General features: G+C 56.7%; 52 protein-coding genes (2 of these 52 only partly in view). 24 read left to right on the top strand and 28 right to left on the bottom strand.

What is annotated here, in order from left to right:
- The 3 genes from ACO6TI_RS14720 to ACO6TI_RS14710 form a co-directional block, all read right to left on the bottom strand.
- A protein-coding gene (locus ACO6TI_RS14720; RefSeq protein WP_055111873.1) for a peptide ABC transporter substrate-binding protein crosses the window boundary here: on the bottom strand, positions 1–733 show its 5' end (the start). The gene continues 854 nt to the left of window position 1, outside the view; 733 of the gene's 1,587 nt are visible here — the first part of the coding sequence; it begins with the start codon at positions 731–733; the stop codon falls past the left edge of the window.
- 598 nt (positions 734–1,331) lie between these two features.
- On the bottom strand, positions 1,332–2,060 hold the full coding sequence (locus tag ACO6TI_RS14715) for a LuxR C-terminal-related transcriptional regulator (RefSeq protein WP_422385178.1): 729 nt from the start codon (positions 2,058–2,060) through the stop codon (positions 1,332–1,334).
- A 256-nt stretch (positions 2,061–2,316) separates the two neighbouring features.
- Positions 2,317–2,844, bottom strand: a complete 528-nt coding sequence (locus tag ACO6TI_RS14710) for a BA14K family protein (protein WP_209018542.1) — start codon at positions 2,842–2,844, stop codon at positions 2,317–2,319.
- Between the two features lie 213 nt (positions 2,845–3,057).
- Between ACO6TI_RS14710 and ACO6TI_RS14705 the strand changes: the two genes are divergently transcribed.
- Positions 3,058–4,869, top strand: a complete 1,812-nt coding sequence (locus tag ACO6TI_RS14705) for an ABC-F family ATP-binding cassette domain-containing protein (RefSeq protein ID WP_348316893.1) — start codon at positions 3,058–3,060, stop codon at positions 4,867–4,869.
- Positions 4,870–5,404: 535 nt separating this feature from the next.
- Here ACO6TI_RS14705 and ACO6TI_RS14700 read toward each other — a convergent pair.
- From ACO6TI_RS14700 to ACO6TI_RS14685, 4 genes are all read right to left on the bottom strand, one after another.
- Positions 5,405–5,941 carry a GNAT family N-acetyltransferase gene (locus ACO6TI_RS14700; protein WP_196900737.1) on the bottom strand — a complete coding sequence of 179 codons (537 nt, stop codon included), beginning with the start codon at positions 5,939–5,941 and terminating at the stop codon, positions 5,405–5,407.
- Positions 5,938–6,495, bottom strand: a complete 558-nt coding sequence (locus ACO6TI_RS14695) for a helix-turn-helix domain-containing protein (RefSeq protein ID WP_055111863.1) — start codon at positions 6,493–6,495, stop codon at positions 5,938–5,940. Before ACO6TI_RS14695 ends, ACO6TI_RS14700 begins: the two co-directional genes overlap by 4 nt.
- Before the next feature lie 238 nt (positions 6,496–6,733).
- The gene (gene fabF, locus ACO6TI_RS14690) at positions 6,734–7,996 is read right to left on the bottom strand and encodes a beta-ketoacyl-ACP synthase II (protein ID WP_055111860.1); all 1,263 of its coding nucleotides are present in this window, start codon (positions 7,994–7,996) and stop codon (positions 6,734–6,736) included.
- Positions 7,997–8,094: 98 nt separating this feature from the next.
- Entirely contained in the window at positions 8,095–8,514 is a 420-nt protein-coding gene (locus ACO6TI_RS14685) for a MarR family transcriptional regulator (protein ID WP_196998288.1), read from the bottom strand.
- A gap of 138 nt (positions 8,515–8,652) precedes the next feature.
- On the opposite strand from ACO6TI_RS14685, the gene ACO6TI_RS14680 reads away from it, so the two are divergent.
- Positions 8,653–9,216, top strand: coding sequence for an HdeD family acid-resistance protein (locus ACO6TI_RS14680; RefSeq protein ID WP_055112724.1), 564 nt, complete (start codon positions 8,653–8,655; stop codon positions 9,214–9,216).
- Between the two features lie 274 nt (positions 9,217–9,490).
- Entirely contained in the window at positions 9,491–10,609 is a 1,119-nt protein-coding gene (locus ACO6TI_RS14675) for a TauD/TfdA family dioxygenase (RefSeq protein ID WP_422385177.1), read from the top strand.
- Positions 10,610–10,669: 60 nt separating this feature from the next.
- Here the strand turns inward: ACO6TI_RS14675 and ACO6TI_RS14670 are convergent, their stop codons facing one another.
- From ACO6TI_RS14670 to fabI, 6 genes are all read right to left on the bottom strand, one after another.
- Positions 10,670–11,368, bottom strand: coding sequence for a pseudouridine synthase (locus ACO6TI_RS14670; RefSeq protein ID WP_422385176.1), 699 nt, complete (start codon positions 11,366–11,368; stop codon positions 10,670–10,672).
- A 1-nt stretch (position 11,369) separates the two neighbouring features.
- On the bottom strand, positions 11,370–12,413 hold the full coding sequence (locus tag ACO6TI_RS14665) for a class I SAM-dependent methyltransferase (RefSeq protein WP_196915394.1): 1,044 nt from the start codon (positions 12,411–12,413) through the stop codon (positions 11,370–11,372).
- 60 nt (positions 12,414–12,473) lie between these two features.
- Complete coding sequence (locus ACO6TI_RS14660) at positions 12,474–13,052, bottom strand: GDYXXLXY domain-containing protein (RefSeq protein ID WP_422385175.1); 579 nt, start codon at positions 13,050–13,052, stop codon at positions 12,474–12,476.
- On the bottom strand, positions 13,049–14,512 hold the full coding sequence (locus ACO6TI_RS14655; RefSeq protein WP_422385174.1) for a DUF2157 domain-containing protein: 1,464 nt from the start codon (positions 14,510–14,512) through the stop codon (positions 13,049–13,051). Before ACO6TI_RS14655 ends, ACO6TI_RS14660 begins: the two co-directional genes overlap by 4 nt.
- Positions 14,513–14,951: 439 nt before the next feature.
- Positions 14,952–17,567 (bottom strand): DUF3141 domain-containing protein, encoded by a 2,616-nt coding sequence (locus ACO6TI_RS14650; protein WP_422385173.1) that lies wholly within the window; start codon positions 17,565–17,567, stop codon positions 14,952–14,954.
- Between the two features lie 9 nt (positions 17,568–17,576).
- Positions 17,577–18,341: an enoyl-ACP reductase FabI gene (fabI, locus tag ACO6TI_RS14645; RefSeq protein WP_422385172.1), complete on the bottom strand. Its 765-nt coding sequence runs from the start codon at positions 18,339–18,341 to the stop codon at positions 17,577–17,579.
- Between the two features lie 474 nt (positions 18,342–18,815).
- Here fabI and ACO6TI_RS14640 point away from each other — a divergent pair, with 474 nt between their 5' ends.
- Both ACO6TI_RS14640 and ACO6TI_RS14635 read left to right on the top strand, forming a co-directional pair.
- The gene (locus ACO6TI_RS14640) at positions 18,816–20,855 is read left to right on the top strand and encodes a hypothetical protein (RefSeq protein WP_422385171.1); all 2,040 of its coding nucleotides are present in this window, start codon (positions 18,816–18,818) and stop codon (positions 20,853–20,855) included.
- Complete coding sequence (locus ACO6TI_RS14635; RefSeq protein WP_108873085.1) at positions 20,852–22,168, top strand: transporter substrate-binding domain-containing protein; 1,317 nt, start codon at positions 20,852–20,854, stop codon at positions 22,166–22,168. Before ACO6TI_RS14640 ends, ACO6TI_RS14635 begins: the two co-directional genes overlap by 4 nt.
- 58 nt (positions 22,169–22,226) lie before the next feature.
- Here the strand turns inward: ACO6TI_RS14635 and katG are convergent, their stop codons facing one another.
- On the bottom strand, positions 22,227–24,398 hold the full coding sequence (gene katG / locus ACO6TI_RS14630) for a catalase/peroxidase HPI (protein WP_108873086.1): 2,172 nt from the start codon (positions 24,396–24,398) through the stop codon (positions 22,227–22,229).
- Between the two features lie 273 nt (positions 24,399–24,671).
- Between katG and ACO6TI_RS14625 the strand changes: the two genes are divergently transcribed.
- A complete protein-coding gene (locus tag ACO6TI_RS14625; protein ID WP_104702803.1) occupies positions 24,672–25,568 on the top strand; it encodes a LysR substrate-binding domain-containing protein in 897 nt (298 codons plus the stop codon).
- Positions 25,569–25,614: 46 nt separating this feature from the next.
- Here ACO6TI_RS14625 and ACO6TI_RS14620 read toward each other — a convergent pair whose 3' ends face one another.
- Positions 25,615–26,775, bottom strand: a complete 1,161-nt coding sequence (locus ACO6TI_RS14620; protein ID WP_422385170.1) for an MFS transporter — start codon at positions 26,773–26,775, stop codon at positions 25,615–25,617.
- Between the two features lie 277 nt (positions 26,776–27,052).
- Here ACO6TI_RS14620 and ACO6TI_RS14615 point away from each other — a divergent pair, with 277 nt between their 5' ends.
- Complete coding sequence (locus tag ACO6TI_RS14615; RefSeq protein ID WP_159100652.1) at positions 27,053–27,361, top strand: EthD family reductase; 309 nt, start codon at positions 27,053–27,055, stop codon at positions 27,359–27,361.
- A 257-nt stretch (positions 27,362–27,618) separates the two neighbouring features.
- On the opposite strand, the gene ACO6TI_RS14610 is transcribed toward ACO6TI_RS14615, so the two are convergent.
- A complete protein-coding gene (locus tag ACO6TI_RS14610) occupies positions 27,619–28,281 on the bottom strand; it encodes a class I SAM-dependent methyltransferase (RefSeq protein WP_055111833.1) in 663 nt (220 codons plus the stop codon).
- Between the two features lie 46 nt (positions 28,282–28,327).
- Positions 28,328–28,474, bottom strand: coding sequence for a hypothetical protein (locus tag ACO6TI_RS14605; protein WP_422385169.1), 147 nt, complete (start codon positions 28,472–28,474; stop codon positions 28,328–28,330).
- An 84-nt stretch (positions 28,475–28,558) separates the two neighbouring features.
- Between ACO6TI_RS14605 and ACO6TI_RS14600 the strand changes: the two genes are divergently transcribed.
- Positions 28,559–29,467, top strand: coding sequence for a LysR family transcriptional regulator (locus ACO6TI_RS14600; protein WP_422385168.1), 909 nt, complete (start codon positions 28,559–28,561; stop codon positions 29,465–29,467).
- Positions 29,468–29,531: 64 nt separating this feature from the next.
- On the opposite strand, the gene ACO6TI_RS14595 is transcribed toward ACO6TI_RS14600, so the two are convergent.
- Positions 29,532–30,431, bottom strand: a complete 900-nt coding sequence (locus ACO6TI_RS14595) for an alpha/beta hydrolase (RefSeq protein ID WP_422385167.1) — start codon at positions 30,429–30,431, stop codon at positions 29,532–29,534.
- Between the two features lie 395 nt (positions 30,432–30,826).
- Here ACO6TI_RS14595 and ACO6TI_RS14590 point away from each other — a divergent pair, with 395 nt between their 5' ends.
- The 4 genes from ACO6TI_RS14590 to ACO6TI_RS14575 all read left to right on the top strand — a co-directional run bounded on the left by ACO6TI_RS14590 (position 30,827) and on the right by ACO6TI_RS14575 (position 34,706).
- Positions 30,827–31,531, top strand: a complete 705-nt coding sequence (locus tag ACO6TI_RS14590) for a ParA family protein (RefSeq protein WP_055112720.1) — start codon at positions 30,827–30,829, stop codon at positions 31,529–31,531.
- Between the two features lie 141 nt (positions 31,532–31,672).
- Positions 31,673–32,629, top strand: a complete 957-nt coding sequence (locus tag ACO6TI_RS14585) for an HlyD family secretion protein (RefSeq protein WP_055112718.1) — start codon at positions 31,673–31,675, stop codon at positions 32,627–32,629.
- A complete protein-coding gene (locus ACO6TI_RS14580) occupies positions 32,626–33,564 on the top strand; it encodes an ABC transporter ATP-binding protein (protein ID WP_209013450.1) in 939 nt (312 codons plus the stop codon). The genes ACO6TI_RS14585 and ACO6TI_RS14580 overlap by 4 nt, the downstream gene beginning before the upstream one ends.
- Positions 33,561–34,706: an ABC transporter permease gene (locus tag ACO6TI_RS14575; RefSeq protein WP_055111827.1), complete on the top strand. Its 1,146-nt coding sequence runs from the start codon at positions 33,561–33,563 to the stop codon at positions 34,704–34,706. The genes ACO6TI_RS14580 and ACO6TI_RS14575 overlap by 4 nt, the downstream gene beginning before the upstream one ends.
- 12 nt (positions 34,707–34,718) lie before the next feature.
- Here ACO6TI_RS14575 and ACO6TI_RS14570 read toward each other — a convergent pair whose 3' ends face one another.
- Together ACO6TI_RS14570 and ACO6TI_RS14565 are read right to left on the bottom strand one after the other, a co-directional pair.
- Positions 34,719–35,639 (bottom strand): DMT family transporter, encoded by a 921-nt coding sequence (locus ACO6TI_RS14570; protein WP_055111825.1) that lies wholly within the window; start codon positions 35,637–35,639, stop codon positions 34,719–34,721.
- A gap of 229 nt (positions 35,640–35,868) precedes the next feature.
- Entirely contained in the window at positions 35,869–36,201 is a 333-nt protein-coding gene (locus ACO6TI_RS14565) for a hypothetical protein (RefSeq protein WP_144436087.1), read from the bottom strand.
- A gap of 342 nt (positions 36,202–36,543) precedes the next feature.
- Here ACO6TI_RS14565 and minC point away from each other — a divergent pair, with 342 nt between their 5' ends.
- The 3 genes from minC to minE are packed head-to-tail and all read left to right on the top strand — an operon-like array spanning position 36,544 to position 38,491.
- Entirely contained in the window at positions 36,544–37,359 is an 816-nt protein-coding gene (minC, locus tag ACO6TI_RS14560) for a septum site-determining protein MinC (protein ID WP_055111820.1), read from the top strand.
- Between the two features lie 53 nt (positions 37,360–37,412).
- Positions 37,413–38,234 (top strand): septum site-determining protein MinD, encoded by an 822-nt coding sequence (gene minD / locus ACO6TI_RS14555; protein WP_055112714.1) that lies wholly within the window; start codon positions 37,413–37,415, stop codon positions 38,232–38,234.
- Entirely contained in the window at positions 38,231–38,491 is a 261-nt protein-coding gene (gene minE, locus ACO6TI_RS14550) for a cell division topological specificity factor MinE (protein WP_029063613.1), read from the top strand. The genes minD and minE overlap by 4 nt, the downstream gene beginning before the upstream one ends.
- 160 nt (positions 38,492–38,651) lie before the next feature.
- On the opposite strand, the gene ACO6TI_RS14545 is transcribed toward minE, so the two are convergent.
- The gene (locus tag ACO6TI_RS14545) at positions 38,652–39,947 is read right to left on the bottom strand and encodes an MFS transporter (protein ID WP_422385166.1); all 1,296 of its coding nucleotides are present in this window, start codon (positions 39,945–39,947) and stop codon (positions 38,652–38,654) included.
- A 753-nt stretch (positions 39,948–40,700) separates the two neighbouring features.
- Here ACO6TI_RS14545 and ACO6TI_RS14540 point away from each other — a divergent pair.
- Positions 40,701–41,315 carry a VPLPA-CTERM sorting domain-containing protein gene (locus ACO6TI_RS14540; RefSeq protein WP_158510324.1) on the top strand — a complete coding sequence of 205 codons (615 nt, stop codon included), beginning with the start codon at positions 40,701–40,703 and terminating at the stop codon, positions 41,313–41,315.
- Between the two features lie 520 nt (positions 41,316–41,835).
- On the opposite strand, the gene ACO6TI_RS14535 is transcribed toward ACO6TI_RS14540, so the two are convergent.
- The 4 genes from ACO6TI_RS14535 to ACO6TI_RS14520 all read right to left on the bottom strand — a co-directional run bounded on the left by ACO6TI_RS14535 (position 41,836) and on the right by ACO6TI_RS14520 (position 46,378).
- A complete protein-coding gene (locus tag ACO6TI_RS14535) occupies positions 41,836–42,681 on the bottom strand; it encodes a hypothetical protein (RefSeq protein WP_055111812.1) in 846 nt (281 codons plus the stop codon).
- A 160-nt stretch (positions 42,682–42,841) separates the two neighbouring features.
- The gene (locus tag ACO6TI_RS14530) at positions 42,842–43,582 is read right to left on the bottom strand and encodes a class I SAM-dependent methyltransferase (RefSeq protein WP_055111810.1); all 741 of its coding nucleotides are present in this window, start codon (positions 43,580–43,582) and stop codon (positions 42,842–42,844) included.
- Positions 43,583–43,712: 130 nt separating this feature from the next.
- Entirely contained in the window at positions 43,713–45,314 is a 1,602-nt protein-coding gene (locus ACO6TI_RS14525; RefSeq protein ID WP_422385165.1) for a peptide chain release factor 3, read from the bottom strand.
- 155 nt (positions 45,315–45,469) lie between these two features.
- Entirely contained in the window at positions 45,470–46,378 is a 909-nt protein-coding gene (locus ACO6TI_RS14520) for a LysR substrate-binding domain-containing protein (RefSeq protein WP_104702788.1), read from the bottom strand.
- A gap of 124 nt (positions 46,379–46,502) precedes the next feature.
- Here ACO6TI_RS14520 and ACO6TI_RS14515 point away from each other — a divergent pair, with 124 nt between their 5' ends.
- Both ACO6TI_RS14515 and ACO6TI_RS14510 read left to right on the top strand, forming a co-directional pair.
- Entirely contained in the window at positions 46,503–47,450 is a 948-nt protein-coding gene (locus ACO6TI_RS14515) for an acetamidase/formamidase family protein (protein WP_158705433.1), read from the top strand.
- A gap of 148 nt (positions 47,451–47,598) precedes the next feature.
- On the top strand, positions 47,599–48,153 hold the full coding sequence (locus ACO6TI_RS14510; RefSeq protein ID WP_286132976.1) for a DUF2585 domain-containing protein: 555 nt from the start codon (positions 47,599–47,601) through the stop codon (positions 48,151–48,153).
- 177 nt (positions 48,154–48,330) lie between these two features.
- Here ACO6TI_RS14510 and ACO6TI_RS14505 read toward each other — a convergent pair whose 3' ends face one another.
- The 3 genes from ACO6TI_RS14505 to ACO6TI_RS14495 all read right to left on the bottom strand — a co-directional run bounded on the left by ACO6TI_RS14505 (position 48,331) and on the right by ACO6TI_RS14495 (position 51,962).
- Complete coding sequence (locus ACO6TI_RS14505) at positions 48,331–49,962, bottom strand: di-heme oxidoredictase family protein (RefSeq protein ID WP_196880280.1); 1,632 nt, start codon at positions 49,960–49,962, stop codon at positions 48,331–48,333.
- Between the two features lie 295 nt (positions 49,963–50,257).
- Entirely contained in the window at positions 50,258–50,932 is a 675-nt protein-coding gene (locus tag ACO6TI_RS14500; protein WP_029063618.1) for a GntR family transcriptional regulator, read from the bottom strand.
- A complete protein-coding gene (locus ACO6TI_RS14495; protein ID WP_196998276.1) occupies positions 50,925–51,962 on the bottom strand; it encodes a Gfo/Idh/MocA family protein in 1,038 nt (345 codons plus the stop codon). The genes ACO6TI_RS14500 and ACO6TI_RS14495 overlap by 8 nt, the downstream gene beginning before the upstream one ends.
- 189 nt (positions 51,963–52,151) lie before the next feature.
- On the opposite strand from ACO6TI_RS14495, the gene ACO6TI_RS14490 reads away from it, so the two are divergent.
- The 6 genes in view from ACO6TI_RS14490 to otnK are tightly spaced (at most 53 nt apart) and all read left to right on the top strand, a layout consistent with a single transcriptional unit that may run on beyond the window.
- The gene (locus ACO6TI_RS14490) at positions 52,152–53,165 is read left to right on the top strand and encodes a TRAP transporter substrate-binding protein (RefSeq protein WP_055111797.1); all 1,014 of its coding nucleotides are present in this window, start codon (positions 52,152–52,154) and stop codon (positions 53,163–53,165) included.
- 53 nt (positions 53,166–53,218) lie between these two features.
- Positions 53,219–53,755 carry a TRAP transporter small permease gene (locus ACO6TI_RS14485; protein WP_104702781.1) on the top strand — a complete coding sequence of 179 codons (537 nt, stop codon included), beginning with the start codon at positions 53,219–53,221 and terminating at the stop codon, positions 53,753–53,755.
- Positions 53,752–55,035 (top strand): TRAP transporter large permease, encoded by a 1,284-nt coding sequence (locus tag ACO6TI_RS14480; RefSeq protein WP_055111795.1) that lies wholly within the window; start codon positions 53,752–53,754, stop codon positions 55,033–55,035. Before ACO6TI_RS14485 ends, ACO6TI_RS14480 begins: the two co-directional genes overlap by 4 nt.
- 13 nt (positions 55,036–55,048) lie before the next feature.
- The gene (locus ACO6TI_RS14475) at positions 55,049–55,339 is read left to right on the top strand and encodes a putative quinol monooxygenase (protein WP_055111793.1); all 291 of its coding nucleotides are present in this window, start codon (positions 55,049–55,051) and stop codon (positions 55,337–55,339) included.
- The gene (locus ACO6TI_RS14470) at positions 55,336–56,133 is read left to right on the top strand and encodes an N-acyl homoserine lactonase family protein (RefSeq protein WP_055111790.1); all 798 of its coding nucleotides are present in this window, start codon (positions 55,336–55,338) and stop codon (positions 56,131–56,133) included. Before ACO6TI_RS14475 ends, ACO6TI_RS14470 begins: the two co-directional genes overlap by 4 nt.
- Positions 56,130–57,133, top strand: the 5' portion of a protein-coding gene (otnK, locus tag ACO6TI_RS14465) for a 3-oxo-tetronate kinase (RefSeq protein WP_055111788.1). It continues 229 nt past the right edge of the window; only the first 1,004 of its 1,233 coding nucleotides appear in the window; it begins with the start codon at positions 56,130–56,132; its stop codon lies beyond the right edge, outside the window. Before ACO6TI_RS14470 ends, otnK begins: the two co-directional genes overlap by 4 nt.

Here is a 57,133-nt window from a genome sequence, read left to right as displayed (position 1 = left end):
ATGCAGCGCCCCGGTCTTCTGTCGGGTAGTAGAAGACGGTGTCGATCTTTACGTTGTCCGCATCGTGAAAATTCGGATTCTTGACGGCCTTGACGTGCGCGTTCGGAATGAATTCGGCGAGCGTAAACGCACCGTTGGTGACGATGTTTTCCGGTTTCACGAAGTCGGTGTCGTGTGCATCAACCGTCGCAGGATGAACCGGCAGACCAGTCTGGTGCGTCAGCTGCTCGATGAAATACGGGGTCGGCGATTCAAGAGTGATTTCCAGCGTGTGATCGTCCAGTGCCTTCACACCGATTTCTTCCGGCGCCAGTTCGCCCTTGTTCACCTTCTCCGCATTCTTGATCGGGTACAGGATGTTTGCGTATTTCGCGCCGGTTTCCGGCTTCATGATACGGCGGAGGGAGTAGACGAAGTCGCCTGCGACAACCGGATCACCGTTGGACCACTTGGCGTCATCACGCAGGTTGAAAGTATAGACCATGCCGTCTTCAGCGACATTCCAGTCCTTGGCAACGCCGGGAATGACCTTGCCGGCCGCACTGTAGGCAACAAGACCTTCGTACAGGTCACGAAGAATATGAGCTTCGTAGGTCGTGGACGTCTTGTGCTGGTCCAGAGTTTCCGGATCGGCCGTGTTACCACGATGATAGACCACCTCGGCAAATGCGGTCAAAGATGTGGCTGCCATCAATGCAGCCGCAAGCGCTGTTACACGCATGGACTTGATCATATCGCTCTCCCCTCTTGGGTTATTGTTGAAGATATGGAAACGATAACGGACAAGATTCCACGCTCTTTGCGCGCAATCAACCGTCCCCCAACGGCATATTCCACACGTGGTCGCAAAAAGGCGATGTTTTTGCACTTTGTCCGACAGAAAAGAAAAATATTTCCCCGAATTTGCACATTTGTTAAATAAATCGGCATACGAGCGCGAAATAAAGTTACAATCCTGACGGCAAAAACGATACTTTCGTTTATAGCTCAATCAGGATCTCGTGTCGCCAATTTTGGTTGGAAATTCCCGCCAGGATTGTTCTTGTCCATTTTGACCTGTCCCGTTGAGACAGAAAGCACGAAGGCTTGTGGGAGACCGGTTCGGAATCCACGATGAAATGGTCTCGTCGTCGAGGAGTGCATTGGTGACTTCCGATGCCGGCAGTCCGGTCTGCCCGCCTTTGCGCCAGACGGAAGCAGACGGACCGGTTGGAGAAAGTTGCCGCCCACTTCCGGCGGCAAAGACCTGATCGTTGTACGGACATTTTCAGTCGCGGGTTGCGAATGAGGAAAAACCGGCTTGCTCACAATCGCAGAGCCAAAAACTCAATTCAGAGCGGCAAGAGATTTGAAACGATGGCAACCGCAAGCGCCTGTTCACGGGTTCGGGCACCAAGCTTCTCACGCGCATTGCGCATGTGAAGATCCACAGTCACAGACTGAATGTTCAGTTTGTTGGCTATCTGTGCGGTCCTCTGACCGTTTGCCAACAATATCAGACATTCCTTTTCCCTGTTCGTCAGATATGCGTCCGGTCTTGTCACCGTTTGACTGATTTTTTGGTCGGCAAGTGCCGCACAGACATGCAGAACACCGCCATGGGCATCATTCAGCGACATGATTTCCTGCCTGGAAAGATCACCGATCAGGTTCCAGCCTCTGACCACGCCGTCTTCGCCGCCAGCCATCTTGAGGGCGATTCCGCTGGTCAGATTAAAAGACTCTGCCCGCCGAATTACGGCAACGTCTTCTTCCCGAAGATAGGGATGGTCGTCCAGAAAATTCACACCTGTAAAAAAAACGCTCGGCAGCTGTGGCGCATAGATGAACAGAGGATCCCGCTCGTAATCCTTGTGTGCCATGTAGGACGTTTTCCAGTCGGACAAGGCGTTGGAAAAACGAATGTTCTTTTCATTGGGTGTCGTTTGTAAATGCCTGATCCCGTACATTGATCCTATAAAGCCGAAGCTCTCAAAAAAACTTGTAGCTATGCTCCACACTGCCAGCGGGTCATCTGCACCTAAAACCGAATTAGAAAAATCTTCCAATCGAGAAATCATGTATTTCAGTACCTCAGAAGCATCTTGTCATTGCCCTTCCACCTAACAGATTCATTACCTTGTTGAGCTCTAAGTGAACAGCATGATTTTCAATTACCTTAAGGAAAGAATAAGAAACAGCAGCAATGCCTCTTGTCTGCCCGAGACAATCCGGTTCGAGCGGAGCAAGTGAAGGTCGGAATGACCTGGTTTTCGCGTTTGACCGACGCGGGGTCACCAACCTAATTTTTCAGACAAGCGTGAGACTTTGGCGATCCTAGCGGCAAAAACGATACCTTCCGCTGTAGGCCAGATACGTGCCCGTGTTCGGATTGAAGGACTTGAACTTGCGCGAGCAATACGCCACCCATTGCGGGGTGAAAGGGGCCAGTCCGGTTTTGGTAAAGGGCACCCGTTGCGGCTGACCGACATGCCTTCCCCTTGGTGCAATATAGAGCGGCGGCCTTACGTAGCGGCGCGGGGCGACATAGACCCGAGACCGGTACGGATAGGCACGGCGGTCATACGGGTGATAGTAGTAGGGCGGGCCGTAGGGCCGGAACGGAGGCCCTGCAAAACCGCCTCGATATCCGTAAAAGACACCGCCGCGATATCCGCCCGTGCCGAAAGCAAAGCCCACACCGCCGGTGCCGATGTAAAACGCATCCGCTTCAGCGGGCTCCGGAAAGGCCATGGTGACGAGCCCGGTTCCGCCAAATGCGAGCACCAGCGCCAGGCTGCACGACTTGAGCAACTTCGCGACTTTCCCCGATTTGACGGGACCCTTGATCAGATCAAACATCATTGGTCTCCTTCCAGCTCTTCAGCCGGTGATTTGACAACAGGCCCCTGACCACACGCCAATCATAACGCATATCAGGACAAAAATCTGGCGGAAACGCATCAAATTTCCGAGCAACTCCATTCACGTGACGTTGCAAGTCGGGTTTGGCGCTTGCGCGGCTCACATCAGGGCAGTAAACCGGGCGCCGATCAATCGACGACGAAACAGGACTTCATGGCCCCACCCCTGCTCACACTCCAAGACGTTCAGCTTACTTTTGGTGGAACACCCCTCCTGACCGGTGCGGAACTGTCCGTTTCCGAAGGTGATCGAATATGTCTTGTCGGCAGGAACGGTTCGGGTAAATCCACTCTTTTGAAGATCGCATCCGGACAGATCGAGGTGGACAAGGGAGAGCGGTTCTTTCAACCCGGCCGTACGGTCCGTTACTTGCCGCAGGATCCGGATCTGTCCACCTACGCCTCGACACTCGATTATGTCAACGAGGGACTGACGGAAGGTGACGACCCCTATCGAGGTGCCTACCTTCTCGACGTCCTCGGGCTCAGCGGCAATGAAAAACCTGAAGCGCTTTCCGGTGGCGAAGCCAGGCGTGCCGCCCTGGCCCGCACCCTCGCACCGGAACCGGACATTCTTCTTCTGGACGAGCCGACCAACCATCTGGATCTTCCGGCCATCGAGTGGCTCGAGGAGGAGCTGAAGAGCCTCAAATCCGCACTTGTCCTGATTTCCCACGATCGCCGGTTCCTGGAAAACCTTTCACGGGCAACCGTCTGGATCGACCGGGGTATCTCCAGACGCCTGGACAAGGGGTTTGCGCATTTTGAAGCCTGGCGTGACGTGGTGTTGGAGCAGGAAGAGAACGACCAGCACAAACTTGCGCAGAAGATCAAGCGCGAAGAACACTGGATGACCTACGGCGTCACCGCCCGTCGCAAACGCAACATGCGCCGCGTACGGGAACTTGCAGACCTCAGGAAACAGAAGCGAGAGCATCGCGGCCCGCAAGGCACGGCAAAACTGAACGCAAGCGAAGCGGAAGCATCCGGCAAACTGGTCATCGAGGCGAAAGGTCTTTCCAAGACATATGGCGACCGCACCATTGTCAAAGACTTTTCAACGCGCATTCAACGCGGTGACCGGATCGGTTTTGTAGGGCCGAATGGTGCCGGCAAGACCACGCTCTTGAAGATGCTGACTGGCGAGCTGGCTCCCGACACGGGCACCAACCGTCTCGGCACCAACCTGGAAATGGTGACACTCGACCAGAAGCGCGAGAAGCTTGATCTCAATGACACCCTGGTCTCGGTGCTGACCGGCGGGCGCGGCGACATGGTCGTCGTTGGCGACGAGACCAAGCACGTCATGTCCTACATGAAGGATTTTCTGTTTTCGCCTGAACAGGCAAGAACTCCGGTCAGCGTCCTTTCGGGCGGTGAGCGTGCCCGTGCGATGCTGGCACGGGCATTGGCCAACAAATCCAACATGATGGTGCTTGACGAACCGACCAACGACCTGGATCTGGAAACACTAGACCTCTTGCAGGAACTGCTTGCCGACTACCCGGGAACAGCCCTGATCGTTTCGCATGACCGCGATTTCCTCGACCGGGTCGCAACGTCCGTCATCGTCTCGGAAGGTGATGGCCTCTGGCGCGAATATGCAGGCGGTTATACCGACATGCTTGCGCAACGCGGCGAGGGTGTCGCCGCCCGAAAGATTCAAAAAACTGCCCCGGCAAAGAAGGAAAAGCAGAACCTATCAAGCGGTTCAGCGGAAAGCCCTAAGACGAAAGCAAAACTCAGCTTCACCCAGCAGCATCTTTTGAAAACCCTGCCCGACACAATCGAGCAACTTGAAGCAAAACTTGAAGAGCTTCAAAGTGATATGAACGATCCGCAGCTCTACACAAAGAACCCCAAGAAGTTCTCAGAACTTTCGCAGAAAATCTCCGACTTGACTTCAGCAAAGGACGAAGCGGAAGAGCAATGGCTGGAGCTTGAGATGCTCGCCGAAGAAGGCTGACCAAAGCTTCCTGTTATTCCAAATCCAGCCTCGTCCTATAGGGACGGCCTTTTCCGCACACACTCAAAAGTTTTATCGATATCTTCTTTTTGAACGTAATTGGAATCAATACATGCAACCGGTTGGAAGCAATGAGTAAAAATCCGCAGTTGGTGACATCGGTCCTGGTTGTCCTGTTCGCCACCTTTTTGAGTGGCTGCCAGTCGAACAATGAAAGCGCAACCCCGGAGGTTTCGACCCCGGAGAATGCTTGCGAGAAATCCAAGAAATCGTGGGATTACAACACTGCGGGTGGTCGGGCGCTCGCGAAAATAACGTGCTCCGGTAAAACCTATCCGGACTACAAATCCTATAATCAAGCTGCGTGGCGCGAACACACGCGCCAGAGACAGTGCAAACAGAACACCGGAAAGTTCTGCGAAGACTGAAGCTTCGGGACTCCAGGCCAGCCTGAAACGCAGTAATTGCGCGCCTCATCTCGTCCCGCATCCTGGCTCTGCACATTCGCGGGGTCGACACTCGACGAGGTCAGCCCCTACCGAAGATCCCTGTAAAAAACCGTGGTCGCGTCCAAGTCGCCGTGGCTGCCATAGGCGTAGTCCGGAATGACGCCCACTTTCCGGTATCCGCATGTTGGATAGAGCTGTTCGGCCCGGTCACCCGTGACGGTGTCGAGAACGAGGAGCCAACGGTCCAACGACAGGGCCAGACCGTCGATTGCCGCCATCAGCTTGCGCGCCAGCCCCTGCCGGCGATGGTTTGGGTGAACCATCAGCTTCGCGACCTCCGCCCGGTGCTGGCCGTTATTTTGCGGCGCAAGGGCGAGCATGACGACGCCCGCAATTTCCTCTCCGTCCCGTACGGCCAGGAGAAAGGACTTTCCGGATTCCAGCGTCGACAACTGTCCTTCCCAGAATGCCTTGGCCTTTTCACGCTGAAGCGGCAGGATGAAGCCGATGCCTGCACCATCTTCCACGCAGGCCTTCAGAAGATCCGCAAGAGTTTCGAGCGAAGAGCGAACTTCCTCCGGCGACAGAAGGAACACCGGCGGTTCCGGGCGAAAGCGTATCATGGGGTGATCACCGTCAGGAGGTAGCGGGCGGAACCGGGTCCAGGGGCATGGTAGGCGTTGGCGGTGTTGAGGCGGAAGCGCAGGCAATCGCCCGGCGACAATTCATGCCGCTCGTCTCCGATCGTCATCACCAGATTTCCTTCCAGAAGAACCAGATGATGCTCCAGGTCCGGTAGCGGCGGCACGGAATAAGAAATGATTTCACCGGCGGGCAGTTCCCCCTCGACCACACTACCGCGAAACCCGTTTGAAACAGGTGAGACGCTCCGGCGGCGAAAACCGGTTTCCGGATCCTGCCAGACCGGCTGGTCGCCCCGCGCGATCCTGGCGTCCAGCGCAGGCGATCCGAAGCCGAAAAGATCGGCCATGGAAATCCGGAACGCCCGGGCCAGTTGCCCGAGCACCACCGCGGTCGGGCTGGTGTCGCCGCGTTCGATCCGCGACAGGGTCGCCCGGCTCACTCCCGACTTTTCCGCCAGCAGGTCCAGCGGCCATCCTCTTGCCCGGCGCAGCCCCGCAATCCGCCGGCCGATATCCTGTTCGAGATCAGACATGATGATTCCCACAAATGAGATTATTCTCATAAATGGAAATATCCTGTTTTCCAAGTGAAATTTATCTTTGCGTAGGAGAAACCCTTTCGAACCTGTACCGGGGCTGCGAGCAGTCAATATTGTTGAGACCGCCACTCACCGTGGAGCGGTCGAATTGCAGCAAAGCTGCCCCGGCTCCAAACCGGGGCGGCAGAGTACTTGTCCAAAATCTATCGACACCGGTCCAAAAAAAGGCGCGTCAAACCTTTGAAAACACCGCGCTGGCATTCACGCCGCCAAAGCCGAAACCATTGGTCAGAACGTGATCAACGCGCCTGTCGATTGCCTTGCCCGGAATCATTTCGAACCGGGTCATTGCCTCGTCCGGAGCTTCCAGGTTCCGGGACGGAGGCAGCTGTCCGCTTGTCAGCGCCTTGACGCAGGCCACTGCCTCGACAGCACCGGCTGCGCCGAGCAGGTGCCCGAACATGGATTTTGACGAGGACACGGCGAGGTCTTTGCCCCTTCCTTCGAACAAGGTCGTCAATGCGGCAATCTCCGCCGCATCGCCAACCGGTGTTGATGTGGAATGCGCATTGACGTAGCCGATTTCGGCAGGTGTCAGTCCGGCAGATGAAAGTGCCTGGCGCATCGCACGCAAGCCTCCCTCGCCGTCCGGTGACGACGCGGTAACGTGGAATGCATCAGCCGTCGTACCGTAACCCTTGAGTTCAACCAGAATGTTGGCGCCACGCGCCTTTGCATGCTCCAGTTCTTCCAGGATCAGGATGCCCGCGCCTTCACCCATGATGAAGCCGTCACGATCCTGATCAAACGGGCGGGACGCATGAGACGGGTCGTCGTTACGCTTGGAGGACATGGCCTTGGCCGCGCAAAAACCGGCATATGAAACCTTGTCGATACAGGCTTCCGTACCACCGGCCACCATGACGTTGGCCTCGCCCGAGCGGATCAAGCGAGCGGCATCGCCCAGCGCCTGAAGGCTGGCTGCACAGGCTGTCACCGGTGCGCCGATCGGTCCCTTCAGGCCAAAACGGATGGAGACCTGGCCAGCAGCCAGATTGGCGAGGAATGACGGCACCAGGAACGGCGAGGCCCGGCGAGGCCCCTTCTCGTCGACCAGCCTGGTCCCGGCGGTCATGGCCGGAAAGCCGCCGACGCCGGTGGCGATGATCGTGCCGGTCCGTTCTTTTTCCTCGACGGTTTTTGGTTCCCAACCGGAGTCTGCGAGCGCTTGCTGGGCCGCTCCCATGGCAAAGTGAATGAACCTGTCGGAGCGCCTTTGTTCCCGAGAATCGAGAACCGCATCGACGTCGAAGCCGAATTCGTCCTCATCCTTTGACGGCACTTCGCCAGCAATCTGGCAGGCCAGGTCGCTCGGATCGAAATGGCTGATCCTGCGGATGCCATTCGCGCCCGACGTCAACCTGCTCCAGAATGCGTCAACCCCGGTTCCGAGGGGAGACACGATCCCCATTCCCGTTACGACTACCCGACGCATGTTTACCTCACTTTGCTCATGTCAGATGACGCCCTGTCACGTGTTTCGTGTTCAAGCGGTGTTAAAGGTCCTTTAGAAAGAGATTCAAGGAACCATTGTCAAAGTTGCGAAAGCCTCTGCAACACATTGATTGTTTTCAGGAACTCCTCCCTGCCCAGAAGGATCTCCACATCTTTCTGCGCCTGGCGCCAAAGCGGCAGGGCACTCTCCAGCAGCGCTTCGCCCTTCCCGGTCAGATGATGGTTCTTTCCTCTCGCATCACCCGTACGCGCCGACACGACGAGGCCCTTTCGATCCAGAAGCGCGATGTTCCGGACCAGGGTAGTACGATCCATGGAAAGCCTTTCTGCCAGTTCGCCCGTGGTTTCGTCGCGCGCCTGCCTGATGGCGACCAGCACTGAAAACTGGCCTGCGGTCATTCCGACCTGTCGGGCCAGACGATCATAGTGACGACTGACCGCCCGGGCCGCTTTGCGGGCGTTGTCAAGGACACATTGGGAAAAGTCATCGTCTTCCATGGCCCTTTGTGTGCATATACACACCGAATGTCAAGTTCCTTAATCCCCAACGCTAACCCTTCGTAATGTCATCAATATTTTGCGTTTTGCCGCGAAGCAGTTACGGTGCCTGAACAACCGGAACGTGAGGAGGTCAAAATGGCAGATGCGGTTCAGGCTGTCGAAGACATGAAAGCGAAGATCCAGGAAAACTGGGGCTGGTTCCTGGCACTCGGCATTGCGCTTGTGATCGGCGGAATCATTCTGATTGCCGCCCCGCTGGCGACATCCATTGCTGTCACAATCCTGATAGCAGCCGTGCTATTCGTAGGCGGACTTGTTCAGATCTACAATTCATTCAAGACACAGGGTACGTCGAGCTTTCTGTGGAACCTCATCACGGGCATCATCGCAGTCATTGGCGGTATCGTGATCTATTTGAACCCGCTTGCCGGTACATTTGCACTTACGCTTGTGATCGCGGCGATCTTCGTCGCCCAGGGTGTCAGCCAGATTCTGCTGGCCTACAAATTGAAGCCGCATGAAGGCTGGGTATGGGTTCTGATCGCCGGTATCGTTTCACTTGCAGCCGGGGTCATGATCTGGATGGATCTGCCAGGTTCGGCCGCCTGGGCACTTGGCCTGATCGCCGGTATCTCGGTGCTCGTCAACGGCTGGAGCTACATCGCAATCGCGCTGGCCGCGCGCGCCGCCAAGGGCTGAGTTACCAGCGAGAGTCCAGTAACTTGAAACGTGTTCACGCCCGGCAAAAAACCTGTTGCCGGGCGTATTTATTGATGTCATTTTGCCATCGAATTCATCTGAAGGCGCCGCCTTTGAACGGGTTACAACTGGATGCTCCATATCCTCGGGCGCAATCCCGGAAATCCGCATAACAAAGCCTACTGGTGGTGGCCGCCTCCCGCCTGCCGTTGATGAGCCGCGTCCTCCGGACGCGAATTTTTGTTTCACTTTCAAAAATCAACGGAACTCAACCATGACAACCGCAACTCTTCACGGCGGCGACCGCGTCGTGAATGTCTGCTGGCCAAATGGAACCAGCGCGGACTTTCCCTTTCTCTGGCTTCGGGACAATTGCCCGACGGGCTTTCATCCCGACACGAGGGAGCGCCAGTTCGACCTGACAAGCATTCCTCTCGGATTGAGTGTCGGCAATGTTTCGCTCGAAGATGGCGATATTGTCGTGACCTGGGACGGGGAATCTCACATCAGCCGATTTGATCCGGGCTGGCTATACGATCACCGGCCCGGCATAGGACTTCTGGACCCGGCCCAGGTGGATGCAACGCTCTGGCGCGCCGACTTTTCACCGGCCGATCTTCCTCGCGCGACATCAAGCGATCTGACGTCAAGCGACGCACTTTTGCTGGAATTCCTGCTGGAAGCCAAGAAAACCGGACTTGCCATCGTTGACGGCATGGCACACGACAAGGATGCCGGAATGGCGATGGCACGGCGTATCGGCTTTCTCAGAGAAACAAATTTCGGCACGACGTTCGAGGTCATGTCGAAGCCAAATCCGAACAATCTTGCCTATACGTCCCATGCCCTGCCGCTTCATACGGATCTTGCCAACCAGGAACTGCCACCTGGCTTCCAGTTTCTGCATTGCCTTGCCAACGAGGCGGAAGGTGGCGGGTCGACATTCTGTGATGGATTTGCCATCGCCAACGACCTTCGCAATGGCGAGCCGGAGGCCTTCCGGCTGCTGTCCGAAACGCCTGTCCCCTTTCGCTTTCACGATGAGGACTACGACATCCGGCGCCATCACACGGTGATCGATCTTGATCTGTTCGGAAACATGCAGGAATTGCATTTCAATGCCCATCTTGCGGGAATTTTCGACCTGCCGGCCGACAAGATGGAGCCTTACTACACTGCGTATCGCAAACTCATGGAGATGACGCGGTCAGAAAGATACGTGATGACCACACGTCTGCGGGGTGGAGAAATGGTGATTTTCGACAATCGCCGCGTCCTGCACGGTCGCGCCGCATTCGACCCGAACACCGGATTCCGGCATTTGCGTGGCTGCTACGTCGACCGTGGCGAGTTCGACAGCCGCATTCGGGTTCTGAGCCGGTCGCAGGGTTGACTGCACCATAGCGACCCAAGGAATTGCGAAGAGGTTCGGCATTCCCGGACCTCTTTGCTTTCACGCGAAAATTTTGGCCTTTTCGTTATCGGAAAGTGCCTTCCACTCTCCTTCCGCCAAACCTGCCAACCCCAGCGCGCCAATCCGGCTGCGCCTGAGTTGCGCCACGTGGTTACCGGTTGCGGCAAACATGCGGCGAACCTGGTGATAGCGGCCCTCGTGCAGGGTCAATCGGGCGGTCGTGTCATCCAGGACTTCCAGTTGGGCAGGCTTCAGCGGCCTGTCTTCGCTTTCAAGCATCATTTCGCCGGAAGCGAACAAAGCGGCTTCATCCCCCTTCAAGGGACGATCCAGAGCGAGTTCGTAGACTTTGGGAACATTCGATTTCGGCGAAATCACCTTGTGAAGAAACGTGCCGTCATCGGTGAAGAGCAGCAGTCCCGATGTCTCCTTGTCGAGACGACCAATAGACGACAGTGGAGGCTTGCGGGTACGAAACCGGTCCGGCAGCAGATCGTAGACCAAACGCCCGTGATCCTTTGTCGAACAGGTATATCCGACCGGTTTGTTCAGCAAAAGCACGACGCCCTGTGCCGGGTCGAGTGGCTCGTCGTCGAACAGGACGTCCTCATGCGCCGTCTTGCTGTCTGGCTTCAGCCTGTTGCCGTCCCTGTCCGTTACCCAGCCATTGCGGATCGCCAGCTGCATTTCCTTGCGGCTGCCGTAGCCGAGATTGGCGAGGAGTTTTACGAGCCGCATTCTAGCGCCTTCCCTTGCCCTTGACCGCGCGGATAACCTTGTAGCCGCCCTCGTCAGCCAGTTGCCTGACGTCTGCAAATACCTCGGTCAGTGTCTGTTCGTAAGGCAGGTGACGGTTGGCAACCATGAAGAGTTCGCCCCCCGGGCGCAAACCCGCTGCTGCGGCCCGGATGAACCCCTGACCGACATCAGCGCGATCCGCCCTGCCCGCCTGGTGAAACGGCGGATTGGAAACGATGAAGTCGTAAGGACCCTCAATCCCCCTTGTCACGTCGCACCAGATGCCGTTCACACGTCGCTTGCCCTTGAAGCCGCCAAGGTTCTGCTCCGCAAGGTCGAGTGCGCGTTTTTCAGCTTCATAAAGATCCATTGCGGACACTTTCGGGGCCTTTTCCAGAACTGTCCGCGCGAGGTAGCCAAAGCCTGCCCCGAGGTCGGCTCCCTTTCCCTTGAGTGTATCCGGCACCAGGTTGCCAAGGAGCTTCGAGGCCGGATCGACACGGTCCCAGGCAAACAGGCCCGGGCGGCTGACATACGCTCCGTCCAGCACCGGCCGAGCAACATCAATGGCCAGCCAGTCTTTCACAAGCGCCTGGTTGACGCTGTCGGCATGAGAGGTGGCCCAGACGACACGGCATTTGTTCTTCGAGAGATTTTCCGTATTGCCGAGAAGATCGGCAAGATCCCTCTCCAGCGTCCTGGCGCCTTCGGTGTTGGGGGCACTGGCGATCACGATACCACCGGTTGTTACCCTGGAAACAGCCTCTGCCAACTGCGCCCGCGCTTCCTGTCTTTGACGGCCGGGGAGAACAAACACGGTATCGAATTTCCCGTCCCCAGGCTCGGCGCTCACCTTCAGACCCGCCTTTTGCAGGGCATCGCGATCGGGTGCGAAACTTTGAACGCACAGAAGATCCAGTTCATTCAAGGCATTCAAGGCCCGGCTATGACGGGCACGCAGAAACAGGACCTTCGCGCCTGGGTGAAGTTCAATATTCTCCGTTTCCAGAGGAAGGATGAGCGTGTCGAGCGCGGGATCGGACATCAGGGACCAGGTTTCCTATTCAATGCGTTGCAGCGCTCATAGCGCCCGGAGCACCGTCCGTCAAAAGGTCCCGTCCGATTTGAACGCCTCGCCGTCGACCAGCAACGTGAGCGGGAGGGAGCGTCCGTCTTCCGCAATCGCGACTTCCAGCAGTACCCGACTGGTATCGAGCTTTTCAATCACCCGTCCCTCGCCCTCGGGCAAAAAGAAAGCATCGATGCCATAGTCTACCCAGATCTTGTCATCTGAAACCGACGTGACAGTGCCTGCGATGACGGGTTCTCCGGATTGCCTCGGTGTTTGCGACATCGAGACGGGTTGAGCAGAAGCCGTGCCATCGCGCGCAAGCTCAACGTAAACCGTGTGACCGGACTTGACGGTGTCCGCGCCGGGAAGGTCCGTGGACAAACGTCCAATCGCGAGGTTTATGATCACATAGTCGCCGCGCAAGAGATCCCTTGGATCCACGGGGACAAGTTCCAGCGAAACCACCGTTCCCGAAACCTGAACCTGAAGCCGTTCAACCAGGGGAATCGAGATCAGTGCGAGCTGTATGAGTGCCAGCAGCCCCCAGCGCAGGTAGGCGAACCGGGATTTGGATGGCCGGGCAGGTTCGTCGGGAGCGGAAGCGATACTCATGTCAGGGCCTCCTTGGGATCAGGCCCGGCGTCCGGAGCATCTTTGCCTTTACTGAAGAGACGTGCGAGCCACAATGCCACACCAAGCAAGAGGACCCCTGCAACGAGGAAAAACACCGACTGGCCCAGGAGAGATCCGATTGTAACCTGCAGGAGCCAGAGCGCTACTGCGGTCAACCCGAGATAGGCACACAGCATCCAGAACCGGTTGTTGAACCATGTGGCGAGGGCGCAGAGCCCCACAAGCGAGCCCATGCTGATGGCAGCGAGCACAAGGCTGTTCGCCGTAAAGACCGGCATCAGGACAGCAAGAACCGCGAGCCCGATCGCACCAAACAGTGATTGAGCCTTTGTTGTCTTGTAGGAAAGAACAAAGCCCGCGACGAGCAAAAACACAGCAAGCAGCAGTGGCAACAGCGCCGGGATTTCCCAAATGCCGGCCACAGCGACGCGCTTTGAAATCTCTGGAACCAGGACAAGTGCTGCGGCAATGAGCGCGCAGAGAACAAGAAAGCCTGCATCCTGCAGGGATCTTCCCATGAGCCAATAGCCATGGCCACGAGATGGAAGATTGCTTGACCATTTGACAAACAGGTCCGCGACCGGATCGAGCAGCACCATGATCGCAGCCAGGCCTCCTGCCCCAGCGAGCGCCATGGCAAGGATATAGCCGTCGTCCGCAGACAGGATCTCGGCGGATTCCGCGAACCACCTGCCGTAAGTGACCCAGATAAGGCTGATCGCAAGCCAGCGCGACAGGCGCGCAGGATGAGCAAGCGGATGAGCGAAGACAGCGGCCAGGATCAAAAGGCCGATGAGATCCTGCAACAGGACAGCTTCACCCAGCTCCGCGCGTGTGAACTGCCACATGATTGCAGCGATCGCCGCTATGACAATCGAGGTTTTCGATCCTGTCAGCCAGGCTGCAGCCAAGCCTCCGAGGCAAACAAGAAACGCTCCACCGGCCCAGTCCGAAGGCAGATGAAAAATCTGCCCCACCAGGGCCATTCCTCCGACGAAGACCAGCGTTGCGAAGCCTGTCAGCAGATCCGCTATACCTCTCCGCCCATTCGCCGCTGCTTTTGCCGCGGCGCCGTGACTGGCAAGCAGGAGGCAGGCAATACCGATCAGTTTTACCGTTTTCGGGATCGCTGCCCAATTGGCTGCGATAAACGCAAAGAGTGCCAAGGCAACACAGACCATGCCGATACCGGCCAGAGCCATCGGCAACCTGGATCGCCCGTCTTCCTGATCCTGTTCGCGCAGGATGGCAGCGGCACCGGATGAACTGACCCAGCCTTTCGAGACCCAGACCTCCAGGTCATCCTTCAGTCTTTTCTTGTAGACCCAGTCGAACATCAGTTTCTGCCAGCCGCCTGCAACTTCAAGGATGGACACCTTGATTGTCTGGCCAACCTGATCTGTTTCAGCAAGAGCATATACGTCTCCGAGAATTCTCAAGTGGCATCATCGTCATGGCTTCAGCCCTCTGGAGTGTCTTTTCAATTCACAAGCCAGGCGGCCAGCATCGCATAAAAATGAAAACTGCGTCCATTTCCGGGCGATGACCGGCATCTTATCGAGCAAATCCATCTACAAACGCACAACAGCGGCAAGCGCCCGGGCCGGCGCCGGACACACATTGCTGTCTGCCCGCCACGATTAAATTACCATCTGGTGAGGGCGGGACTTGTAGCTCCAGCGGTTCTTGGTATTGTGATGCATCCAATTTTGCTGTCGCTGGAGACACGGAGGGCCAGGTGGGCTCGCTGTTGAAGTCGGATGCGACCGGAAAAGTTTTTATTCTGCAGATCAGAGCCTAACTCCAGCAAAAAATCAGGGGGGCTCTGAGGGGCGTCCGAGAGGCCCGGACGCCCTATCACCTTATTCTGCAGGTTCTTCATTCTGCAGGTTCTTCCGAATTTTTCGTCGTGCGCCGTCTTCCGCGCGTCGCCGGTTTCGCGGCTGCTCTGCGTCGAGGAGAGGTCTTTTGCACCGCTTTGCGCTGTGAGACTTTCTGTGGTGCCCTGGTTGTGGAAGCGGCGACCTCTGCAGTTTTTGCTGTGTTCCCGGATTTTTCGGGATTTTCCACCTTTTCCGTATTAGCGACTTCTTTGGGCCGGACCAACGGATCTTCAGTCACATCTTCGGATGCGGGCGGCAATCCCAGAACCTTGTGAAACTTTTGCAAGGTTTCCAAAGTGTGTGATGTCATCTCATCGATGGCCCCGGGAATGTAACGTACAACCCTGGAAGCCAGCTCACGCTCTTCTTTTGTCTTGAGCAGCTTCGGCAGTGACGTGATCGCCTTTTCAGGCGCGAATTCAACGATCAATGTCTGTTCCTGCAGCATGAAGCTGCGTTCGTCCGGTGTCAGCGACTTGAATGGTTCATCTTGTGTCAGAACACGCGAAGATCGCTCCAGTCGGTCGCGGCGGACATTTCCCCTGCTGTCCGCCAGCAGAATGAGCATGCGAACGACGGCCTCACGGAAGCCGCCTTCCTCGATATGCATCAGAGCTGTTTGAACCGGGGGCAGACTGCGCAATTCCTCTTTTTTCATCAGCGTTCGGCCCGGCTGTTTCGTCCGCCCGAACCAGCGCATGTAGGGCGATCCCCAGATCGCGTAGAACAGGTTTTCGTACATTGTGTCGCGCAGATCCCGGAACAGGTCCATCGATTGCTCGATCAGCGCTGCGTTGACCCGCTCCAGCTCGACGAAGGGATTGTCCGCGGTGACCGGTTTTCTATCCTCCTTCACCCGCTCCGCCAAACCCGGCAACATGTTCAGGAACGGGTTCATGCTGGAAAAGAACTCGCGCTGCATCCGAAGAGGATGTGTCTTGCGGCGCAAATCCGCGCTTTGTTCGGTGACGCCGGCCTGAACAAGAGGGCGCATGCAGACATCGTAAAACTCTGCCTGCTGTTCAGAGGCTCTTGCGACAGCCGCAAAGGGGATCTCATCGTCCCGGCCGTCGTCCATCGCCTTGAGGTCTTCCATCTTGCGCTCATGGAAACTGACCGTGAAGGACCTGTCCAGGATGTCTCCCTCGTAGTCGTCGATCGTCATTTCATAAAGACCGGGAGGCAGGGCTTCGATGGTCTTCAAGGTCGACGTGACCTCGGTGTGCTCTTTCTTGGCTATCTTGGACGAGACAAAAATTCCAAGATGCCCGACCTGATCGTGAACCATGTAGATGATCCGCTGCCCGCGAATGACGATCTCCCGCTCGTCGGCATAACTGTCGATGATCCAATTGAGCGCCTGTTGAGGCGGGGTGATATTGTCACCAAAGCTGGCAAAGACGATAATCGGTGCACGGATCTGTTTGATGTCCACATTCCGTCCGGGTTCGAGCTGTGCCTCGTTCTTGGACAGCCTATTGCCGACGAAAAGTTGCTCGACGATCCACTTCATTTCCGCTTCGTTCAGCAGGAAATAGCCACCCCACCAGCGTTCAAACTCGAGGAAGCGATGCGGCTCGGTATCAACCTTGGCGTAAAGGTCATAGTACTTGCCGAAATAGTTCCGTGACGGATTGAGCAGTTCAAAGTTCTGAACGATATCAGCACCGTCGAAAACGCCGTGGCCAAGATCGGAATAATACATGGCATTCCAGGTGCCTCCCAGTATTCCGCCGTTGTAGCGCATCGGATTTTCTCCGACACGTCCGGCCCAGGTCGACACGGGTGCACCGTTCAAGATGATCGGACCGGTGAGATCCGGGTTCGTGGCCGCCAGCAGCAATGTTGCCCACCCACCCTGGCAGTTTCCGGTTACAACCGGGTTGGGCGCGTCGGGATGCAATTCCCTCACCTTGCGAACGAACGCCGCCTCGGCGTCCGTGACATCGGCAAGCGTCTGGCCCTTCTCGGGCATGCGCCTGAAAGCGACAAAATAGACAGGGTGACCATCGCGAAGTGCAACACCAACCTGGCTGTCCGGCTTGAAACCACCGATACCGGCACCATGTCCCGCGCGCGGATCGATGATGATGTAAGGACGTTTCCAGGACTTGGGCGCGCGTTGTTTTCCGTCCGCAGGCTGCTTGATCTTCAAAAGCATGTAGCAGCAGGGCCGCGGCAGGTCGGCCCCATCCATGACGACATCGTAGTCGTAGATCAGCACCGGTGGGCAGCCGGCGTCCTCATGTTCAATGAAGATATCGCCGCGCTGACGCAGCGTATCCATGGTCAGGACAATGCGCTGCGCAGCGTCCTGCCAGTAATTTTCAAAGGCACTGTGGAGACTGCCGCCTGATTGCACCCGAGTGAGACCCTCAAACGCCTTGCCATACGCGGACAGGCTCTCCTGCCAGCGGCTCTTGTGATGATCGGTCATGTTGGTCAAATGCATGGTCAGCCCCCTGCCCATGAGTTCGGCCATGTTGGAAATCTCGGTTGCCTGCGCCTGCAGAGCCGTGAAACGCTCTGATGATGACCATGCCGTGGCGTCGTGCAGCGAGTTGAGGAACTCGTTGTGACCTTTTTCGAGAGCGTCAAAAATGTCCTTCATCAGGACCTCCTATCCAACAATGCTGTAGCCGCCGTCTATGAAGTGGATGCCGCCGGTAACGTTGAAGGCTTCCCGGCTTGCCAGGAACGCAGCGTAGGCGCCAACATCGTCGATTGTGGCAAGCTGATGTGTGGGCGCACGCTCGGCAGCGTCGTTCAGGAGTTCGTCGAACTCCGCAATTCCCGATGCCGCACGGGTTTTCAATGGTCCGGGCGAGAGCGCATGAACGGATATTCCCCTCGGTCCCATTTCAGCGGCGGCATAACGGGTTGCGGCCTCGAGCGCCGCCTTGACCGGTCCCATGACCCCATAGTTCTCGACAACCTTCTGTGCCCCCATGAAGGACACTGTCATGCAGGTTCCGCCTTGCGGCATAAGCGGTTCAGCGCCGCGGATTAGGCGCAGGAAAGAATGTACCGATATATCCATCGCCAGGCCGAACCCCTCGGCGGAACAATCCACGACACGCCCGTGAAGGTCATCCTTTTTCGAAAATGCTATTGAGTGAAGCAACGTATCGAGCCTGCCCCATTTCTCCGTGATCTCACGAAAGAGCGCATCCTGCTGTTCCAGGTCGCGAACATCGAGCGGCGCAACGATTTCAGCGCCCAGTTCTTCGGCAAGCGGCCGGACATGCGGTTCGGATTTTTCATTCAGGAACGTAACCGCCAGGTCGGCCCCCTGCTCCCTGAACGCCTTCGCGCAGCCGTATGCGATGGACTGGTCGTTTGCGACCCCCACCACCAACGCTTTCATGCCCGTCAAATCAAACATATGCGGTCAGCTCCCTGACGCTGGAACAGATTGGAACCGGCACGAACCGGACGAGACCTCCCGCTGTTTCAGATGCAACCTGAATACACATTGCAGTGCAACATGATCCTTGTGACGAGAAAATGACCAATCGCAAATATAGGTGGTTGTGCGGACGCCACTCCCAACTTGAAATCATTTACTTTAGGTAACTTTTAACAACACAACCAAGATACAACTTTATATTGAAAATATTAATCCAGCCATTATTTGAAGAAATTTCCTTATTTTCAATTGTGGACATGTTATGATTTCAACTCCATCTTTTAGAATTGAACAGAAAAATTTATTTAACTTGAGGACCGCGTCATGAGGAATGTTTTGATTATCCTCCTGTTACTATCTGGCAGCACGGCACCTGGCTTTGCACAGACAGCCTGCAATCCGGCAACGCAATATTGCCGCTAAGAGCGTTGAAACAAGCAGGTACCGACAATGCCTGATCTGGTCGCCTTGCTCTTTGGAGCCTTGATCATAGGCGTTTTCTCTTACGAGCGATTCAACAAGGCAACGTATGGCGGGCGCAGGCAGCTTGAGCGCCTGGTCGATCTATTGACACCCGACAAGCTCCGCGCACGCAAAGTCGTCTTCCATGCGTATACCTTTTACGCGCTGACGATGCTGATGATCTATTTCTTCTTGTGCGCTTACGCCGAGGTCATCCCCTATCTCGGCGGTCCGGATATCGTCTCCGACACCGTCGGTGCGAGCCAGTTGCCAACGGCACCGACAGACGACGCGGACAGTTCGACAACCGGATTTGTCCCATTGCCCAACAGCGACAGCGTTTTCTGGGCACAGCCACTTTCAAGCGAAACAGGTCCGTCCGAGAAAAGAAACTTCCTCGATATCGGCATAGATCCGTCCATTTCTCTCACGATCGCGCTCATCATTGTCGGTCTTGCCCCGACCTTTCCGATCCTGCAACGCTTTGAAGACTGGATGCGCAGTGCGGCGCACCGTCTCGCGGGTATTCCCACGCGTGTCATCGGGGCCGGCGAGGATCTACAGCGCAATTCAATCCAGATCCGGGATGCAGGGGATCCGGGCAGCGACATTCCAAAAAACAGCCTGCTGATCCCGCGCGGTCATTGGGAGCGCATCACTCATTATTCAAAGGCAGCGGAAGGGCAACTTGCAGACCCTCAGGATTTTCACGAGGACCTCGATCTAATCTTTGCGATTTCGTCCTGGATCCTGGATCGAAAGCTGAAACTGGCCAATGCGAGCCAACGCGAAGAGTTCGACAAGCTCGAGGCCGCCCTGACCAGACGCAGAGATGTTCTCCTTCTGGAACTGGACGAGAAGTCGAGTTATCAGGCCGGCGAGACCCTAAGCTCTTCGGAAAATTCAGAGGCAACTCTGGAGGCGGAAACACCTCACGAAGGCAACGGGGCGGCGGAAAACTCCGCGTCCAGGGAAAAGAAAAGGGCCAGTTGGGAACGACTTGCCGAACATGCCGATCACCTGGCAGACGATCTTTGCATATTGCTGGCCCTTTATGTCGAACACGAGATCATCATTTCGGAGGCAACTCACAAAAGGTCAGACAAGAATGCTCCCAGCTCGGTCAGACAACAGATTCTCGCGAAGGAAAAGCTCGAGGCCTTCTTGAGCGACTTGCTCAACGAACATGCCGGGCCGGTGCATTCACGCTCTCACGCAATGCTTACAATACTCTGGTCCGCCGGCATCACCATCCTGCTCGCTGTCGCATGGAGTATTTTTCCCGGCCCCTATGAATCCGCCCTGCAGAGCGGGACGCCCGGAAACCCGTACTGGCGCGCGCTTGGGTATGCCACCACCTCCTTCAACAGTTTCTGCATTCCGATCATAATCGCCCTCGCGCTCCGGGACGGCGCTCGCCAGACCCACCGCTGGCGGAACATGTCGCAGTCGCACTGGACCAAGAAACTGCCGCAAGCCCTGCTGCTGGTTTTCATTTCCTGGGCGGTCGCAACCCTGTTCATTATCGGATTGGTGCTCTGGCGCTCGGCGATCGAATCCGGCGGATGGTCTGAAAATCAACGCACTGTCTGGACAACACTGAGATCATCATTCGAATACAATGCCCCGACCCCCTTGAGAGGGGCTGTGCTTGCGCTGATCCTTGTTGTGCTGCTTGACGCCGCCTCGACCATGTCCAGATCCGCCGTAGCACAGAAGACTCAGGCATGGAGCCGTGGCTGGGCAATCCGCGCCGCGATCATCATGGGTTTATGCGGAGGCGCGACGCGCTTTCTTACGTCCTGGGCGTCCGCGCTCAACCGGTCAGCGGAACAACCACAACTGGATGCGATCGATCATGGTCTGATCGCATATGCGGCCATCTATTCATCTATCCTCGGGTTCCTGGTGGTCTTTTGCATCGCTGAAGCGCTTCAGAACCAAAGGCGACGACAATCGGGTGCGCACGCCAAAGCATCACAATCGACCGGCCATGCACCGGCAAAATCACGCACGGCCGCCTCATGAAGTGGCTGATCTCCCTTGGGCTCATCCTCATGCAGGCACTCGCCGCTGCCTCCAGCGGCAGTGCGGAAGAAAATGACAAGCCGGTCAAAATGGCCGTTCGAACGGATACCAGGCCATTCATCTGGATGAACAAGGACTCTGGAGAATACCTGGGATTTTACTGGGATATCTGTACAGAGGCGATCCACCGCGCAGGATACCAGCTCGAAACCGTCGAGATCGGCACGGCGGAACGAAAGTCCATTCTCAAAACCGGGCGGATCGACGTCGGTGGGGACAATCTGGTTCCACCGGGGACTGCAACGGCCAGCACAACATTCCCCGAGACCGAAAAGGTCTCTTTCGGCGTCACCGAGATCGATTTTCTATGTGATCCGACCACCATCACGCTGCTGCGCATGAAGAGTTTCCCGATTGAAAACGGCACACCCGTGCTTCATTTCTCGCAAATTGTCTTTGTAGCCAACAGTTCCTTTGTGAAGTCCAAGCCAGGAAAGGATCTCACCAAGAACGAGGCCAGACTGCCTGAAGACGGGACGAAGCCGACATGCGATTGCATTTTGCCGTGGATCGATCATGTGAGCGCCGTTGGCAGAGGAGAATCCGCGCCTGAACACACATGTGAAAACGCGTGGTGGCCGGAGGCGGCACCTGATCAGGCAAATTCGGCAGCAGAGGGTGGCGAAGCCGGCAATGGAAACCCGAGCGACCAAAGCCAGGCAAGTTTCTGGGATCGGTTCAAAATCGATTTTCAATTTGTGCCCGCAACGCCGCAACAGGTGAAAACCGAAGTTCCCAAAGACTATGAGGTCTGGGGATATGTCGAAGGGTCCACGATCGGCGATGCGCTCAATGCGCGGCTGAACACGCCGCCCAAAAACCAGATTGGCGCCAAGATTATCTGTTCGCGCAACTATGCCTCGCACACCGAGGCAGCCAGGGCATTCTGCAATGGTGAATTGTCACGCTATTATGGCGATCTCGATATTGTTCAGGCATCGCTTGCAGACCAGCGTAACCAGACCAGGAGAGACTGCGCAATGGATCCGGCGCCGTCTGCCACCGGCAGGTACGAACCTTATGCGTTCGTCATTTCATCGAGAACGCATCCGGGGCTGCCGGAGAAGGTCGACCTTGCGCTCTACAGCATGTTTCAGGATGGAACCATTGAACGGCTGTTTGCCGGTCACTTCCCCGACACCAAGATGTCGGACTTCCTGAACACGCTCTTTCGAATAAACAGCATTCCGGCCGGAACCGCGCTTGCAAATGATGCGCCGGACAATCCGGCCTCAGCCCGGAACGAGAACTGAAAAAGCCGGCCCCGCGAGATGCGGGACCGGCCTGTGGCTCAGAGCGTGGAGCGAAGGCTTACGCCAGATCGAATCGGTCCGCATTCATGACCTTGTTCCAGGCAGAAACGAAATCCTTGACGAATTTCTCCTGGTTGTCGTCCTGGGCATAGACCTCGGCATAGGCACGCAGAACCGAATTCGAGCCGAAGACCAGATCCGCGCTGGTCGCGGTCCACTTCAACGTGTTCAGCTTGCGATCCCGAACTTCGTAGGTACCGCCTGAAACCGGGTTCCAGCTGTTGGCCATGTCGGTCAGGTTGACGAAGAAGTCGGTGGTCAGCGCTCCTTCGCGGTCCGTGAAGACGCCATGCTTCGTACCGCCGTGGTTGGTTCCAAGAACACGCAGGCCACCGACAAGAACCGTCATCTCCTGAGCGGTAAGGCCAAGAAGTTGCGACCGGTCGAGCATCATTTCTTCCGGGCTGACGACGTAGTTTTCCTTCTCCCAGTTGCGGAAGCCGTCAGCCAACGGCTCCAGAACGTCGAAGGAGTCGGTGTCGGTCTGTTCGTCTGTTGCGTCGCCCCGTCCAGCGGTGAAGGGAACCGCAACATTGAAGCCGGCGGCCTTGATCGCCTGTTCAAGTCCGACATTCCCGCCAAGGACGATGACATCCGCGAGTGAAGCACCGGCTTGTGAAGCGATCGGTGCAAGAACCGCCAGCACCTTGGCCAGACGCTCCGGCTCATTGCCTTCCCAGTCCTTCTGGGGGGCAAGGCGAATGCGCGCGCCATTGGCACCACCACGCTTGTCGGAGCCGCGGAACGTGCGGGCACTGTCCCAGGCGGTTGCGATCAATTCGGCTGCGGACAGTCCGCTTGCAGCGATCTTCGCCTTTACCGCATTGACATCATAAGACGTCGTACCTGCCGGGATCGGATCCTGCCAGACAAGTTCTTCAGCCGGAACATCCGGTCCGAGATAGTTTGCCTTGGGGCCCATGTCGCGATGGGTCAGCTTGAACCAGGCACGCGCGAATGTATCGCGGAAGTAAGCTTCATCTGCCATGAATTTCCGGCAGATCTCGTTGTAGACAGGGTCCATTTTCATGGCCATGTCCGCATCGGTCATCATGGGGTCATGATGGACAGACGGGTCGGTCGGATCTACCGGCTTCTGGTCTTCCGGCATGTCGACCGGCTTCCACTGCCAGGCACCGGCAGGTGATTTGGTCAGCTCCCACTCGTAGTTGAAGAGATAGTCGAAGAAACCCATGTCGAACCTGGTCGGCTCTTTTGTCCACGCACCTTCAATACCCGATGTGAAGGCATTTGTTGCCTTGCCGTCCTGACCGGGATTGGACCAACCAAGGCCCTGAGCTTCCACACCCGTGGCTTCCGGCTCGACGCCGATCTTGTCCACCGCACCGCGTCCATGCGCCTTGCCGACCGTGTGGCCGCCACAGGTCAACGCCGCGGTTTCCTCGTCGTTCATTGCCATCCGGGCGAAAGTCTCGCGAATATGCGCGCCTGTCTTGACCGGATCAGGATGACCATTGACGCCTTCCGGGTTGACGTAGATCAGACCCATGTGAACGGCCGCGAGCGGATTTTCCAACGTGGTCGCATCGTCCAGGTTTTCATACCGGTTTTCCGACGGCGCCAGCCATTCTTTCTCAGAACCCCAGTAAACGTCGGTTTCCGGTCCCCAGATATCCTCGCGGCCAAAGCCGAAACCAAAGGTTTCAAAGCCCATGGTCTCGTATGCCATGTTGCCGGCCAGAATGATAAGATCAGCCCAGGAAAGGGCGTTGCCGTACTTCTTCTTGACCGGCCAGAGCAGGCGCCGTGCCTTGTCGAGACTGGCATTGTCCGGCCAGGAATTCAGCGGCGCGAAGCGGATGTTGCCTGAACCCGCGCCGCCACGGCCGTCCTGCATGCGATAGGATCCGGCGGAGTGCCAGGCAAGACGAATCATGAGGCCTCCGTAGTGACCCCAGTCAGCCGGCCACCAATCCTGGCTATCGGTCATCAACGCCCGGACATCGGCCTTGACCGCCTCATGATCCAGTCCCTTGGCGGCTTCACGGAAATTAAAATCCGGATCCATCGGATTGGTCCGGGCGCCGTGCTGATGAAGAATGTCGAGGTTGAGCGCATTCGGCCACCACTTCGTGACCGGCTTGTCCATCGACGTGTTCCCGCCGTGCATTACCGGGCAACCGCCCGCCTTATCGACTTTCGCGTCCATTTTCCTCTCCAATTCAGATGTCGGTGCATTGCACCGGCTTACACAACTCCGACCTCGTGACAACAGATTGACAGCGAGCCTTCGAGAAAGGCCAAGGCGCTGCGCATATGCTGATGAGAGGCCGCAGTACGACAAAAAAGCTGTGAAACAAACCGGGCAGCGCAACCAGGAGTTCCCGACAACACGCTGCTCCAGTCTTTTCTGATTCCAAACTAGCAGAGCAATTCGATCAGAAGAAGTTGAATTTCCTGATTGCTTTGATAGGATTTTCTTATGATAAATATCACCCTGAAACAGCTTCGCTATTTCGAGGCGCTCGCGCGGCATGGTCACTTCGGCAAGGCGGCAGAAGCCTGCGCGATTTCCCAACCGGCCCTGTCAATGCAGATCAAGGAAATGGAAGAAGCGCTCGGCGCGTCCCTGATCGAGCGTGGCCCGCGCCAGGTGAGGCTGACACATTTCGGCGAAGTCGCCGTGGAGCGTGCCCGTGACATTTTGCGAGCGGCTGAAGAACTCGGCGACCTGGCCCGTGCCTCCCGAGATCGCCTCGTCGGACGGTTGCGTATCGGCGTTATTCCGACGATTGCCCCGTATCTTCTACCAAGAGTGATCAGCGCGCTCACCGTGCACCATCCCGAACTGGAAATTCATGTGCGCGAGACGGTGACGCCGAAACTCATCCAGGAACTGGGTGAAGGCAAACTGGATACGGCTATTGTCGCCCTGCCTGTTTCAGAGGCTTCCCTTGCCGAAACACCCCTCTTCAGCGAAACCTTCATGCTCGTTCGTTCAGCCAGTGAGGCCAGCGCGCCCCTCCCGAGCGCCGATACCCTGAGGGAAATGCGTTTGCTGCTGCTTGAGGAAGGCCATTGTTTCAGGGACCAGGCGCTTTCCTTCTGCAACCTGCCGTCCGGCCCTCCGCGCGAGATGCTTGATGCGAGTTCGCTGTCGACCCTCGTCCAGATGGTCAGTGCCGGCATGGGAGTAACGCTCATCCCGGAAATGGCTGTCCCCGTCGAGACCCGCTCCGCTTCGGTTTCCATCTCCCGTTTCGAGAACCCCGAACCGACCCGGACCGTCGGCATGGTCTGGCGCAAGTCCAGCCCGCTGGCGGGCCAGTTGAACGAGATCGCGGACATCGTGCGCAGTTCGGCAGAAAGTCGCCCTTGATCTCAGGGTTGAGACAGTCGCAAGTTTTTGCCGGCAAATAGAATTGTCAGCGACGAAACGTCAAAACTCCCAGTACCGCCATTGTACCTGCGAGAGCCAGCAGAACGGTGCGTGCGTCGTCCCCGGCGGCAAAGAGCGCCACGACCAGACCGGCAAGCGGTTGAGACAGATTGTTGAGGCAGATGATGATGCCGGTGGTCTTGCCGAATTCGGCCGGTGGAATGATCTCCTTGCGGAGGGTACGGACAGAAATGTTGAACATCTTGTCGAAGCCGGCGATCAGGAGAAAACCGGCTGCGTAGATCAGCGGATGCGCGCCGAGACCCGTCAGAACTGCACCAAGACAGATGAAGGCATAGGCTGTTCTTCCAAGTGTGTTGAGCCCAAGATGGACATGCGCGGTCAGCGTCAGCACGGCAAGGGTTGCAACGGCTCCACCAACCTGCAGCCAGGCATAGGTCTGTTCACTCTGGGCGAAAAATCCCGTCATCATCGCCGCAGCTGTTGCCAGTGTCGCACCGATGATCAGGTTGACGCCGGCTGCCTGCAGGATCGCACGCGTCAACCCAGGCAGTTGCCAGACCAGCCGAAGCGCAGTCGTCAAGTCAGCAACCGGATGCCGGCGCTCCCCAGCCGGTTGTCCTTCCAGGCGTTCCTGTCCGCGCCACATCATGAAAATACCGTCAGCGAGGAAAAACAGGCCCGTCGCCACGAAGACAACGGTTTCCCAAGGCCAGAGCGCCATCAGGTAGGCTGCCGTCAACGGCCCCAGGACAACACCCATCTGCGAGGCAATCTGACTGTAGCTTGCCACCTTTTCAAACCGCTGGTCCTTGAAACCACGGACCAGTACCATTTCAAGTGCAAGCATGCCCTGGGTCGTCAAAATGCCTACGAGCGCAGACAGACCGATCAACCACCAGACCCCGCCAAACACGATCTGACCGGCGATACCGACAAGGCAGACGGCAGCCCTTGCGATACGGCTGATCCGCAAAAGCAGGATCGGGTTGAATCTGTCGCACAGGATGCCGGCGACTGGAAAGGTGAGATAGCGCGGCAACGTTTCGAAGAAAAATGCCAGACCGGACCAGGCGACGTTTCCGGTTATCTGGAAAATGACCAGAGGCACCAGAAAGAGCAGGATCTGGTCGGCCAGAACCGTCAGGAACATGGACGTGAAAAAAGCGCGGTCACGGACGAGCATCAGGGACTTTCTTGGGTGCGCCAGAGGGAGCGCCTCCTACGTAACACTCGCTTCACGGCACCGCAAGCCGCAGAAATGGGTCATTTCAATCGATTTAAATCTTTTGAGCGTTTTTAAGCTGCAGGTTTTCCGTGTCACGTAATCCCTTCTGCAGGTCGTGAGCTATCCGCTCCACCGAACACCGGTTTCAAGTCCCAGGCGGACTATTTCAGCCCGAGTTCTTGACCATGCCGACCATGTCCGACAGGCTCTGGCTATTGCAAAAAAGGGGACCGAGTTGAGCGCAACACTCCACGTTATGTATCCGACGGGCGAAGGCCTTACATTTGATCATGACTATTATGCCGGGCACCACATGAAGCTGGTACGTGACGGCCTGGGCGACGTCGCCGAGAGCATGTCAGCCTCCAGGGGCATTGCTGGTGGCCCCGACATTCCGCCGGGATATTTCGCTGTGTTTACACTCAGCGTCGCATCGCTTGATGTCCTGCAAGGCGCGCTTGCAAATTCGCAAGCAATCCTGGACGACATTCCCAATTATTATAACGGCCGACCGACGATACTGATTGGTGAGACGATCCAATGACGAGGGAAAGTACGGCATGAAGGTGCCGCCCCTTTCCTGAAATCAGAGTTTCCAACCAAAGACGTTTTCTGCACAGGTTGCCGAAAGCCGACAAAGCCGCCCCTTTGTCAACTCAACGCGGAAACAGCACGGTAAGTGTCGACACCTTCGTGCTGCGGGCCTGGGTAGTTTCGGACCTCGAGGATGCGGAAGTGCGGTACCCGGGAACATTTCCGGATCTCCACATTCGCCACGACGTCCCGGTGCAAACAGCGCAATCAGGCCTTCCGCGCGACGATGAACCTGCTGCGCGGTTCCGGGTACGTGCCGGTTTCGATAATGTCGAACCCTGTCCGGCTGATCATGTCTTCCACCGAGGCAAAGGAATAGACGCGCACGAATGGAGCCTTGCCGACCAGTTGCATTGCCTTGATCAACGGCACGAACAGCCAGGCCTTGTCCGCCAGACAGACCGTCTTTGAGATAAAGAGCCCGCCCGGTTTCAATAGACCGTGCACGCGTGCCAGAAGGTCTTCCGGATTTTCGACGAGGTGGAGGAAGTTGAAGCCAAGGATCGCGTCGTAACCTTCAGGCACTTCGACGCTTTCGCTGAAAACATCGGCGGTCAGAAAACGCAGGCCGTCGTGCAACTTGCCCCTGGTTTTTTCGGCTTCGAGCTTTTCGTCCGCAATCCTGATCATGCCCGGAGCAAAGTCCGTTGCAAGATATGATCTGACATTGCCGTCCATGATCAGGGCAGTCGATCCCGTGCCGCAACCAAGTTCGAGCACATTGTCCTTTGGTCCAAGGTGTTCGAGCGTGCGGGCCAGCGTCTTTTGGTAGGCGTCCTCATCCTTGATCGGTGAAGCAGCGTATTTACGTGCCGTCTTGTCCCAAAAACGGGTCGATGATGTCATGTCGTTCGTCCATGCAACTGCCATGGTAGGGCTTTCTCAAAATTCGGGAAAAGGACGGGAAACGCCCTGTTTATTTGCGTCTTCCAGCGCTGCCGCGAAGGCCGAGGCGCTCAAGCAGACCGCGGCCGAGATCCCTGCCGCCGGTTGGCGAGGCCAGGAATTCCAGCACGGCAATCGCAGTATTTGCCAGGTGCGAAACTAAAGTGTGCAGGCTCATCTGAAGCGCTCCTTGCGTCCCTTCTAACCTCTCCAAAAACGAATGGAAATTGCCGAAATCTCGCTAGGTGATATACAAAAATGCATGAACTGGAAAAGCATCACCTTCGACTGGAACCATGCCCGGGCCTTTCTCGTGACGGCAGAGGAAGGATCCCTGTCGGCTGCGGCACGCGCTCTAGGCCTGACGCAACCGACCCTGAGCCGTCAAGTCGCCGCACTGGAGGAAACACTTGGAGTTACCTTGTTCGAACGGGTTTCCAAAAGCCTCGTTCTGACAGAGGCCGGCATCGAGCTTGCCGAACACGTGCGTGCCATGGGTGACGCGGCCAGCCGGATCTCGCTTGCAGCGTCCGGCCAATCCCAACAGATTGAGGGATTGGTGACAATCTCCGCAACAGATCTGATGGCAGCGAATGTTCTGCCGAACATCCTTCGGAACTTGCGCCGCAAGGCCCCGGCCATCGAACTCAAGGTCCTTTGCACCAACAGCCTCAGCGACCTGCGGCGGCGCGAGGCGGATATTGCCGTGCGCCATGTCGAACCGGATCACCCCGATCTCTATGCGCGCAAGCTGCGCGAAGCACCCGCCCGGATCTATGCCGCAAGGTCCTATCTGGAAAAAATCGGCAGAAAGCCAACCAGGAAAGACGCTGCGGATCTCGACTTCGTCGGCTACGACAATAATGAAGAACTGGTCAAATATCTGCGGGTCTTCGGACTCGATGTCAGCGAGGCCAACATAAATCTCGGTTCGCCCAGTGGCATCGTTGCCTGGCAATATGTCTGTGAAGGGTTCGGATTGTCGATCATGGCCGACGAGATCGCGGCACGCTACCCAGAAATTGTTCCAGCCTTTGAGGACGTTGAGCCGATCACGTTTCCGATCTGGCTGGTCACGCACCGGGAACTTCACACCAGCCGCAGGATCCGGATGGTGTTTGATCATCTGGCTGAGGGATTGCTCGCGGTCAGACCACCGGTCGTGGGTTGAACCCGGTTCTTTGCATCATGCTCTCGACCACAGACGGTTCATCATCGCGTGCCGGGGCTTCATGTCATCCCAGCATCCAGTTGAGCACCAGGCGCCAGTCTGTCATGCGGATCGGCGTGCCGTGCGTGCCTGTGTCGAACAGCGTGAAGCGAATCGGGTAGTTGGGTGCCCTTGACTTGATCTGCTTGAAAAAATTGGCCTGGCTTTCCCAGTTGTAGACCCGGTCGAGCGTCCCCTGCCCCATGTATATCGGCACGTTGCGCGACAGTCCCCCGGACGAGAGGAAGTTCGGATCCTTCGGCGAACCGAGCAGCATGATGCCGTTGACCAGACGGGAATAGTTGGCGCTCTTCACCAGGTTCCAGCAGATGATGCCTCCCATGGACCCGCACGCCACCACGACCTTTGCACCAGGCGAGAGTTGTTTCTGATGCCGGATCAGGGCAGCAACATCGGCTGTTCCGCCCTTGCCGAAATTCTTGATATCGACCGTCAGATATGCACCGCCATTGCGCACCATCAGGTTCTGCACACGGTTGAAATTGCCGCCGAAGGAAACGTCGTTCATGCCCTGGAAGCGGTTGCCGCCCTGGCCGTGGATATAGATGACAATGGCCTTTGCGCCGCCCTTCCACTTTCCGGTCCCCATATACTGGATCGTCCGGCCGTTGGCCTGCAGTTCGGCGCTGCCCCTGCCCCGCTTGGGCTTGTAGGAGACATAGTTGCCGAACACCTTGCGTTCGTCGACTTCGTCCCGGTCACGCAGATCACGCTGCTTGGAATATTCTACAACGATGAAGTCGCCGTCGTAGAGCGTCTCGGAGACCTTCTTGTATCTGAAGAGACGATCCTTGTACGGCTTCAGAACATCGGCCTGCGCTGTTCCTGAACATGCAATGGCAGCGCCCAGCAAGACACCACAAAACAATCTCATCGAGTGGGCAGACATCAATCGGTGCAGCATAAATGGCTCTTCGTTCAGGCAACGCGTTCAAGCAAATCAGTCGATAACCTACGCGCCACGCCTGCGCAGTGCAATTGCGTCCCGGGCAAAAACCGGCGGCCATCGTTACACGGGCCGGCGCCAAAGTCGCACCCGACAGGTAGCTGTTTCCAACAGGGCTTTGGCTTTTTCAATTTGTGAAAACGCGGGAATTTTCCGAAATCGACTACCCACACTGCGATTAATACGGAGGAAATTCGCAACTTTATCCACACCCTGGAAGGCTCTTTGAATAACTTCCTCGCAAATTGCGAACTTAAGGAATTGGTAACCATAAAATCCCAAGATTTTCAATGAGACAGGTCCGAAAGAGACCGAACCGCAAGACAATGCACGGCAAGTTCAGGAGAACCCAGATGCCAGTCATTTCCTTCGCAAATGCAAAAGGCGGCGCGGGCAAAACCACAGCCGCCCTGCTGCTGGCGACAGAAGTCGCGGCACGAGGAAAACGCGTGACCATATTCGATGCCGATCCGCAAAAGTGGATCTCGAAGTGGTTTGAACTACCAAGGACATGTCCGGGCATCTCGGTCGTCAGCGAAATGTCTCCGGCCTCCATCACAGAGCAGATCACGCACGCCACCGAATATTCCGACTATGTGATTGTCGACCTGGAAGGCACCGAAAATCTGATCGTTGCCAACGCGCTGTCGGTCTCCGATCTGGTGGTCGTCCCGATCCAGGGTTCTTCGATGGACGCGCGTGGCGGCGCCAAGATCCTGACATTGATCAAGAAACTTGAAAAGATCGTCCGGCAGGACATCAAGCATTGTGTCGTTCTGACGCGCACAAACGCAGCCGTTACAACACGCGCCATGAAATCGGTTCAGGAGTTCCTGTCCACCCAGAATATCGACGTGTTGATGACACCGATTGTCGAACGGGCGGCTTTCCGCGATTTGTTCGAGTTCGGTGGCGGGCTTGCAAACCTCGACGCATCGGTGGTGTCCGGTGTTGCCAAGGCCCGGGAAAATGCTGCGCTCTATGCAGCGGAGATCCTTGAGCGGGCAATCACGGTGCCGAAGAAACGCTGGTACAACATCTTCAAGCGCGCCAGCTGACTTGTGATCGCACTGATACGAGAAGCCGGGCTGTGCCCGGCTTTTTACGTTTTGGCCAGTGGTTTGCCTGGCGTGATCGGACTAGTGTGAAGCTGCTTAGAATTGTGTCCGGTCCATGTTGCTGATCTTGTGGAGAAAGTCATGTTGTTGTTTCTTGTCCGTTCAGCTCGGGTGAGTGCAGCCTGCCTCTTCCTGGCAGGGTGTTTCGGCGAGGAGAGCGACGTGGCGCTCGGGTCGCTAGAACGAGACCGGGTGGCTCTGACCGCCACTGCCAACGAGGTGCTGATCGACCTGCCCATTCCGCAGGGAACGTTTGTCGAGGCGGGAACGGTTCTCGCTCAGTTGAACCCGACAGAACAGCAGGCCGTCGTCAACCAGGCGCAGGCCGAAGTGCAAAAGTCGAAGGCCAATCTGCGAAAGCTGCTCAACGGCTCACGAGAAGAAGATATTGCAAAAGCCCGCGCAAATGTCGCCGGAGCGAACGCTGAACTGGTCGATGCAGAGGCCTCTTTCCAGCGCTACAGCAACCTGACGGGGCGTGGCACCACCAGCCAGGCACAACTTGACAGTGCGCGGGCCGGTCGGGATGCAGCGGCGGCCAGCCTGAAAAGTGCCGAAGAAGAGCTGAAGGAACTTGTGGCGGGGTCCCGGCCGGAGGATATCGACATCGCCCGCGCGGAACTTGCCGCCGCCGAGGCCAGTCTCATGACCCAGATGACGATCTTATCGGACCTGACAATCACGGCCTCCCGTGACGGTGTCCTGGACAACCTGCCATGGAACCTTGGAGAACGCGTCACCGTAGGCAGTCCCGTTGCCGTTCTGCTTGCAGGCAATGCGCCCTATGCACGCGTCTATGTCCCGGAACCGCACCGGGTCAAGATCAAGGAAGGCGACAAGCTCAAGGTCAGGGTTGACGGCCTCGACGCGTCCATTGAAGGTCATGTCCGCTGGATCAGCTCCGACCCTTCGTTCACGCCCTACTATGCTCTCAATCAGTCTGAACGCGCACGGCTGATGTATGTCGCAGAGATACAACTTCCCGACAGCGCGTCCGATCTGCCGAACGGCGTTCCTGCCCAGGTGGTGCTTCCGTGATTGCGCCTGCGTCGGACATCGTCGTCAGGGCTGAAGGGCTGGTGAAAAAATTCAAGAACTTCCGTGCGGTCGACGGGCTCGACCTCACGATTGAGCGCGGCATGATCTACGGCTTTCTCGGTCCCAACGGCTCCGGCAAGACAACTGCCATGCGCATGTTGACAGGGCTACTGACACCTACCGAGGGCACGGTCGAGGTGCTGGGCCTGTCCGTTCCAAAGGATGCGGAGACGCTGAAATACAAGATCGGCTACATGACGCAAACATTCTCGCTCTACGGCGATCTGACGGTTCTCGAAAATCTCAATTTCATGTCGACGATTTACGGCCTGCCGAGAAAAAAGCGCCAGGACCGCATCCGGGAAGTGATGGACCGGTATGAACTGACGGACCTGAAGGACCGGTTCGCCGGCAAGATGTCCGGTGGCCAGCGCCAACGTCTTGCCCTGGCAACCGCCGTGTTGCACGAGCCGCAGTTGCTGTTCCTGGACGAACCCACCTCTGCGGTCGACCCTGAATCCCGGCGGCATTTCTGGGAGCAGCTGTTCGACCTCGTGGAAAACGGTACCTCGATCATCGTGACAACGCATTTCATGGACGAGGCGGAGCGCTGTCACAAGATAGCAATCCTGGAAGCGGGCCAGAAGCGGGCCGACGGCGCACCCAAGGAACTGATGGCAGCGATGGGCGCCAACGTGGTTGAAATAGAAGGCCCGAACCTCCGCGAGATCCGCCGTCACCTTCTGGGAACGGCCGGTGTCATGGCGGCCGCCCAGTTGGGTGCCCGCTTGCGGGTGCTGGTGGATGACGACATTCGGGACCCGCAGTCCTTCCTCAAGGAGAAACCGGAAACCGACGGTGCAACGCTGATCGAGCAGGTTCGACCCAATCTCGAGGACGTTTTCGTGACGGCAACCGGAGAAGGCCGCCAATGAGGTCATTGTCCCGCATTTCCGCGATTTTCCTCAAGGAACTGGCACAGCTCCGCCGTGACAGGATGACCTTCGGCATGGTGATCATGATCCCGCTGATCCAGCTGATCCTTTTCGGCTATGCCATCAACACCAACATCCGCGACATTCCCGTTGCTGTGGTCGACCAGAGCCAGACAGCGCTCAGCCGTATCCTGATCCAGATGGTGGAAGCCACGCGAGTGGTCAAGGTAACCGAACGCCTGAGCACCCCGGAAGAAGCCGAAGCGGCGATCAAGTCCGCTCGTGTACGCGCCGCTTTCGTCCTGCCCGAAGACCTGTCGCAACGGATCGTGCGGTCTCCTTCAGTCGGCCGCGGCACACCGCCGTCAACGGATGAGGAAACCAGCAGGCCGGTGGCACAATGGATCGTCGACGGTTCCGACACGATGATAGCGGGGGCTATCAAATCACTCCGGTCGATGCCGCTTTCAGAGCTTAACCGACAGGCACCGAACCGATCCACGCCGACATTTGAAGTTGCCCTCTTCTTCAATCCGGAGCAGCGGACGGCCATAAACATCGTCCCGGGCCTGGTGGGCATCATTCTCACCATGACAATGATCATGTTCACGTCTGCGGCAATCGTGCGCGAACGCGAGCGTGGCAACATGGAAATGCTGATCAACACCCCTGTAAGGCCAATGGAACTGATGATCGGGAAGATCATCCCTTATATCTTTATCGGCCTGCTGCAGACGGTGATCATTCTGGGTCTGGGTCACATGCTCTTCAACGTGCCTTTCGGCGACAAGACACTCGATCTTCTGATCGGAACACTGCTGTTCATAGGTGCGAGCCTGTCACTCGGTCTGGTGCTGTCAACCATCGCGCAGAGCCAGCTCCAGGCCACCCAGATGACCGTCTTCGTGCTGCTGCCGTCAATCCTGCTTTCCGGGTTCATGTTCCCCTATGAAGGCATGCCGTTGATTGCGCAGTACATCGCAGAGGCCTTTCCCGCCACCCATTTCATGCGCATGGTGCGCGGGTTCGTTCTGCGCGATGCCGGCCTTGTCGACCTGCATCGCGATGTCCTCTGGATGTGCGGTTTCTTTGTTCTCGGCATGACGGTCGCCGCCCTTCGTTTCAAGAAGCGGCTGGACTGAGCAAACACGGATTCATTTCGGCTGCGGCCCCGTGTCGACCCGCGGGTTCGCGGTTCGAAGGACCGGTGTCTGATCCGAGACATTTTCCCTGCTTTCGCGCCAGACCACGAAGATACCCGACAGGATGATCACCGAAGAGCCAAGGGCAACGTAAAGGTCCGGCGTTTCGGCAAAGAAGAGCGCTCCGAACAATGTTGCCCACAGGATCTGGCTGTATTGCAAGGGAGCGACAAACGCAGCTGGCGCGGCCCGGTAGGCGCCGAGAATACAAAGCTGCGCAAGCACGGACAGGAAGCCGACAACCGCCATCAACCCGAGATCGGGAAGCGATACGGGCACATAAACAATCGGCAATGTCATCGACATGACCAGCATCGACAGGAGCATCGGAAACAGGATCAGGACGGCGGGACGTTCCTTGCCACCGAGCTTGCGGGCCAGGATGGATGACATGGCACTTGCACCGGCGGCCGTCAGCCCGGAAATGTGCCCCCATGTGAGTTCGGTAACGCCCGGCCTCAGGACAATCATGACCCCGATCAGCCCGACCAGCACCGCACCCCAGCGTTGCATCCTGACCGTCTCTCCGAGGAGCGGAACGGACAGTACCGTCACCAGAAGCGGCGTGGCGAAAAGCAGCGAATAAACTTCGGCAAGAGGCAGGACGGTAAATGCGTAGAACCCGCAAGACATCGCAACGATGCTCAGTCCGGCACGGCAAAGAACAAGGACAGGAAAATGTGGACGGAAATTGTCGATGGCCTTGTCAGCCAACATGATGATGGACATCGGCACAAAGGCAAACAGCATTGAGAAAAAGATGATCTGGAACACCTGGTAGGTTCCGCCAAGCGACTTGATAACGGCGTCGTGGGTTGAGAAAAGAGCGAACGCCCCAAGTGCCGCGAGGAGTCCCCTGAGCAATGCTGACATGGCTGAAGCCCTCTTCGGCTGGGTAGATCGGCCCGCTTGTGACGCAAGCCCGAAGACACGAGGAACGAAGCGCGTCTAGAAGTTTTCCGGTTCGCATGCCGGAGGCCGTCAATGACGCCGCTCCAGACCCTAGTTACCAGAAAGCGTGCAATCGCCAAAGACCCGCTGGTTGCTCCAAGCTGCGAAATCTACAGCAAGTAACCATCAATTCCGGTCAACTCGGTCAATGTCAGACAAATACCCGTGCCAGAGTTGCCACAGCCATCGCGGTTGCCGCGCGTTTGGGTCCATCGAATTCTGCAGCGGCCTGTCCGGGAACTGTCAGGTTGACGCGGTTTAGATCCGATGCTTCCAGTTGATCCAGATCCGCTGACTTGGCGGCCTCTTCCGCGGAGATGCGGATCTCGTCCAGCATCCGGACAAGGCACTGCCAGATATGCAAGGGGGGTGCTTCGCTTGTGTCGCACCAGCGAACAATTTCATCTTTTGATACGTCAAGAGCAGCAGCGGCCTCGTCTATCGACAGACCGATGTACTTGACCATATCACTGAAATTACTCATCTTTTCACCCCAGACGTTGAACGTCCGTACACATCCACCTCCATATAGTGCGCTGCAATATGGCGAAATTCCAGCATTTTACAAGATTTTAGTTAAATCATTCATCGGCAAAGGATTTGAGCGCCGGAACATAACGATGATTCTCGCAGCCGCTCTCGGTAGTTCTCGCGAGCATAGCGGACGTCTATTGATCCTACGTATAGGTTGAACCGTCAATTATCTGAAATTGCTCGACAAAATCGATATCGGTGGAAAACGGACCGCTGCCGGAATGTCAGGTTCGGTTAATGGTAGGTTTATTTGACCAAATCAACCGACCTGACATGCCGCCGGACCCCGTTCATGAAGTTCAAGGGAAAATCCTTTATTGCGATCGTGCTTTCACCTGAGCAACCCTTCGATGCGTGGTTCAAGGAAGTTGACCGGATCATATCGCGCTCGCCGGGTTTTTTCATCGACCGGCCGATCATCCTTGATGTTCGAGGCACCAACATCCCGATCGAGGATCTGGAACAGCTCCTCGACGGTTTGAACGAGCGCTCGATCCGCGTCATGGGAATAGACGGCGTGTCCGGGACGCGCCTCAAGAAAGGCATGCCGCCGAGCTTTGGCGGCGGACGGCTTGCTTCAGATGTGGCGGTGCCCGAGCCAGGCAATGTCAGTGACGAAGACAACAAAGAGGTCCAGTCAGCTGATGCATCAGCCGCAGCCCCAAGTGAAACATCCGTGGTCAATTCGAAAGACGGGGATGTAAACGGACAATCAGTCAACGGCCATACTTCTGCCAAACCGGACACGGAGACATCGGATCCTGCCCCAATGGAAGAAGGTGCATCGATCGTGATTCCCGAACCCGTTCGCTCAGGCCAGAGCATCCTCCATCCGGATGGAGACGTCACGGTGATCGGGTCCGTCAGCTCTGGTGCAGAGATCATTGCGGGCGGGTCCATCCATATCTACGGGGCACTGCGTGGCCGGGCCCTTGCTGGCGTTGCCGGCAAGGACAATGCCAGGATTTTCTGCACGAAGCTGGATGCCGAACTGGTCTCCATCAACGGACTTTACAAGGTCGCGGACGACTTCGACGCCGCCTTACGCAATTCACCGGCACAGATCCGCTTCGAGAACGAAACGCTGGTCTTTGAAGAACTGAACTGAACAGGACCCTGCCAATGAGAGACGGGACTGAAGTCAAAAACGGGACGGACACCATGAGCAACGCCACTGTCGTTGTGGTCACGTCGGGCAAAGGCGGGGTTGGCAAGACGACCACAACCGCCGCGATTGCTTCGGCGCTTGCCAAAGAAGGCTACCAGGTCTGTGCGATCGATTTCGATGTCGGGCTGCGCAATCTCGATCTGATCATGGGCGCGGAGCGCCGGGTGGTGTTCGACCTCGTCAACGTTGTACGCGGCGAAGCGTCTATCAAGCAGGCCCTGGTGCGCGACAAGAAGCTCAACAATCTGTTCCTGCTGCCGGCGTCCCAGACCCGTGACAAGGATGCCCTCACCGAGGAGGGTGTCGCCAGTGTCATCAACGAGTTGCGCATGTATTTCGACTGGGTGATCTGCGACAGCCCGGCCGGCATCGAACGCGGAGCGACACTTGCCATGCGCCACGCCGACGAGGCCATCATCGTTTCCAATCCGGAAGTGTCTTCCGTTCGGGACTGTGACCGGATCATCGGTTTGCTCGATGCCAAGACCAAGGTTGCGGAAGACGGTGGCCGGATGCCCAAGCATCTGATGATCACGCGCTATGACACGGACCGCGCAAAGACTGGCGACATGCTGGCAACTGACGATGTGGTCGACATTCTTTCGGTTCCGCTGATCGGCGTCGTACCGGAGAGCAAGGATGTTCTGAAGGCGTCCAATGTCGGCCTCCCCGTCACGTTGTCGGATGAAAATTCTCCGGCTGCAAAAGCGTACATGGAAGCGACGCGCCGTCTGCTCGGGGAAAACATCCCGGTCACAATCCCGGAAGAGAAGAAGAGCCTGTTCGGCAAGCTCTTCAAAGGGAGGGCCGCATGAACATCCTGAGCCTCTTTGGCAAAAGAGGCGAAAGCGCCTCTGTTGCCAAAAACCGGCTGCAAATCCTTCTGGCACACGAACGGGCCGATGACGGATCCGATGCCGTTCTGATCTCGAGCCTGCGGGAAGATATCCTGGCCGTTGTTGCCAAACGGGTCGACATAGACCCGGACTCCGTACGCCTTGAAATGGACCGTTCAGGCGACGTCACGACACTCGGCATTGATATCGAGCTGCCGGCAGCGAAGGCTTCCTAACACACTGTTTCAGGCACGAACCGGCTGACTGGCCGGTTCGTGTTCTGGCGTTTGACAGCTCTTTGGGGCGTCGTCCTGTTGTAATGTCTCTCAACGGCGACTTGCTCAGATCAAGCAGACCCGATGTGCAGACGGCAACCTGCGGCGCCCGCTCCGGCCGTTACGCCCTGCTTGACGTTTCGTCGCCGCTGTATACCTCCACGCTGCTGATCAGTTTCGGCAGGCGCCAGATCACCGGGATCGAAACGAGCGTCGCGATGATGATGTAGTAGACCGGCGCAAAATCGTCACCGGTCCTGTTCACAAGATACGTCGCAACGATTGGTGTCGTTCCGCCGAATACAGCCATACAAATATTGTAACCGAGCGCCACAACGCTGCAGCGAAGGTGTTGCGGCGCCATCATCGTAAGCGCACTGACCGAAAGGGCCCAGCCGGCCGTACTGCTGAGCGTCAACCCGAGCTGGCCTGCAAAAACCGAAATGGTGTCCGGTCGGTGCATCAGCCACCAACAGGGTGCGGCCGCAAGAAGCGTAACGATCGCGCCGGCCAAAAAGACCGGACGAAATCCGAACCTGTCGGCTGCCATGCCGCAAACCGGCACGAACAGTGCCATGACGATGAGATTGATTGTCGTGATGTCGAGAGCTTTCGAAGAGGAAAACCCGGTTTCCGACCCCAGGTAAGACACCGCGTAGACGTAGATGACAAAATAGATCACGGCCGTTGGTATCAGCAGCAAAACCATCTGTCCGATCAGCCCCTTGTGATTGCGCAGGCTTTGCAGAACGGGAGACGTCCTGTCGTCCGGGTTTTCAGCCCTGACGGTTTCAGTCAGGCTCAAGCGCAGGATCGCACTGAATATCGCGACAAGACCACCGATCGCGAATGGGAGTCTCCATCCCCACTCAGCCATTTGTTCGGTGCTCAGGACCGTGCTGAAACCCGCCGGAACGGCAGACCCGAGAACACAACCCCACATCATGGCAAAGGCGACCCATGCACCGGTCATGGCCCTGCGCCCCTCACGCGCCTGCTCGACAAGCAACACGCCGGAAGCCGTGTACTCACCGGCAACGGATATTCCCTGCACGACGCGGATGGCAACCAGAAGCAAGGCGGCAGCAATACCGATTTCCTCATAGGTCGGAAGTGCGGCGATGGCAAAGGACCCGCCTCCCATCAGCAGAACGGAGATCATAAGTGCCGTCTTGCGCCCGATGCGGTCACCTATATGTCCGAAGATAACACTTCCGATCGGCCGTGCGGCATACCCGACCGCGAGAACCGCAAAGGCGGACAGGAGCGAGGCCAACTTGTCCTCCGACGGGAAAAAGAGCGTTGCCAGCGTCGGAGCCAGAAAACCGTATACCGTAAAATCGTACCATTCCAGAACGTTGCCGCTGGACGCGGCCACAATGGCTTTGGGTGTCAGTTTCGATTTTGTCTCAGTCATGACACCTCGTCTCTGCGGTCAGGCGCCCCATTCACAGCTGCCGATGACCTGCGCCAGCTGCCAAAGTGTTCTTGCCAGCAAGCAAAAAGCATACGGTCAATCCTGTCTGCGCCGTCACCCTGTGCGCCACTGCCGATATCCAGCGGCACAATTGACAAGCTCAAACAACATGTCGGTCAATAGACAGCCAGCCGCACTGTCGCATTGCTGGTGTCATCACAACGTTCATTATCGGGAATTGTATAAAGTGATTTGCCAGTTTCTGAAAGTATTTCGGCCTCAACCGCAATAGCTGCGGACCGGGTATCTGAATTCCCTGCGAGCCTTGGCATACATCTCTTCCTGTTGATTGAAAACGTCGCCTCCCATCATTGATCCGGGTGGAATTTCTGTTGCGTTTGACTTCGTTTTTCATACGACAAGATCACATTCCAATAACTGGAAACTCTTGTCGAATTGCGAAGGCCTGTTCGTGACACAGGCATTTGTTCGAAAAAAGCCGGCTGCAATGAACGAATTTTGTTTGTGATCCATGTCTGTCACTTGGCCCAGGGCTTGCTTGACCAAGGTTCATGCATTGGAGAACAGGCGTAAATGTGCACACACAGGACGGTTGACGCAGTTGTCAGTTTCAAAATGAGACTATTTGCCCGTCAAATCTTTCACTTCCGTTACTGCACGCAATAAGTGCTTGCCCGGTTGTATTTCCATGCTAAGTATGACTAAGAAAAATTAACCATGGGATCGTTAAACATGAAGTCATTGAATTTCGCGGGAATTGCGGCAGCCATCTTTCTTGCTGCCTCCACAGTTGCCAGTGCCGCTCCGACGCTTAGCTTTTCAGGGCTCAATCAGGCTCAAATCGAAGCGCTGACCCCGGTTGCGAATATTGCACCGACGTCAACAACAGGAAACTACTTTAACAACGTGATCGGCAACCAGTTCAATGGTGGCGGCGGGTTGATCGCACGATCTCCGTGGGAGGGCACGTCCCACCAGAACACCGACGGTGTTTTCAGCTCGGTGCAGGGCGGATCTTCGGCAACCTTTGAATTTGACAAGGTCCAGACCGGACTGTCCATGATCTGGGGATCTCCTGACAGCTACAATGACCTGGTGATTACGTTGTTGGGAGGTGGTGGCACCTACACCATCAACGGCAATGACGTGAAAGGCCCAAGCGGCATTCTGGCTTCACTGGTCGGCGTCACGAATGTCGCATTCCAGAAAATTGTTCTCACGTCGGGTTCCAACGCTTTTGAGTTTGCCAACCTGAAAACCACACCCGTCCCGATCCCAGCCGGCGCTCTGCTTCTGGTGACCGCGGTCGGTGGGCTCGCGCTGGTGCGTCGCAGGAAGTCCGCGTAACCTGCAATTTCCGGGATCGTAGATCCCGTGAACGAAATCAAAGTCAAAGGGGCTCCGGGATTTTATCCCGGAGCCCCTTTGACTTTGTGAGCGGATATCGTCAGCAGGCGTCAAGCTCTGTCACCCACGAGAGCAACGTCAGCCGCCCAGGACCAGCTACGGACAACCGAAGAAACGTTAATGTACTGAATGAAGCACTTAAGCGGCAGGAATTCATCAACCATTCCAGGATCTTGGAAGGGGTCCCTTTGAAACCGATTCATTGAAGATCAGCGTTGTTCACTGAGTTCGACCGGTCAATTTGACCTCCTTCGGCAACTGCTGATCTTTTTATCGCTCGAATGGAATGACCAGTGAACGCAATGGGCCGGGATTTGATCGACGGATTGGCCGGTGACATCATCTCTCAGACTGTAGCAACCGGCATCTTACCAACTGTCGTGGATTACCCCGGCGACGGCGGACAAGAAACACAGGAATTTCCAGCGAGCGGAAGCAATCCGATACACAAAGGACGGCTCTAGCGTTGCGGCCCCAGAAGCGCCATGTCCTTTTCGGCCAGCAACAGATTGGAATAAAGATTGGCGATCCACTGGCGCCCGGAGGTCGTGATTTTCAGATAGTCGATTGCCTTTTGTATGTAGGGTGCAACGCTGTTCCAGTAGAACTGCGGATAAAGATGGACCAGGTCAGCCGGGGTGTCATAGCCGAGTTGCTTGTTGAGGCCGGATTCTTCGAATTCATAAAAGAGGGCATTCGCCTTGCGAATATAGTGCGGGTCGCCAAGCTGACCGATAAAGTCGGCAGCTCTCAACAAATTTGCTTCTTCGCACAGTGTTTCGCCGTCATCCGGAAACCTGTTGGGAAACCGGGTGCCTTCGATTGCAGTTGCAACGCGCTCAGGGTCGAGAAGGCTGTTGCCCGCAAGACGATGATGTACGAAGAGTTTGGAGCGATCGACATGATAAGGTGTCAGCGACGCATCCGACGCGCCGCGCGGCAATTTGATTTTGTCGCCGGCAGGATCAATGACGAAACGATTGTCTTCGTCTTCCGGCAGGATACCACGCACATAACCGATATCATGGGTAAGGCAGGCAACGATGACATGTGCATAGTCGGTCGGGGCCATATCCGAATGGAGCGCACGGCCGCGCAGAATGTCATGCCCGGCCAGCGTCACCAGCATTGTGTGCTCGATATTGTGATAAAGCGCGTCGCTATTGCCGATACACTCCAGGGCGATGCGTGCAATAGACGGTAACAGTTCGGCAAGTTCCGGATCCGAGCGGCCGAAACGGCGCTGAACATAGGTTGTCAGGAAATCGCCGAGAGCGTCTGCCGCAAGTTCCGGGACGGTAATCATTGGTCGGAAAATTCCTGATCTATACTTTTAATAAAAAGCAAACTTCCTGAATTGGTACCGTTGCGAACGTATATGTCAAGGTGATGTCGGTAAACGTTTGGACTTCTGTCTGAACCTTCGCAACAGCATTATCATGATGCGGTTCGGCGACAGTGCCTGTTCATCCTGCCTTTTCCGCAGACAGCACGATGCAGCTCGGATTGTCCAGGTACCAGGCCCAACCGACCAGATGGTGTGTTTGCTCCGGCGGAAACTGGAGCGGATGCCAGCGAATATTGGTCAACCCGGCGCGTTTGAGCGCTTCTTCATGCTGCTGCCGGCTCCATTGCCATATCGGAACTTCAAAATCCTTGATAACGAGCGCGTATGCCGGTGGGTCAATGATGCGGTAATGAAAGCCGATCCGTTCTTCCATGTCGTCCGGAGCACTGGTAAAATCATAGTCCGGATTGATCGTATAGGTTACGAACTTCCCACCGGGTTCAAGGTTACGGCCGATCAGGTCAGCCATATGGTCAAGTTCCTCAACACTGCGTGCATAGTGAAAAAGATACATCGCCGTGACGATGTCTGCCCGCGGGGTCATTTGAAAGGTCTCGTCCGTGGCGCTGACCTCGCCATAGCTCACCCGATCCGGGAAGGCCTCAGGTTGCCCCTCAGCGTTTTGTTCCCTGGCGTGTTCCAGCATTTCTTCGGAGACATCAAGACCAAGAACCTCCGCAGCTCCGCCATGGGCAAGAACACGTGTCAAACGACCGTCACCACAGGCCAGGTCGAGAACGCGTTTGCCTGTGACAGGCCCCAGCACTTCCAGGAACACCGTCCATTCAAGCAGCCTGTAGGGGTTGTCGGCGACCGATTGCTGCAGATAGGGTGCGGGATTCCTGTCATAGTCTGCCATTGTACACCTCGCCGACCGGATTGCGGTTCAGGCAACCGCTTCTGATTGATTGTGCACAGTACCGGATAACCGGTTTCCGGGACAGACCTCGGGCAGACTTCACCGCACCTGAAGATTTGCTCTCAGCGCGTCACGCCTCGTAGACGATCTCGCGGGTTTCGCGGAAGGTCACATCAGGAAATTTTTCAGTGACATGACCGACTTCCCAGGCGTTCTTGAACAGGAACACCGGCTTGTCATCGCGGTCGTTTGCGATCGACATGCGATGGGCTTCGATCATCTTCTGCAGCGTCTGGCTATCTGTTTCAATCCAGCGGGCGGTGTTATAAGGCACCGCTTCAAAACCGATCTCTGTGCCGTATTCGGCCTTCAGCCGATCAACCACGACATCGAGCTGAAGCGCACCGACCACGCCGACAATCCAGTTGGAGCCGAGATCCGGCTTGAAGATCTGCACCAGACCTTCCTCGGCCAGATCCTGCAGACCCTGGCGCATCTGCTTGACGCGCATGGTGTCGGACAGGCGCACGCGTCGCAGAATTTCCGGTGCGAATGCCGGCAGGCCCGTGACGTGAATGTTCTCACCCTCCGTCAACGTGTCGCCGACGCGCAGCTGGCCATGGTTCGGGACGCCGATGACGTCGCCCGGATAGGCAAGATCTGCGATCTCGCGTTCCTCGGCAAAAAAGAAGATCGGTGCGGAGACCGCGATCTGCTTGTTTGCGCGTACGTGTTTCAGTTTCATGCCGCGCTTGAATGTTCCCGAACACAGGCGGACGAAAGCAATACGGTCGCGGTGTTTGGGGTCCATGTTGGCCTGCACCTTGAAGACGAAACCGGTGACCTTGTCTTCCCCGGGCATGATTGTACGCCCGCCGGTGGCCGGCTGGGAATGTGGCGGCGGTGCAAAGGCCGCTATGAAGTCGAGCACCTCTTCAATACCGTAGTCGCGCAGTGCGGAGCCGAAAAAGACCGGTGTCAGGTGACCCTCGAGAAAGCTCTCCCTATCGAATTCGGCGTAGCCTTCCGCACCGAGTTCCACGTTCTCGGTCAGTTCATCCATGATCCGGTCGAACACGGTTGCGGTCAGGATCTCGTCCTCAAGACCCGAAACGTCCCTGGTCTCAGCATAGGCGCCGCCGCGCTCGCCTTCGGACGTATGGAACTTCTTCTGCTGCCAGTCATAGACACCGAAGAAGTCTGAGCCCATGCCGACCGGCCAGGTCTGCGGCGAAACATCCAGCGCAAGCGCTTCCTGGACCTCGTCCAGGATCTCCAGGGCGTGACGGCCTTCCCGGTCGATCTTGTTGACGAAAGTGATGATCGGGATGTCGCGCAGGCGGCAGACCTCGAATAGCTTGCGGGTCTGGGTCTCGATGCCCTTCGCCGCATCAATGACCATGATTGCCGCATCGACGGCCGTGAGCGTGCGGTAAGTGTCCTCGGAAAAATCCTCGTGGCCCGGTGTGTCGAGGAGATTATAGACGATGCCCTTGCGCTCGAAGGTCATGACGGAAGACGAAACCGAAATGCCTCGTTCCTGCTCGATCTTCATCCAGTCCGAGCGAGCCCTGCGACGTTCACCGCGCGCCCTCACCTGCCCGGCTGCCCGGATCGCACCACCCGAAAGAAGAAGCTTTTCGGTCAGGGTCGTCTTGCCGGCATCCGGATGCGAAATAATTGCAAATGTGCGCCGTGATTGATACGGCGCCTTTCCGTTAAGGCCTGCCATGAAATTCTCCTGGTCCGCTGATCCGGCGGGGTCTGCGCATTCGCGACGGTTGATACCGGTGCGCAACAACACTCTTGGTGGCCGGACGGATTGATGTTTCGTTGGCGCAAGGTCATAGAGGGAATAAGAGAAAAATTCCAGAAGAGAATTGACGTCTACAGGCCGGCAACCAGGAATTTGGCGAAACCCACAGAAGCTTCTCCGCGCGGCTTGTTCACTGCCTGGACCAGATAATATCCAAGTCCCGTGTGGTGTGGCTGGTCGTCCATCTGGACAAGCCGACCCTCTTTCAAGACGGTTGCAATCACGTTGAGACCGCCGAGCGCAATCCCCTGACCGGCAATCGCGGCTTCCAGCAGGATCGGATAGCTGTTGAAGGTTACCGTCTCCGGCGGTTGCGGCCTGTCGTATTCCACAGAGCGGAGTGAAAACCAGGTCTCCCACGTAATCCAGTCCGGAGACAGCGGTTCCAGCTGGAGCAATCTCGCCTTTTTCAGATCTGCGGGCTGATTGAAGGGACCATTTCTTGCCAAATAGTCCGGTGAACAGACGGGCACAGCAACTTCATCAAACAGCAGGCTCGCCTCCAGCCCCGGCCAGTCGCCCGAACCGTGGCGAATGGCAAGGTCGATGCCGCTTCCGGGATTTTCGATATCATCCTGCTCACCGGTCATCAGGCGCAGCTCCACGCCCGGGTTTTCGATCTGGAAATTGAGTGCCCTTTCACGAAGCCAGTAGAAAGAAACGGCACCGTTGGCTGCAACCGTCAACGTCCCGCCTTCGCTCGCCTTTCGGATCTGGTAAGCGGCTTCCGCAATGTGTCCGAGGCCGTAGCTCACGGCCGACAAGAGCCGTTCACCTGCCCATGTCAGTTCGATCCGTCGGTGGGAACGGGTGAACAGTGCCGTGCCCAGACCCTGCTCCAGCTTCTGTATCTGATAGGTCACTGCGGCCTGCGTGATGAGAAGCTCCTCAGCCGCGGCGGTAAAATTCAGATGCCGTGCCGCAGCCTCGAAGGCAATCAGAGCTTTTGGTGACGGAATGTTTTTTCGAAGATTTCGCATTAAATATTTTAATTCTACTCCCCCAAAACATCTGATTTCACAAGGACGTGGTGTTGATTCATTAATTCATACCGCCTGAACGGTGGAACAACAATGCTTCGCCATCGCATCTTTGGAGGTTTTCATGGCCACGCACATCATGGATTACGGGTATCACTATGCTTGGGACAAGACTCTTACGCCCCAGCTTGAGATCGATACCGGTGATCGGGTCATCTTTGAATGCCGTGAAGCCGCAGACGGTCAGATCACTCCTTCGTCCACCTATCGAGATCTTGAAAACGGCGATATCGGCCGGGTGCATGCCATCCAGGGTCCGATCTTCTTGAAGGACGCAGAAGTCGGAGACGTTGTTGAAGTGGAACTGACGACATTCGAGCATCATGGCTGGGGCTGGACCGCACTGCAGCCGAAATCGGACGGCGTACTCGGCAAGGGGCTGCTGGAAGATGAATTTTCCGACTTGAAGGAACTGCGCATTCTCAATATCGGTGACGACGACTGCCTCGACTTTCTTCCCGATGTCCGGATCCCGATCAATCCGTCCTGCGGCCTAGTGGGCCTGGCCCCGGAAGAGGCCGGACCGCATCGCACGCTGCTGCCGCGCCGCACCGGTGGCAATATGGACAATCGATACCTGCGCGCCGGTTCCAGGGTGTTCCTGCCGGTTGAAGTGGCAGGTGGCCTCCTGTCTCTTGGTGATTGTCACCTTTCCCAGGGCGACGGACAGTCGAGCCTTTATGCGGTCGAGGCTCCCATGACGGTGACAGCGCGCATTCGCCTCCACAAGGACTGGCACATCGCGGCACCGCACTACATCACCGCGCCCGGGTGCCGGCATCGCAACGACAGCATGGCGTTTTACTCAACTTCTGCCTTCGGACCTGACCTTTACAAAAACGCACAGGATGCCAACCGAAGCATGGTCGAGTGGCTGATGCGGCTCCACGACCTGAAACTTTCGGATGCCTACCTGTTGACGGGCCTTGTCGGCAATCTGGTGATCAACGAGATCGTCGACACTCCGCATTACCACGTCTCTATGCAATTGCCGCGCGACATATTCCGGTAAAGCCAGGGTCCATCCAAATCGCGCCACATGACGACACCGTCCCGCGAAGGACCCAACATTCGTTTCAAAGGATCGTTTGCAGGCGCATGAAACTGGTAAACTGCCGCGAGCGAATCAAGCGACAGTCAACCAGGCGAGGTAAGTGCCCTTGAGCCCTACGAAATGTTTGATCACCGGCCTCCTCATGGTTGCCGTGATGGCCGCCATACTTTTCGCCATGGGAAGGATCCCGATCTGTGAGTGCGGTTACGTCCTCCTTTGGACGCCTGCGAGCGATGTTGCCGGGTCGTCACAACATATTGCCGACTGGTACACGTTTTCTCACATCATCCACGGGTTCATCTTCTACTGGGTGCTCTGGCTCCTGTTCCGGCGCAGTTCGGTTTGCGAACGCGCATTAGGGGCGATCCTCATCGAGGCAGCGTGGGAGGTGGCCGAAAACAGTCCCTGGATTATCGACCGGTACCGGGAAGCAACGATTGCCGTCGGCTATACCGGCGACAGCGTGCTCAATTCGATATTCGACATCGTCTGGATGCTGGTCGGTTTCTTCTTTGCCTGGCGGATGCCAGTCTGGGTCACAATCCTGGTCGCGATTTTCTTCGAACTGCTTGCACTTTGGGTGATCCGCGACAATCTCACCTTGAATGTCCTGATGCTCGTTTATCCGGTTGAAGCGATCAAGGTCTGGCAAGGGGGCTAGCAGGCACCGCCCTGAAACACTGCACTCGATCTGTTTATGCCGGGTCTCGGCGCCGTCCAGGTTTTGTGCCGATATGCAACACTTGCCAGTTGGTCCCGGGGCAAGCCCGGGACAGTGCCATGGATTTGGCTTGGAGAAATGAGGCGGCGCCGTCGGCGGCAAAGCGCTTCGATCTCCCTACTGAAACTTCGAGACAGGCTTGGCAAGCGGGACAACCTTCGCGTCCAGTTCTGCCTTGCGCACGAACCCAGGCGTTCCCTTGAGGGAAGAGTGCTCTTCTTCCTCGTCTTCCGGATCCAGGTCAATCAGGATCAGGTTTTCAAGAAAGGCGATCAGCGCTCCGCGGTCGGTTTCGGATAGAGCTTCGTATGCAAGTCTGCTTTCTTCGGCCTCACCTCCATGAGCCAGAATTGCCTCTTCAAGCGTCGTGGCATTTCCGTCGTGGAGCCAGGGGCCTGTCGACCCTACCCCAGCCAGGGAAGCTGTTGGCCAGACCGAAGCGCCGAAACCGTGCACATCAACGGGGTCACTGAGCTTTTCACCCATATCGTGACGCTTGAAGTCCGAGTACCAGGCAACGATGGCCGACCCATCCCCGGCTTTCTCAAACGCGCCGAAATTCAGAATTTCACCGTTGGCAACCTCAACATGATTGTTGGGTGAATCTTCCGTCAGATCAAACCACACTGCCGTATTGGCAGAGAGACCTGCTTCCGCAGCCTCCTGCCCGGACGGAAAGATCTCTTCGGTGAACCCGGCCTGCAGACTGGGTTCGCTGAAGATCGGGGTGGATACATTCATCACGGGCACGTGGCAACCCGTGCATTTCGCATCCGCAAATTTTGTCTCACCCTGCTCGATCCTGTCCTTTTCCTCCGGCTCGAGTTGCATGACACCACGCTGATGAAGTTCAAGCTTGGAAACCGGGCGTTCAAGAGCTGCCATATAGACCGTCAAAGCGGTCAGATCGCCGACGGACAACTCGCTTGTAACGCCGTCATGGTCGCCGTCGTGGTCACCGACAAGCTCTTCCGCCTGCATTCCAAGTTCATTGTGCGCCGCATGCCGGGTGAACGCGCGCAGGGTCGCATGGGATCCTTTCCAGCCGAACATCCTGACAACGAGGTCTTCGTCTACCCCTTCGACGCTGCTGCGATCATACTCGGCAACGCAGACACCGGTTTGCGCATCCAGTCTAGGGCTGGCAGACAGCATTCCGAAATCGACTGATTTGGCGGTCAAGGGGCGCGATGCGCTGCCATTCAGTGCGCAGACCTCTTTTTCCAATGTCGCTTCCACGGCCTGAAGCTCTGCGGTCATTTCTTCCGCGATACGCTGAACGGCACCAAGTGCAAACAGATGAGGGGTGTTTCGGTGGAGATATCTTGCAGGATCACCGGTATGCAAGGGATCAACTATTGCATTGAGCGGATTGGGACCTGCACCGTTTGCATATGGCGCGGAGTGGCATGAGATACACGATTGTGCGACCGGCCCGGCTTCGCGTTTCGGCAAATGGTTCGTCCACTCGCCAAATGCCTGCAAGTCCGCCCGAGGCATGCGAGTGAACAGCCTTCCGTCCTGGCTGACTTTTGCCCCGACACCCCGCTCGACCGTAAAGACCGCTTCCGTCAGTTCATCTCCCGCCTCAAAGGCCTCGATGAATGCCTGGTGCGGATCCTCCCCGACCCGGTCATTCAAATGCATCTGATCGAGTTTTTCCGGAACTTCGGCAATGGCAACCCCGACTGCCCCCAATAGAATAAAAACGGAAACACATGCGAACGGGCGAGAGCTTGACGCAATCATGATTACTGCCTCTTTTATTTCTTCTTGAAGAGAAGCAATCACGTTTGTGTGAAAATATGGCAGAAAGAAGTAAAAACTATATATTTTGTTTTATTTTTATTTAAGGATCAAAGTCGAAAATTGAGTGTTTTATTTAGTTGTATTTTTTTATTTGGAAACATTCAGAAATATTTCGACACAGTTTCGCCAAAACTTAATAAATACAAGTCATTCGGATGCTTGCTTAGCCGAACTTCTCGATTTTCGCGCAGGAACCAAACTTCGACGGCCGACCGGAACATCTAAACGAAGTGCATTACAGCTGGAACAGCTTGTGCTTCTTGAGCAGATCTATGAGCACTTCCCTTGCATGCTGCCTGTGACTCCTGTGACGCTCGCGCGCGGTTGCCGGCTTGCCCTGCCTGATCGCATTATAGACTGCTCGGTGGTCCTCATTCGATTTCACCGGCAAAGGACGAATGAACAAGGTCATGGCCCTGGCGCGCCTCACCTGGTTCGCCATCATGGAGACGATCGTCTCGACCCTGGAATTGCCACCCAGCCGGACAAGTTCTTCGTGAAAATCATTGTCCGCAACGGCCCAGTCTTCCCGGTCCTGTCGCTCAAGTGCATCTTCCATCGCCTCGATCGCACGCTGAAGGGTTGCCAGATCCGATTCCGAATATCCTTTTTCAGCTGCTTCTTCCGCGGCCAGGCTCTCCAACTCCGTCAGTACCGCATAGATTTCTTCCATGTCCGTCAATGAAAGTGTTGCAATGCGAACGCCCTTTCTGGGACGCACTTCCAACAGACCCTGCTGGGCCAGCATCAGCGTTGCCTCCCGGACCGGCGTTCGCGACATGCCGAGCCGGTCGGCGAGCTCGCTTTCCAGATGGTCCGACCCTGCAGCAAGTTCACCGTCGAAGATCAGCTGACGGATCTGCTCCATCGCCTGTGTCGTGATCGTCTTCGGTTTCTGTGCTTCAAGCACTTTCGAACTCCCGGATTTTCATGCCTTCGCGATCAGAACGGTAGAGTGCCCGTTCGATCGCAATCACCTTGAGATAGTCCCTTGCCTCGTTCTCCAACGGCTTGCCGTCAAGAAGACCCTCAACCACGTGACATATCAGATTCTTGACGCAGTCACCTCCGAAGCCCTGCCACTTTCGAGCGGCCAACAGCACCTTCTCTTCCGTCGAGCCGAAAGACCGCAATCGCACGGAACCGTCTCCAGCAAGACTGAGCGTTCCCAATGTTCCCTCCACAAGCGCTTCTCCGAGAGTCGTCCTGCAATTTTCAGCGGCGTGATCGAGCAGCCTGTTGCCGTCAAACAACGCCCGGGCACCGTTCGGATAGTCGAAAATGAAGTACCCGGCGTCCTCCCCGGCAATCACCGGGTTCAGCTTTCGCAGATCCGCGTAGACCGCGTCGGGCTCACCGAGCAGATAACGGAACGTGTCGATCCAGTGAACGCCCGTTTCGTGAATGAGCAGCCTCGGCATCCGCTGGAAATAGGGTTGCCTGTCCAGATACGCTTCCGGCCCCTGCCCGTCGCCGGTGCGCAGGCGGAATGTGACCTGCAGCAAATCACCGACAAGCTTGTCGTCAAGCGCCTGTCTAATAGCGCGATACCAGGGCTGGAACCGGAAGTTCTCGTGGACGACAAGAGGAATGCCCGCTGCTTCAGCCAGTTGAACGGCCTCTCTTGCCTCTTCGATCGAGTTGCAAAACGGTTTCTGGCAAATGAGTGCCTTGACGCCATAGTCTATTGCCATGCGAATGGCTGCAAGGTGGGTCTGCGGCGGTGTGACAATGTCGAGCAGATCCGGTCGCGCCATCTTCAACATCGTTTTCAACTCATCGAACGCGGGAAAACCTGTCGCCCTCGCCTTTTCCAGGTCGCGGTCGCAGGCGCCGACAAGCCTGACGCGCGGCAGACCCTGCCAGGCCTCGTAGTGAAAACGGGCAAAATAACCGGCTCCCAGGCACGCAACCCGCAAAGCCTCACCGTCTTTTTTCATGGCTTTCTCTCCGTCGCCCTGACGCTGATACGCACATTGGGTCGTTTTCGCAGCACCTTTCTGGAGCGCCTGCATCTTCATCTTTTTGATAGTGGACATCAGTCAAGTTGACAAGGGATTGAATTACGTATACGCAAATCAATGTGTAATTAGATACGATCTCAAATCCGATCGTGGGAGGAGACTGAAATGCTTGATAAGAAAACCCTGAGCCGTCTGCTGATGAGCGCTGCAATCGTTGTGGCAAGTGCGGGAAGCGCTGCTGCCGCGGAAACGCTCCGGTTCAGCCATACGGACAATCCTGGTGGTTCTCGCCAGGCGGCGGCGGAGCTTTTTGCCGAAAAGGTCGCTGAATACACAGACGGACGTTATGAAGTTCAGATCTTCCCGTCGGGTCAGCTGGCAAACGATCCGAAGGCCATTGAACTGCTCCAGCTCGGTGGCATCGACTTTACGGTCTCCGCAACGGGCAGCTACGCCACTCACCTGCCGACGCTTAACCTCACTGCGATGCCGTTCCTGGTCGACACATATGAGCAGGGCTGGGAACTCTATGACAATTCGGATTGGCTGCAGGGAGAATTTGACAAGCTGCCTGAAAAGGGCTTCCGCGTCCTGTCTACCTGGGAGGCCGGTTTCCGGAGCTTCACCACGAACGAGCCGCTCGCTTCCCCTGAAGACGCCCAATCCATGAAGATGCGCGTCTTTCCGAACGACATGATCCGCTGGTCGATGGAAGCCATCGGTTTTCAGACGGTCGTCATGCCGATCACAGATGTCTACCTGTCGATCCAGCAAGGCATCGTGAACGGCCAGGAGAACCCGGTCGACACGATCAATTCCCTTCGGTTCTATGAAGTGGCTCCCAACATCACGCTGACGCGTCATGTCTATAGCCCGCTGCCCCTCACGATTGCCGAGAAGACCTGGCAATCCTTTTCTGACGAAGACAAGGAAGCAGTACGGAAGGCAGCTGCCGAATCCGCAGCCTTCAGCCGCAACCTGGTGAAAAGCTCCGTCGACAGCCAGCTGTCCCAGATGACAGAGGACGGCGCCAAGGTCAGCGTTCCTGAAATCGGACCGTTCCGCGAAGCCGTGCAGCCGGTTTATGCAAAAGCAAAAGACGTCTACGGCGAGGAAGCTGTCAACAATATCCTCTCCGATGCCGCGGCCATCAGAGACGCGCTTCCGGCGCAAAACTGACCTAGAGCATCAACTGACCGGAGCCTTTTCGGCTCCGGTCCTTTTCAAAAGAGATGACCGTGGATTACCGAGATCATTATCCGGCTGTGCTTCGCTGGCTCAGCCATCTGGTGGACTTTGGCCTCATGCTGGGAGGCTTTTCGATTGTCACACTTGTGTTCTGCAACGCCTGGCTCCGGGGCTTTGCCGGCTTTGACCTGGCCTGGTCCCTTGAGGTTACCAGCTTTCTGCTGCTGTGGAGCACATTCACCGGCTGCGCAGCGGCTGTGGCACGCGGGGCGCATATGCGCGTGACGGAGATCGTCGAACGGCTCATGCCGTTTGCCGCGCAAAGACTGCTCTCGATCGCCATCGACGTAATCATCGCAGTCCTTTTGATCAGCCTGATCTACACAGGATACAACATCTCGGTTCACACCTGGGCACAGAAGACGACGGTTCTCTACTGGCCTGTCGGGCTTCTCTACGCATCCATGCCCGTCGGCATGGCACTGACGCTGATCTTTCATCTATTCAACATGGTTTTCGATATCCGGAACCCGGTCGTGCCTCACGGAACGCATTCGGATGGCGGGGAGGCGCTGCTATGATCCTGATATTCGTCGTAGCCGTGTTCCTGACTACGGTCTTTCTAGGCGTTCCCCTTGTGTGGGCCATCCTGATTACGGCTGTTTTGCCAATCATTGTCTTTGACCTCGGCTATCCGCTGCAGGCGCTCTTCCTCAACTTCATCGGCGGCGTCGAGCCAAACCATTTCCTGGCGATACCGCTATTCATCGTCGCTGGTGAAATGATGAGTCGCGGCGGTGTAGGTCTGCGCATCATCGGATTTGCGCGCGCCGCCTTCGGGTTTATGGCCGGCGGCCTCGGCATGGTCGTTGTCGGAGCCTCGATGATCTTCGGCGGCATTTCCGGATCCGCCATTGCCGACAGTGCCGCAATCGGTTCGGTCATGATCAAGAACATGTCGCGAGAAGGCTACAATACCGCATTTGCGGCCGGGCTTGTCGCCGCCGCCGGTACGATCGGGATCATCATTCCTCCCTCCATTCCGATGCTGATCTACGGCTTTGTCGGCAATGTTTCGGTTGCGGACCTGTTTTTGGGCGGCATGGTCCCCGGCATCCTGTTTGGTGCCATGTTCATGGCGGTCTGCTACTACGTCGGCAAGACCAGCAAGTGCGACCCGGGTGGGCGAACAACCTCCTTGAAAGAACTGAGAAGCTCCTTCATCGGAACAGCCCCCGCCCTCTTCATGCCGGTCCTTATCCTAGGCGGCATTTTCACCGGCTGGGTCACGCCGACCGAAGCCGCCGCGCTTGCCGTTGTCTATGGACTGTTCGTGACCACAGTCGTCTATCGAGACTTCAAACTGAGGGACCTGCCGAGGCTTCTGGTGGATTCGTTCGTAACAAGTGCCGTGGTGATGGTGGTTATCGGTGCTACCACCGTGCTCGGCTGGCTGATCACGCTCGAACAGATGCCGCAGATACTGGTCGGTTTCGTCCAGGAATTTTCTAGCGGGCCCTGGATGTTCCTTCTGCTTGTGAACATTGTCCTGCTTATTCTCGGGCTTGTACTCGACCCGGTTCCCGCAATCCTGCTCACGGCCCCCTTGTTCCTGCCGACGGCAAAAGCCTTCGGCGTCGACCCCGTTCACCTCGGGGTGATCATGACCTGTAACGTTGCCGTCGGTCTGTTCACACCACCCGTGGGAGCAACGCTTTACGTTGCCTCCAGGATTTCCGGTGTCGGTGTGCTTACCATCGCGCGCAACATGGCGCACCTCTACCTCGCTGCCATCGCGGCTCTTCTCGCCGTGACCTATATCCCGTTCGTCTCAATGGGTATGGTGCATCTTTTCCGGTAACAAGGAGAACCACGTGTTTGCAGTCACGGTCCAATTCCAGATCAGGGACGGAATGTTCGAAACCTTCATGCCTCTGATGATCGAGAATGCCAAAGCCTCGCTTGAAGGCGAACCCGGATGCCGGCAATTTGATGTCTGCTCCGATCCGGACAGGCTGAATGAAGTTTTTCTCTATGAAATCTATGATGACGCGGCCGCTTTCCAGGCGCACCTGAAAACCCCGCATTTTCAGGCCTTTGATGCTCAGGTCGCGCCGATGATTTCCGAAAAGTCCGTTGCGACTTATGCGAAGGTAAGATCATGACGCCCTGGGAAGTCTTTGCCGTAAAATATGCGGACAGGAACCAACGGACCCGCAAAGACAGCTTCATCCTTGATGACGATCATCATCTTCCCCACGAGATGGACTACTTCATCTGGGTGCTGCGCCAGGGGAGCGAGATTGTCCTGGTCGACACCGGCTATGACCAGGAGGAAGGCGACCGGCGCGGACGGCCCATCAGGCTGAACCCGGTTGAAGCGCTTGCGCCGCTCGGCGTCGACCCGCAGACGGTCTCGACAATCATCGTTACACATCTTCACTACGACCACGCAGGCGGTCTGAAGCATTTCCCGAACGCGACGATCCATTTGCAGGCGGCGGAAATGGCCTATGCAACAGGCCCCTGCATGTGCCACGGAACGCTGAAAGACCCCTTCACGGCTGACCATGTCTGCGAGGCTGTGCAGCGTCTGTATTCAGGCCGCGTCGTCTTTCACGAAGGCGATGGGCAGGTAAGGGAAGGTGTGACGGTTCATCACACGGGTGGTCACAGCAAGGGTCTTCAGGCCGTGAGAGTGTTGACCGAAGCGGGCTGGATGTGCCTCGCCTCCGATACGTCCCACTATTACGAGAACTTTCTCGACGAAAAACCGTTCCCGATTGTTGTCGATCTCGATGACATGCTGGAGGGGTTCAGGACCATTCGGCAGCTTGCCAGCGCAGACAGGCTCGTCATCCCAGGACATGATCCACTTGTGCGGGACTTTTTTCCTTCCCACGGACCGGACCACGTTACTCGCCTCGACCACGGTCCGACCAAATGGATAGACGCATGAAGCTGGGTGTGATTGCAGATGATTTTACCGGCGCGTCCGACATCGCCTTGACACTGTCTGAAGGCGGCATGCGGACGGCCCAGTATGTCGGCGTACCGTCCAGGGCGGCCAACAGTGACATTGAAGCCGGTGTCGTCGGGCTTAAGTCGAGAACAGCGCCTGCGGGTGACGCCATTGAGGTTTCGCTCAAGGCCTGCGACTGGCTTGTCGACCAGGGGTGCGAACAGATTGTCTTCAAGATCTGCTCGACTTTCGATTCCACCGACGAGGGAAACATCGGCCCGGTCGGTGCAGCGCTTGCCGACCGTCTCGGCGAGACCTCCGTTCTGGTCTGTCCAGCCTTTCCTGAAAACGGACGCACCGTCTACGAAGGGCATCTGTTTGTGAAGGACAGGCTGCTCAGTGAAAGCGGCATGCAAAATCATCCTCTGACACCCATGCGCGACCCGGATCTGCGCCGCGTGCTTGCCGCCCAGACAGACTGGACCGTGGGTCATGTACCAATTTCCACAGTCCGGGGCGGAGTTGATGCAATCGTTGCCACACTGTCCGATGCCGGAAGGGCCATGTTCATCGCGGACGCGGTTCGAAACGAAGATCTTGTTGCCTTGGGACGGGCGGCAGTTGATCGGAAACTCATTGTCGGCGGTTCCGGCATTGCGCTCGGTCTGCCCGAAAATTTTGACGTGGTGCGCAGGGAGACCCGCTGGCATGGTCTTTCCGGCAAGGCGGTGGTCCTGTCCGGCTCGTGCTCAACGGCAACGCGCGAACAGGTGGCAACATTCAAGGCCTTCGCTCCCGCGCGCGAGATTGCGGTTGCGGACATCATGGAAAACAGGGTGTCGCCTGAACAACTTGTTGATTGGGTGCTGCAACAGGATACACCTCCGCTCATCTATTCGTCTGCGGAACCAGATGTGATAACAGCCGCACAGGAAAGATACGGAAAAGACGAAAGCTCCCAATCGGTTGAGCACCTCTTTTCAGATCTTGCCGCAGC

Source organism: Roseibium album, assembly GCF_965233825.1.
Classification (GTDB): domain Bacteria; phylum Pseudomonadota; class Alphaproteobacteria; order Rhizobiales; family Stappiaceae; genus Roseibium; species Roseibium album.
Note: the sequence above shows the minus strand (reverse complement) of the source record. Positions and strands in the feature narration are given on the sequence as shown.

What these genes read in the sequence shown, in the direction of transcription:
- ACO6TI_RS14715 (WP_422385178.1), bottom strand. Translation starts at nt 2,060, where the DNA reads ATGATTTCTCGATTGGAAGATTTTTCTAATTCGGTTTTAGGTGCAGAT.
- ACO6TI_RS14710 (WP_209018542.1), bottom strand. Translation starts at nt 2,844, where the DNA reads ATGATGTTTGATCTGATCAAGGGTCCCGTCAAATCGGGGAAAGTCGCG.
- ACO6TI_RS14705 (WP_348316893.1), top strand. Translation starts at nt 3,058, where the DNA reads ATGGCCCCACCCCTGCTCACACTCCAAGACGTTCAGCTTACTTTTGGT.
- ACO6TI_RS14700 (WP_196900737.1), bottom strand. Translation starts at nt 5,941, where the DNA reads ATGATACGCTTTCGCCCGGAACCGCCGGTGTTCCTTCTGTCGCCGGAG.
- ACO6TI_RS14695 (WP_055111863.1), bottom strand. Translation starts at nt 6,495, where the DNA reads ATGTCTGATCTCGAACAGGATATCGGCCGGCGGATTGCGGGGCTGCGC.
- fabF (WP_055111860.1), bottom strand. Translation starts at nt 7,996, where the DNA reads ATGCGTCGGGTAGTCGTAACGGGAATGGGGATCGTGTCTCCCCTCGGA.
- ACO6TI_RS14685 (WP_196998288.1), bottom strand. Translation starts at nt 8,514, where the DNA reads ATGGAAGACGATGACTTTTCCCAATGTGTCCTTGACAACGCCCGCAAA.
- ACO6TI_RS14680 (WP_055112724.1), top strand. Translation starts at nt 8,653, where the DNA reads ATGGCAGATGCGGTTCAGGCTGTCGAAGACATGAAAGCGAAGATCCAG.
- ACO6TI_RS14675 (WP_422385177.1), top strand. Translation starts at nt 9,491, where the DNA reads ATGACAACCGCAACTCTTCACGGCGGCGACCGCGTCGTGAATGTCTGC.
- ACO6TI_RS14670 (WP_422385176.1), bottom strand. Translation starts at nt 11,368, where the DNA reads ATGCGGCTCGTAAAACTCCTCGCCAATCTCGGCTACGGCAGCCGCAAG.
- ACO6TI_RS14665 (WP_196915394.1), bottom strand. Translation starts at nt 12,413, where the DNA reads ATGTCCGATCCCGCGCTCGACACGCTCATCCTTCCTCTGGAAACGGAG.
- ACO6TI_RS14660 (WP_422385175.1), bottom strand. Translation starts at nt 13,052, where the DNA reads ATGAGTATCGCTTCCGCTCCCGACGAACCTGCCCGGCCATCCAAATCC.
- ACO6TI_RS14650 (WP_422385173.1), bottom strand. Translation starts at nt 17,567, where the DNA reads ATGAAGGACATTTTTGACGCTCTCGAAAAAGGTCACAACGAGTTCCTC.
- fabI (WP_422385172.1), bottom strand. Translation starts at nt 18,341, where the DNA reads ATGTTTGATTTGACGGGCATGAAAGCGTTGGTGGTGGGGGTCGCAAAC.
- ACO6TI_RS14640 (WP_422385171.1), top strand. Translation starts at nt 18,816, where the DNA reads ATGCCTGATCTGGTCGCCTTGCTCTTTGGAGCCTTGATCATAGGCGTT.
- ACO6TI_RS14635 (WP_108873085.1), top strand. Translation starts at nt 20,852, where the DNA reads ATGAAGTGGCTGATCTCCCTTGGGCTCATCCTCATGCAGGCACTCGCC.
- katG (WP_108873086.1), bottom strand. Translation starts at nt 24,398, where the DNA reads ATGGACGCGAAAGTCGATAAGGCGGGCGGTTGCCCGGTAATGCACGGC.
- ACO6TI_RS14625 (WP_104702803.1), top strand. Translation starts at nt 24,672, where the DNA reads ATGATAAATATCACCCTGAAACAGCTTCGCTATTTCGAGGCGCTCGCG.
- ACO6TI_RS14620 (WP_422385170.1), bottom strand. Translation starts at nt 26,775, where the DNA reads ATGCTCGTCCGTGACCGCGCTTTTTTCACGTCCATGTTCCTGACGGTT.
- ACO6TI_RS14610 (WP_055111833.1), bottom strand. Translation starts at nt 28,281, where the DNA reads ATGGCAGTTGCATGGACGAACGACATGACATCATCGACCCGTTTTTGG.
- ACO6TI_RS14605 (WP_422385169.1), bottom strand. Translation starts at nt 28,474, where the DNA reads ATGAGCCTGCACACTTTAGTTTCGCACCTGGCAAATACTGCGATTGCC.
- ACO6TI_RS14600 (WP_422385168.1), top strand. Translation starts at nt 28,559, where the DNA reads ATGAACTGGAAAAGCATCACCTTCGACTGGAACCATGCCCGGGCCTTT.
- ACO6TI_RS14595 (WP_422385167.1), bottom strand. Translation starts at nt 30,431, where the DNA reads ATGCTGCACCGATTGATGTCTGCCCACTCGATGAGATTGTTTTGTGGT.
- ACO6TI_RS14590 (WP_055112720.1), top strand. Translation starts at nt 30,827, where the DNA reads ATGCCAGTCATTTCCTTCGCAAATGCAAAAGGCGGCGCGGGCAAAACC.
- ACO6TI_RS14585 (WP_055112718.1), top strand. Translation starts at nt 31,673, where the DNA reads ATGTTGTTGTTTCTTGTCCGTTCAGCTCGGGTGAGTGCAGCCTGCCTC.
- ACO6TI_RS14575 (WP_055111827.1), top strand. Translation starts at nt 33,561, where the DNA reads ATGAGGTCATTGTCCCGCATTTCCGCGATTTTCCTCAAGGAACTGGCA.
- ACO6TI_RS14570 (WP_055111825.1), bottom strand. Translation starts at nt 35,639, where the DNA reads ATGTCAGCATTGCTCAGGGGACTCCTCGCGGCACTTGGGGCGTTCGCT.
- ACO6TI_RS14565 (WP_144436087.1), bottom strand. Translation starts at nt 36,201, where the DNA reads ATGAGTAATTTCAGTGATATGGTCAAGTACATCGGTCTGTCGATAGAC.
- minC (WP_055111820.1), top strand. Translation starts at nt 36,544, where the DNA reads ATGAAGTTCAAGGGAAAATCCTTTATTGCGATCGTGCTTTCACCTGAG.
- minD (WP_055112714.1), top strand. Translation starts at nt 37,413, where the DNA reads ATGAGCAACGCCACTGTCGTTGTGGTCACGTCGGGCAAAGGCGGGGTT.
- minE (WP_029063613.1), top strand. Translation starts at nt 38,231, where the DNA reads ATGAACATCCTGAGCCTCTTTGGCAAAAGAGGCGAAAGCGCCTCTGTT.
- ACO6TI_RS14545 (WP_422385166.1), bottom strand. Translation starts at nt 39,947, where the DNA reads ATGACTGAGACAAAATCGAAACTGACACCCAAAGCCATTGTGGCCGCG.
- ACO6TI_RS14540 (WP_158510324.1), top strand. Translation starts at nt 40,701, where the DNA reads ATGAAGTCATTGAATTTCGCGGGAATTGCGGCAGCCATCTTTCTTGCT.
- ACO6TI_RS14535 (WP_055111812.1), bottom strand. Translation starts at nt 42,681, where the DNA reads ATGATTACCGTCCCGGAACTTGCGGCAGACGCTCTCGGCGATTTCCTG.
- ACO6TI_RS14530 (WP_055111810.1), bottom strand. Translation starts at nt 43,582, where the DNA reads ATGGCAGACTATGACAGGAATCCCGCACCCTATCTGCAGCAATCGGTC.
- ACO6TI_RS14525 (WP_422385165.1), bottom strand. Translation starts at nt 45,314, where the DNA reads ATGGCAGGCCTTAACGGAAAGGCGCCGTATCAATCACGGCGCACATTT.
- ACO6TI_RS14520 (WP_104702788.1), bottom strand. Translation starts at nt 46,378, where the DNA reads ATGCGAAATCTTCGAAAAAACATTCCGTCACCAAAAGCTCTGATTGCC.
- ACO6TI_RS14515 (WP_158705433.1), top strand. Translation starts at nt 46,503, where the DNA reads ATGGCCACGCACATCATGGATTACGGGTATCACTATGCTTGGGACAAG.
- ACO6TI_RS14505 (WP_196880280.1), bottom strand. Translation starts at nt 49,962, where the DNA reads ATGATTGCGTCAAGCTCTCGCCCGTTCGCATGTGTTTCCGTTTTTATT.
- ACO6TI_RS14495 (WP_196998276.1), bottom strand. Translation starts at nt 51,962, where the DNA reads ATGAAAAAAGACGGTGAGGCTTTGCGGGTTGCGTGCCTGGGAGCCGGT.
- ACO6TI_RS14490 (WP_055111797.1), top strand. Translation starts at nt 52,152, where the DNA reads ATGCTTGATAAGAAAACCCTGAGCCGTCTGCTGATGAGCGCTGCAATC.
- ACO6TI_RS14485 (WP_104702781.1), top strand. Translation starts at nt 53,219, where the DNA reads ATGACCGTGGATTACCGAGATCATTATCCGGCTGTGCTTCGCTGGCTC.
- ACO6TI_RS14480 (WP_055111795.1), top strand. Translation starts at nt 53,752, where the DNA reads ATGATCCTGATATTCGTCGTAGCCGTGTTCCTGACTACGGTCTTTCTA.
- ACO6TI_RS14470 (WP_055111790.1), top strand. Translation starts at nt 55,336, where the DNA reads ATGACGCCCTGGGAAGTCTTTGCCGTAAAATATGCGGACAGGAACCAA.